The sequence below is a fragment of the Luteimonas sp. TWI662 genome (genome assembly GCF_039673825.1).
Lineage (GTDB): Bacteria > Pseudomonadota > Gammaproteobacteria > Xanthomonadales > Xanthomonadaceae > Luteimonas.
Map to the genome: position 1 here is coordinate 57,672 of NZ_JBDJMI010000011.1, position 54,686 is coordinate 112,357.

The 54,686-nt window shown below is 69.8% G+C and carries 59 protein-coding genes (2 of these 59 cut by a window edge); 26 read left to right on the top strand and 33 right to left on the bottom strand.

Features of this window, described 5'->3' with window-relative positions:
• The 6 genes from ABE488_RS09580 to cueR form a co-directional block, all read left to right on the top strand.
• Positions 1–675: the end of an exodeoxyribonuclease V subunit beta gene (locus ABE488_RS09580; RefSeq protein ID WP_346448087.1), read on the top strand. Its footprint begins 2,952 nt before the window's first position; 675 of the gene's 3,627 nt are visible here — the last part of the coding sequence; its start codon lies off the left edge, out of view; its stop codon occupies positions 673–675.
• On the top strand, positions 672–2,654 hold the full coding sequence (recD, locus tag ABE488_RS09585; protein WP_346448089.1) for an exodeoxyribonuclease V subunit alpha: 1,983 nt from the start codon (positions 672–674) through the stop codon (positions 2,652–2,654). The genes ABE488_RS09580 and recD overlap by 4 nt, the downstream gene beginning before the upstream one ends.
• A 103-nt stretch (positions 2,655–2,757) precedes the next feature.
• Entirely contained in the window at positions 2,758–3,468 is a 711-nt protein-coding gene (locus ABE488_RS09590) for a DUF4329 domain-containing protein (protein ID WP_346448090.1), read from the top strand.
• A gap of 76 nt (positions 3,469–3,544) precedes the next feature.
• Positions 3,545–3,865, top strand: a complete 321-nt coding sequence (locus tag ABE488_RS09595) for a hypothetical protein (RefSeq protein ID WP_346443629.1) — start codon at positions 3,545–3,547, stop codon at positions 3,863–3,865.
• A gap of 151 nt (positions 3,866–4,016) precedes the next feature.
• Positions 4,017–6,524 carry a heavy metal translocating P-type ATPase gene (locus ABE488_RS09600; protein ID WP_346448092.1) on the top strand — a complete coding sequence of 836 codons (2,508 nt, stop codon included), beginning with the start codon at positions 4,017–4,019 and terminating at the stop codon, positions 6,522–6,524.
• Positions 6,521–7,012 carry a Cu(I)-responsive transcriptional regulator gene (gene cueR, locus ABE488_RS09605; RefSeq protein ID WP_346448093.1) on the top strand — a complete coding sequence of 164 codons (492 nt, stop codon included), beginning with the start codon at positions 6,521–6,523 and terminating at the stop codon, positions 7,010–7,012. Before ABE488_RS09600 ends, cueR begins: the two co-directional genes overlap by 4 nt.
• Positions 7,013–7,101: 89 nt before the next feature.
• Here the strand turns inward: cueR and ABE488_RS09610 are convergent, their stop codons facing one another.
• A complete protein-coding gene (locus tag ABE488_RS09610) occupies positions 7,102–7,296 on the bottom strand; it encodes a heavy-metal-associated domain-containing protein (RefSeq protein WP_346443626.1) in 195 nt (64 codons plus the stop codon).
• On the opposite strand from ABE488_RS09610, the gene ABE488_RS09615 reads away from it, so the two are divergent.
• The gene (locus ABE488_RS09615) at positions 7,295–7,993 is read left to right on the top strand and encodes a hypothetical protein (RefSeq protein WP_346448095.1); all 699 of its coding nucleotides are present in this window, start codon (positions 7,295–7,297) and stop codon (positions 7,991–7,993) included. The genes ABE488_RS09610 and ABE488_RS09615 overlap by 2 nt on opposite strands.
• A gap of 147 nt (positions 7,994–8,140) precedes the next feature.
• Here the strand turns inward: ABE488_RS09615 and ABE488_RS09620 are convergent, their stop codons facing one another.
• Together ABE488_RS09620 and ABE488_RS09625 are read right to left on the bottom strand one after the other, a co-directional pair.
• Positions 8,141–9,031: a nuclease-related domain-containing protein gene (locus tag ABE488_RS09620; RefSeq protein WP_346448097.1), complete on the bottom strand. Its 891-nt coding sequence runs from the start codon at positions 9,029–9,031 to the stop codon at positions 8,141–8,143.
• Between the two features lie 169 nt (positions 9,032–9,200).
• The gene (locus ABE488_RS09625; RefSeq protein ID WP_346448099.1) at positions 9,201–10,157 is read right to left on the bottom strand and encodes a retroviral-like aspartic protease family protein; all 957 of its coding nucleotides are present in this window, start codon (positions 10,155–10,157) and stop codon (positions 9,201–9,203) included.
• 122 nt (positions 10,158–10,279) lie between these two features.
• On the opposite strand from ABE488_RS09625, the gene ABE488_RS09630 reads away from it, so the two are divergent.
• A complete protein-coding gene (locus ABE488_RS09630; RefSeq protein WP_346448101.1) occupies positions 10,280–10,999 on the top strand; it encodes a response regulator in 720 nt (239 codons plus the stop codon).
• The gene (locus ABE488_RS09635) at positions 10,996–12,339 is read left to right on the top strand and encodes an ATP-binding protein (RefSeq protein ID WP_346448103.1); all 1,344 of its coding nucleotides are present in this window, start codon (positions 10,996–10,998) and stop codon (positions 12,337–12,339) included. Before ABE488_RS09630 ends, ABE488_RS09635 begins: the two co-directional genes overlap by 4 nt.
• A gap of 20 nt (positions 12,340–12,359) precedes the next feature.
• Here the strand turns inward: ABE488_RS09635 and ABE488_RS09640 are convergent, their stop codons facing one another.
• The 7 genes from ABE488_RS09640 to ABE488_RS09670 all read right to left on the bottom strand — a co-directional run bounded on the left by ABE488_RS09640 (position 12,360) and on the right by ABE488_RS09670 (position 18,670).
• On the bottom strand, positions 12,360–12,803 hold the full coding sequence (locus ABE488_RS09640) for a hypothetical protein (RefSeq protein WP_346448104.1): 444 nt from the start codon (positions 12,801–12,803) through the stop codon (positions 12,360–12,362).
• Positions 12,804–12,864: 61 nt separating this feature from the next.
• On the bottom strand, positions 12,865–13,419 hold the full coding sequence (locus tag ABE488_RS09645) for a DUF2058 domain-containing protein (protein WP_346448105.1): 555 nt from the start codon (positions 13,417–13,419) through the stop codon (positions 12,865–12,867).
• 54 nt (positions 13,420–13,473) lie between these two features.
• The gene (locus ABE488_RS09650; RefSeq protein ID WP_346448107.1) at positions 13,474–14,757 is read right to left on the bottom strand and encodes a HipA domain-containing protein; all 1,284 of its coding nucleotides are present in this window, start codon (positions 14,755–14,757) and stop codon (positions 13,474–13,476) included.
• Positions 14,754–15,047, bottom strand: a complete 294-nt coding sequence (locus tag ABE488_RS09655; protein WP_346443615.1) for a helix-turn-helix transcriptional regulator — start codon at positions 15,045–15,047, stop codon at positions 14,754–14,756. The genes ABE488_RS09650 and ABE488_RS09655 overlap by 4 nt, the downstream gene beginning before the upstream one ends.
• Positions 15,048–15,132: 85 nt before the next feature.
• Positions 15,133–17,196, bottom strand: a complete 2,064-nt coding sequence (locus ABE488_RS09660; RefSeq protein WP_346448108.1) for a TonB-dependent copper receptor — start codon at positions 17,194–17,196, stop codon at positions 15,133–15,135.
• Between the two features lie 181 nt (positions 17,197–17,377).
• A complete protein-coding gene (locus tag ABE488_RS09665; RefSeq protein WP_346448155.1) occupies positions 17,378–17,920 on the bottom strand; it encodes a DUF2946 family protein in 543 nt (180 codons plus the stop codon).
• Between the two features lie 87 nt (positions 17,921–18,007).
• Positions 18,008–18,670, bottom strand: coding sequence for a hypothetical protein (locus ABE488_RS09670; RefSeq protein WP_346448110.1), 663 nt, complete (start codon positions 18,668–18,670; stop codon positions 18,008–18,010).
• 61 nt (positions 18,671–18,731) lie between these two features.
• Here ABE488_RS09670 and ABE488_RS09675 point away from each other — a divergent pair, with 61 nt between their 5' ends.
• Positions 18,732–20,177 carry a PLP-dependent aminotransferase family protein gene (locus tag ABE488_RS09675; protein ID WP_346443611.1) on the top strand — a complete coding sequence of 482 codons (1,446 nt, stop codon included), beginning with the start codon at positions 18,732–18,734 and terminating at the stop codon, positions 20,175–20,177.
• A 74-nt stretch (positions 20,178–20,251) separates the two neighbouring features.
• Positions 20,252–21,274: a DUF4272 domain-containing protein gene (locus ABE488_RS09680; RefSeq protein WP_346448111.1), complete on the top strand. Its 1,023-nt coding sequence runs from the start codon at positions 20,252–20,254 to the stop codon at positions 21,272–21,274.
• A gap of 30 nt (positions 21,275–21,304) precedes the next feature.
• Here the strand turns inward: ABE488_RS09680 and ABE488_RS09685 are convergent, their stop codons facing one another.
• The 3 genes from ABE488_RS09685 to ABE488_RS09695 form a co-directional block, all read right to left on the bottom strand.
• The gene (locus ABE488_RS09685; protein ID WP_346443609.1) at positions 21,305–22,183 is read right to left on the bottom strand and encodes a type II toxin-antitoxin system RelE/ParE family toxin; all 879 of its coding nucleotides are present in this window, start codon (positions 22,181–22,183) and stop codon (positions 21,305–21,307) included.
• 229 nt (positions 22,184–22,412) lie between these two features.
• Positions 22,413–22,838, bottom strand: coding sequence for a DUF3597 domain-containing protein (locus ABE488_RS09690; RefSeq protein ID WP_346443608.1), 426 nt, complete (start codon positions 22,836–22,838; stop codon positions 22,413–22,415).
• A 468-nt stretch (positions 22,839–23,306) separates the two neighbouring features.
• On the bottom strand, positions 23,307–24,041 hold the full coding sequence (locus ABE488_RS09695) for an SDR family oxidoreductase (RefSeq protein ID WP_346443606.1): 735 nt from the start codon (positions 24,039–24,041) through the stop codon (positions 23,307–23,309).
• Positions 24,042–24,135: 94 nt separating this feature from the next.
• Between ABE488_RS09695 and ABE488_RS09700 the strand changes: the two genes are divergently transcribed.
• Positions 24,136–25,035 carry a LysR family transcriptional regulator gene (locus ABE488_RS09700; protein ID WP_346448112.1) on the top strand — a complete coding sequence of 300 codons (900 nt, stop codon included), beginning with the start codon at positions 24,136–24,138 and terminating at the stop codon, positions 25,033–25,035.
• Between the two features lie 124 nt (positions 25,036–25,159).
• Here ABE488_RS09700 and ABE488_RS09705 read toward each other — a convergent pair whose 3' ends face one another.
• The 3 genes from ABE488_RS09705 to ABE488_RS09715 form a co-directional block, all read right to left on the bottom strand.
• Positions 25,160–25,504, bottom strand: a complete 345-nt coding sequence (locus ABE488_RS09705) for a DUF86 domain-containing protein (RefSeq protein WP_346448114.1) — start codon at positions 25,502–25,504, stop codon at positions 25,160–25,162.
• The gene (locus ABE488_RS09710; protein WP_346443603.1) at positions 25,501–25,791 is read right to left on the bottom strand and encodes a nucleotidyltransferase family protein; all 291 of its coding nucleotides are present in this window, start codon (positions 25,789–25,791) and stop codon (positions 25,501–25,503) included. Before ABE488_RS09710 ends, ABE488_RS09705 begins: the two co-directional genes overlap by 4 nt.
• Before the next feature lie 103 nt (positions 25,792–25,894).
• Positions 25,895–26,395, bottom strand: a complete 501-nt coding sequence (locus ABE488_RS09715; protein ID WP_346448115.1) for a hypothetical protein — start codon at positions 26,393–26,395, stop codon at positions 25,895–25,897.
• Positions 26,396–26,434: 39 nt separating this feature from the next.
• Between ABE488_RS09715 and ABE488_RS09720 the strand changes: the two genes are divergently transcribed.
• Entirely contained in the window at positions 26,435–26,593 is a 159-nt protein-coding gene (locus tag ABE488_RS09720; RefSeq protein WP_346448117.1) for a hypothetical protein, read from the top strand.
• 15 nt (positions 26,594–26,608) lie between these two features.
• Here ABE488_RS09720 and ABE488_RS09725 read toward each other — a convergent pair whose 3' ends face one another.
• Both ABE488_RS09725 and ABE488_RS09730 read right to left on the bottom strand, forming a co-directional pair.
• Complete coding sequence (locus ABE488_RS09725) at positions 26,609–27,157, bottom strand: outer membrane beta-barrel protein (RefSeq protein WP_346443600.1); 549 nt, start codon at positions 27,155–27,157, stop codon at positions 26,609–26,611.
• 566 nt (positions 27,158–27,723) lie between these two features.
• Positions 27,724–28,185 carry a hypothetical protein gene (locus ABE488_RS09730; RefSeq protein WP_346448118.1) on the bottom strand — a complete coding sequence of 154 codons (462 nt, stop codon included), beginning with the start codon at positions 28,183–28,185 and terminating at the stop codon, positions 27,724–27,726.
• 209 nt (positions 28,186–28,394) lie between these two features.
• On the opposite strand from ABE488_RS09730, the gene ABE488_RS09735 reads away from it, so the two are divergent.
• On the top strand, positions 28,395–28,808 hold the full coding sequence (locus tag ABE488_RS09735) for a barstar family protein (RefSeq protein ID WP_346446184.1): 414 nt from the start codon (positions 28,395–28,397) through the stop codon (positions 28,806–28,808).
• A gap of 112 nt (positions 28,809–28,920) precedes the next feature.
• Here the strand turns inward: ABE488_RS09735 and ABE488_RS09740 are convergent, their stop codons facing one another.
• Positions 28,921–30,498, bottom strand: a complete 1,578-nt coding sequence (locus tag ABE488_RS09740) for a CocE/NonD family hydrolase (RefSeq protein ID WP_346448119.1) — start codon at positions 30,496–30,498, stop codon at positions 28,921–28,923.
• A gap of 279 nt (positions 30,499–30,777) precedes the next feature.
• Here ABE488_RS09740 and ABE488_RS09745 point away from each other — a divergent pair, with 279 nt between their 5' ends.
• Positions 30,778–31,797, top strand: coding sequence for a PTS sugar transporter subunit IIC (locus ABE488_RS09745; protein WP_346443597.1), 1,020 nt, complete (start codon positions 30,778–30,780; stop codon positions 31,795–31,797).
• A gap of 101 nt (positions 31,798–31,898) precedes the next feature.
• On the opposite strand, the gene ABE488_RS09750 is transcribed toward ABE488_RS09745, so the two are convergent.
• On the bottom strand, positions 31,899–32,366 hold the full coding sequence (locus ABE488_RS09750) for a hypothetical protein (protein WP_346448121.1): 468 nt from the start codon (positions 32,364–32,366) through the stop codon (positions 31,899–31,901).
• A 329-nt stretch (positions 32,367–32,695) separates the two neighbouring features.
• On the opposite strand from ABE488_RS09750, the gene ABE488_RS09755 reads away from it, so the two are divergent.
• Positions 32,696–33,160, top strand: a complete 465-nt coding sequence (locus ABE488_RS09755; protein WP_346443594.1) for a peptidylprolyl isomerase — start codon at positions 32,696–32,698, stop codon at positions 33,158–33,160.
• A 205-nt stretch (positions 33,161–33,365) separates the two neighbouring features.
• Here ABE488_RS09755 and dbpA read toward each other — a convergent pair whose 3' ends face one another.
• Positions 33,366–34,748, bottom strand: a complete 1,383-nt coding sequence (dbpA, locus tag ABE488_RS09760; RefSeq protein WP_346448123.1) for an ATP-dependent RNA helicase DbpA — start codon at positions 34,746–34,748, stop codon at positions 33,366–33,368.
• Positions 34,749–34,920: 172 nt separating this feature from the next.
• On the opposite strand from dbpA, the gene ABE488_RS09765 reads away from it, so the two are divergent.
• A complete protein-coding gene (locus tag ABE488_RS09765) occupies positions 34,921–35,178 on the top strand; it encodes a type II toxin-antitoxin system Phd/YefM family antitoxin (RefSeq protein WP_346448125.1) in 258 nt (85 codons plus the stop codon).
• The gene (locus ABE488_RS09770; protein WP_346448127.1) at positions 35,166–35,504 is read left to right on the top strand and encodes a type II toxin-antitoxin system RelE/ParE family toxin; all 339 of its coding nucleotides are present in this window, start codon (positions 35,166–35,168) and stop codon (positions 35,502–35,504) included. Before ABE488_RS09765 ends, ABE488_RS09770 begins: the two co-directional genes overlap by 13 nt.
• 9 nt (positions 35,505–35,513) lie before the next feature.
• On the opposite strand, the gene ABE488_RS09775 is transcribed toward ABE488_RS09770, so the two are convergent.
• The 4 genes from ABE488_RS09775 to ABE488_RS09790 all read right to left on the bottom strand — a co-directional run bounded on the left by ABE488_RS09775 (position 35,514) and on the right by ABE488_RS09790 (position 38,707).
• Positions 35,514–36,695 (bottom strand): glutathionylspermidine synthase family protein, encoded by a 1,182-nt coding sequence (locus ABE488_RS09775; protein ID WP_346448128.1) that lies wholly within the window; start codon positions 36,693–36,695, stop codon positions 35,514–35,516.
• Positions 36,696–36,697: 2 nt separating this feature from the next.
• Positions 36,698–37,267, bottom strand: a complete 570-nt coding sequence (locus tag ABE488_RS09780; protein ID WP_346448130.1) for a DUF1190 domain-containing protein — start codon at positions 37,265–37,267, stop codon at positions 36,698–36,700.
• A gap of 86 nt (positions 37,268–37,353) precedes the next feature.
• On the bottom strand, positions 37,354–38,253 hold the full coding sequence (locus ABE488_RS09785) for an NAD(P)/FAD-dependent oxidoreductase (protein ID WP_346448131.1): 900 nt from the start codon (positions 38,251–38,253) through the stop codon (positions 37,354–37,356).
• Positions 38,246–38,707: an Rrf2 family transcriptional regulator gene (locus ABE488_RS09790; RefSeq protein WP_346443584.1), complete on the bottom strand. Its 462-nt coding sequence runs from the start codon at positions 38,705–38,707 to the stop codon at positions 38,246–38,248. Before ABE488_RS09790 ends, ABE488_RS09785 begins: the two co-directional genes overlap by 8 nt.
• A gap of 91 nt (positions 38,708–38,798) precedes the next feature.
• On the opposite strand from ABE488_RS09790, the gene ABE488_RS09795 reads away from it, so the two are divergent.
• Positions 38,799–40,181, top strand: a complete 1,383-nt coding sequence (locus tag ABE488_RS09795; protein WP_346448132.1) for a serine hydrolase — start codon at positions 38,799–38,801, stop codon at positions 40,179–40,181.
• A gap of 147 nt (positions 40,182–40,328) precedes the next feature.
• Here ABE488_RS09795 and ABE488_RS09800 read toward each other — a convergent pair whose 3' ends face one another.
• Entirely contained in the window at positions 40,329–42,194 is a 1,866-nt protein-coding gene (locus ABE488_RS09800) for a DUF885 domain-containing protein (RefSeq protein ID WP_346448133.1), read from the bottom strand.
• Positions 42,195–42,464: 270 nt separating this feature from the next.
• Here ABE488_RS09800 and ABE488_RS09805 point away from each other — a divergent pair, with 270 nt between their 5' ends.
• Together ABE488_RS09805 and folE are read left to right on the top strand one after the other, a co-directional pair.
• Positions 42,465–42,842: a hypothetical protein gene (locus ABE488_RS09805; protein WP_346443581.1), complete on the top strand. Its 378-nt coding sequence runs from the start codon at positions 42,465–42,467 to the stop codon at positions 42,840–42,842.
• A 61-nt stretch (positions 42,843–42,903) separates the two neighbouring features.
• Positions 42,904–43,512 (top strand): GTP cyclohydrolase I FolE, encoded by a 609-nt coding sequence (gene folE, locus ABE488_RS09810; RefSeq protein ID WP_346443580.1) that lies wholly within the window; start codon positions 42,904–42,906, stop codon positions 43,510–43,512.
• 9 nt (positions 43,513–43,521) lie between these two features.
• Here the strand turns inward: folE and ABE488_RS09815 are convergent, their stop codons facing one another.
• Positions 43,522–44,322: a TSUP family transporter gene (locus tag ABE488_RS09815; RefSeq protein WP_346448134.1), complete on the bottom strand. Its 801-nt coding sequence runs from the start codon at positions 44,320–44,322 to the stop codon at positions 43,522–43,524.
• Between the two features lie 79 nt (positions 44,323–44,401).
• Here ABE488_RS09815 and argS point away from each other — a divergent pair, with 79 nt between their 5' ends.
• From argS to ABE488_RS09835, 4 genes are all read left to right on the top strand, one after another.
• Positions 44,402–46,102, top strand: a complete 1,701-nt coding sequence (gene argS, locus ABE488_RS09820; protein WP_346448136.1) for an arginine--tRNA ligase — start codon at positions 44,402–44,404, stop codon at positions 46,100–46,102.
• Positions 46,102–46,890, top strand: coding sequence for an SPOR domain-containing protein (locus ABE488_RS09825; protein ID WP_346443577.1), 789 nt, complete (start codon positions 46,102–46,104; stop codon positions 46,888–46,890). Before argS ends, ABE488_RS09825 begins: the two co-directional genes overlap by 1 nt.
• Before the next feature lie 15 nt (positions 46,891–46,905).
• Entirely contained in the window at positions 46,906–47,673 is a 768-nt protein-coding gene (locus ABE488_RS09830; protein WP_346443576.1) for a UPF0149 family protein, read from the top strand.
• Positions 47,674–47,748: 75 nt separating this feature from the next.
• Complete coding sequence (locus ABE488_RS09835; RefSeq protein ID WP_346448138.1) at positions 47,749–48,501, top strand: SDR family NAD(P)-dependent oxidoreductase; 753 nt, start codon at positions 47,749–47,751, stop codon at positions 48,499–48,501.
• Between the two features lie 74 nt (positions 48,502–48,575).
• On the opposite strand, the gene speA is transcribed toward ABE488_RS09835, so the two are convergent.
• The 3 genes from speA to ABE488_RS09850 all read right to left on the bottom strand — a co-directional run bounded on the left by speA (position 48,576) and on the right by ABE488_RS09850 (position 52,392).
• Positions 48,576–50,465, bottom strand: coding sequence for an arginine decarboxylase (gene speA / locus ABE488_RS09840; RefSeq protein WP_346448139.1), 1,890 nt, complete (start codon positions 50,463–50,465; stop codon positions 48,576–48,578).
• 70 nt (positions 50,466–50,535) lie between these two features.
• The gene (locus ABE488_RS09845) at positions 50,536–50,715 is read right to left on the bottom strand and encodes a hypothetical protein (protein WP_346448140.1); all 180 of its coding nucleotides are present in this window, start codon (positions 50,713–50,715) and stop codon (positions 50,536–50,538) included.
• A 165-nt stretch (positions 50,716–50,880) separates the two neighbouring features.
• Positions 50,881–52,392 (bottom strand): M48 family metallopeptidase, encoded by a 1,512-nt coding sequence (locus tag ABE488_RS09850; protein ID WP_346448142.1) that lies wholly within the window; start codon positions 52,390–52,392, stop codon positions 50,881–50,883.
• A gap of 159 nt (positions 52,393–52,551) precedes the next feature.
• On the opposite strand from ABE488_RS09850, the gene speE reads away from it, so the two are divergent.
• Positions 52,552–53,400 carry a polyamine aminopropyltransferase gene (gene speE / locus ABE488_RS09855; protein ID WP_346448143.1) on the top strand — a complete coding sequence of 283 codons (849 nt, stop codon included), beginning with the start codon at positions 52,552–52,554 and terminating at the stop codon, positions 53,398–53,400.
• A gap of 61 nt (positions 53,401–53,461) precedes the next feature.
• Here the strand turns inward: speE and ABE488_RS09860 are convergent, their stop codons facing one another.
• The 3 genes in view from ABE488_RS09860 to ABE488_RS09870 are tightly spaced (at most 33 nt apart) and all read right to left on the bottom strand, a layout consistent with a single transcriptional unit that may run on beyond the window.
• Positions 53,462–53,776 carry an AzlD domain-containing protein gene (locus ABE488_RS09860; protein WP_346448144.1) on the bottom strand — a complete coding sequence of 105 codons (315 nt, stop codon included), beginning with the start codon at positions 53,774–53,776 and terminating at the stop codon, positions 53,462–53,464.
• Entirely contained in the window at positions 53,773–54,462 is a 690-nt protein-coding gene (locus ABE488_RS09865) for an AzlC family ABC transporter permease (RefSeq protein WP_346448145.1), read from the bottom strand. The genes ABE488_RS09860 and ABE488_RS09865 overlap by 4 nt, the downstream gene beginning before the upstream one ends.
• A gap of 33 nt (positions 54,463–54,495) precedes the next feature.
• Positions 54,496–54,686, bottom strand: the end of a protein-coding gene (locus tag ABE488_RS09870) for a hypothetical protein (RefSeq protein WP_346448147.1). 403 nt of this gene lie beyond the right edge of the window; 191 of the gene's 594 nt are visible here — the last part of the coding sequence; its start codon lies off the right edge, out of view — the gene reads right to left on this strand; it ends in the stop codon at positions 54,496–54,498.

Consider the following 54,686-nt stretch of genomic DNA (forward strand, 5'->3'; position numbering starts at 1 on the left):
GCGGGCGACCCGGCACCGACCGGGCAACGCGACGTCATCGAAGCGGCGCTGCGCGGCGGCGGCTACGCGGCCGAGGACATCGACGACGGCGTGGCGGTGCTGACCGCGCTGATCGGCCCCACGCTCACCATCGCGCTGCCCGAGGGGGTGCGGCTGTGCGACGTGCCCGTCGACGCGCGCCGGGCGGAGATCGAGTTCCAGTTCGCACTGCAGCCCACCGCAGTCGAGGCGATGCTTGCGCTGCTGCATGCCCACGGCGTGGCGACCGGCCGCAGCGGTTTCGGCCTGCGCCGCACGCTCGAGGGCCTGATGACCGGCCTGATCGACCTGACCTACACCGTGGATGGCCGCTGGTACGTGCTCGACTACAAATCCAATCGCCTGCCTGGCTATGACGCACCCACGCTGCAGCGCGCAATGGTGCACAGCGAGTACGACCTGCAGGCGCTGATCTATACGCTCGCCCTGCATCGCTGGCTGCGCTTTCGTCTGGGCGACGGTTACGACTACGCGCGCGACTTCGGCGGCGTGCGCTACCTGTTCTGCCGCGGTCTGGTCCCCGACCGCGACCCGTCCGCGGGCGTCCACGCGCAGCGCTTCGCGCCGGCGTTGGTGGACGCGCTCGACGCACTGTTCGCCGGCAGGCCTGGGGTCGGCCCGGGTGCGCGCGCATGACCGCCAGGACCGACACCATGCGCGAGGCCGCAGCGCCCACGGGGTCACGCCCGCCCAACCTGCTCGCCGCGCTGCAGCGCAGTGGCGCGTTGCGCGCACTCGACTTCGAGCTGGCACAGCGCCTGCGGCGGCTCGCCCCGGAGACACCCGATGCGGTGCTCGCGGCCGCGGCGCTGGCCTCGCTGGCGGTTGCCAACGGCCATGCCGGCTTCGATCCGGCGCGCCCGCGGCTGCTGGTCGATACCGATTTGGACTGGCCCGCGCCCGACGCCTGGTACGCGCTGCTGCGCGAAACGCGCTGGGTCGGCCGGCCCGCTGATCCGCTCGCCCCATCGGCGACGGATGTCCCGCTGGTCCTCGAGCCGGCCGATGCCGCGGGCGGCCTGCTGTATCTGCGTCGCTACCGCGAGTACGAGGCGGGCCTGGCCGCGGGCCTGCGCCGCATCGCGGCGCAGCCACTCGATGCAGCCGATCCGCCGTCGGTCGGCGATCCCTTTGCCACGCTGTTTCCCGACGCGCAGACCGGCGACGACCGCCAGGCCCGCGCCGCCGCGCTGGCGCTGCGCCGTGCGCTGCTGCTGGTCACCGGCGGGCCCGGGACCGGCAAGACCACCACCATTGCCCGTCTGTTGGTGCTGCGCATCGCCCAGGCCTTGCGCGGTGGGCGGCCACTGCCGCGCATCGCGCTGGCGGCGCCAACCGGCCGCGCCGCCGAACGCATGGCCGAGAGCCTGCGTCGGGCCGTGCAGGGATTCGTCGGCACCCTCGATCCGGAGCTGCGCGCCGCGCTGCCCGGCGCCCTGCCCGACACCGCCAGCACACTCCACCGCCTGCTCGGCACGGTGCCCGACAGTCCCGCATTCCGCCACCACGCGGCAAATCCGCTGCCGCTGGACCTGCTGGTCGTCGACGAAGCCTCGATGGTCGACCTGCCGCTGATGGCCAAACTGGTCGATGCCGTCGCAGACCGCACCCAGCTGATCCTGCTCGGCGATGCCGACCAGTTGCCGTCGGTGGAGGCCGGCGACGTGCTGGCCGCCATCCTCGCCGCCGCGGGCCCCGGTCACGCGGTGCAGGCCGACGATGCGCGCGCACTGCAGCCGCTGCTCGGTACGGCCACGCCCGTCGACCCCGCCACTGGCCGCTTGCACGGCCATCGCGTGCAACTGCAGCGCGGCTACCGCCAGCACGCCGGTTTCGACCTGGCCCCACTGGCCGACGCCGCGCGCGATGGCGATGCCGACACTGTGCTGTCGCTGTTGCGCGGCGGCCGGTTGCGCGGCGTGCACTTCCACGAGGACATGTCCGACGCGCTCGACGCGCACCAGGACACGCTGCTCGCACACTGGCGCAGTCTCGCCGAGGCCCCCGATCCTGCGGCGGCGCTTGCGCAGTCGCAGCGATTGCGCCTGCTGACCGCGGTGCGCGAAGGCCCGCAAGGCGCGCGTGGCCTCAACGCCCAGATCGAAGCATTGCTGTCGGGCCGCCGTCTCGGCCCGGCACCTGCCTGGTTCCATGGCCGCCTGCTGCTGATCACCGAGAACAGCTACCGCCATCGCCTGTTCAACGGCGACATCGGCATCTGCTGGCGCGACGGCGCCGACACGCCGATGGCCTGGTTCGCGGGCGACGCCCCCGGCGAGGTGCGCGCGTTTCATCCTGCCGCGTTGCCTGCGCACGAGAGCGCGTTCGCGATGACCGTGCACAAGGCCCAGGGCAGCGAGTTCGATGAGGTGTGGCTGCAGTTGCCGCGCCACGACAGCCGCGTGCTCTCGCGCGAACTGATCTATACCGCGATCACTCGCGCGCGCAGCCGCCTGCACATCGCCGGCAGCGCACAGGTGCTGCGCGACGCGCTCGCGCGGCATGCGGTGCGGATGTCGGGGCTGGCGTGGCGGCTGGGAGGCACAGACCCCCAGGCACTCCCGCCGCCCGCGCGCGACGCCGATCCCGTTCCCGCCCAAGGCGCGCTGTTCTAGCACGAGGTGCCCATGGCGGCGCGTGCACCCCAAGGGTCTGCCCCAGCTTGTCGGCGCCCGTTGCGCCCGGAAAGCTGCACAGGTCCAGACACGGGTGCGCCCCATGAGCATCACTTCCATCGCTGGCGGCGCTGCCGCTGCCATCGGCGCGGTTGCCGCCACACCGGCGCGCGACGATCCACGGTACGCGCAGATCGTCGATACGCTGGTGTCGCCCGACGCCACGCAGGCGCAGCGCGATCACGCCTACGATCTCGTCGCCGGCCTCGAGACCGCAGACGACACCCCGCTGACCGACGCGGTGCTGACAGAGCGCGCCGCGCAGGCGATCGCCGACGACCGGACCATCCCGGTCGTCGTCGCAGAGGTCGCGCCGCTGGTGGCGCCGGGCACCGCGCTCGGACCGTTCCCGTCCAGCGATGCGGCCGCCATCGATATGATGACGTACTCCAATCCACTGTCGATTGCGGCCAACCTCGAGAACGGCGGGCTGATCTTCCGCGATCCCGACGGCAATCACTTCTTCGTGACCACACCGATGGGCGGCACGCTCGACGGCTTCGATCCCGGCCAGGTGCCGCAGCCCGACGGCATGGCGCTGGTGGCCTGCTACCACGGCCACGCCGACTACTCGAAGACCGACGGCTCGCGGACGGACAAGGCCGGCGACGAGTTCAACAGCGACCACTTCTCGGCCCAGGACAAGCGCCTGGCCGACCGCGGCTTCTGGGGATCGGTGATCTACGTGTCGACGCCGAGCGGCGATTTCCGCAAGTATGATGCGGCCACGCGCCAGGACACCGTCATCAACTGACGGCGCGAAGCGGGCCCTTGGGCACCGCCCCCCGAGTGCCGGAGGTCGTTCCATGGTCTTCAACAGGATTCTGCTCATGAGCACGCTTGCGTTCGCTTCTCTCGCCCACGCCGGCGCCACCGGCGGCTCGGCCGAGATCGTCCTGGATGGCGCCCGTGCCGCCGCGCTGGCCGCGGCCATCCCCGTGTTCCGGGACAAGCAGCCGGAGGCCGACCTCACCAAGTTCCGCGTCCACGTCCATCCCGCCGACCAGGGGACCTTCCAGGTCGTGTTCGAACCCCAGCAGGCCGACGAGGGCGCCCCCCTGCTCGGTGGGCGCACCGCACACGGCCGCGAACTCAACGTGTGGATCAACGCGGCCGACAACACCCTCGACAGGATCGCGTTCGCGCGCTGAGGCACCGGGCGGACGGTCAGGTCCGACGACGATCGGCGGCGCGACGCGCTGCCACGGTGGCCCGCGATGGTCGTGGACAGCACCGCGCTTGACCTTCCCACGATGGGAAGGCTTAGGCTGGCTGCAGCTGTCAGCCTTTGCGGAAGTTCCCATGGCCTCTCCCGGTTCCCCAACGCCCTCGGACGCAGCGATCGACCTGCCGATCGCCGGCATGACCTGCGCAAGCTGCGTCGGTCGAGTGGAAAAGGCCTTGGCCAAGGTGCCAGGCGTGGGGCGCGCGTCGGTCAATCTGGCGACCGAGCGTGCGCACATCGTGCCGGCCGGGCCGCTCGACCGGGCGGCGCTGGTGCAGGCGGTCGAGGGGGCCGGCTATGCGGTGCCCGCCACCACGCTGACGCTCGCGATCGAGGGCATGACCTGCGCCTCGTGCGTGGGCCGTGTGGAAAAGGCCCTCGCGGCGGTGCCCGGCGTCGAGTCCGCGGCAGTGAACCTGGCGACCGAGCGGGCCACTGTGCGCGGGACGGCCGCGATCGAGGCGCTGATCGCGGCGGTCGATCGGGTCGGCTACACGGCCCGACCGGTGGGACATGGCCGCGACGACGATGCCAGCGCTGCGCGCAAGGACGACGAACGCACCCGCCTGCGCCGGGACCTGATCCTGGCCACCGCGCTCGCGTTGCCGGTGTTCGTGCTGGAGATGGGGGCGCACACGATTCCCGGCATGCACGACTGGGTCATGACCCACATCGGCATACGCACGAGCTGGTATCTGCAGTTCGCGCTGACGCTGCTGGTGCTGGCCGTGCCAGGCAGGCGCTTCTATCGGCACGGCATTCCCGCCCTGCTGCGGCTGGCGCCGGACATGAACTCGCTGGTCGCGGTCGGCACCGCGGCCGCATTCGGCTACTCGGTCGTCGCCACGTTCGCGCCCGGCCTGCTGCCCCCCGGCACGGTCAACGTCTACTACGAGGCCGCGGCAGTGATCGTCGCGCTGATCCTGCTCGGGCGCTTCCTGGAGGCGCGGGCCAAGGGCCGCACCTCCGAAGCGATCCAGCGGCTGGTCGGCCTGCAGGCGCGCGTCGCGCACGTCCGTCGTGCCGGCGCGACGGCCGACATCCCGGTCGACGACGTGGTGTTGGGCGATATGGTCGAGGTGCGTCCCGGCGAGCGGATCCCGGTCGACGGCGAGATCGTCGAAGGGCGCAGCTACGTCGACGAATCGATGATCACCGGCGAACCGGTGCCGGTCGACAAGACCCTCGGCAGCGCGGTGGTCGGCGGCACCGTCAACCAGCAGGGCGCGTTGACCATGCGCGCGACCGCCGTCGGCGCCGACACCACGCTCGCGCAGATCATCCGCCTGGTCGAGCAGGCGCAAGGCGCCAAGCTGCCGATCCAGGCGGTCGTCGACCGGGTGACGCTGTGGTTCGTGCCCGCGGTCATGCTCGCGGCGCTGCTGACCTTCCTCGCCTGGCTGTGGCTGGGCCCGGCGCCGGCGCTGGGCTTCGCACTGGTCAACGCGGTGGCGGTGCTGATCATCGCCTGCCCCTGCGCGATGGGCCTGGCGACGCCGACCTCGATCATGGTCGGCACCGGCCGCGGTGCCGAACTCGGCGTGCTGCTGCGCAAGGGCGAGGCGCTGCAATTGCTCAAGGACGCGCGCGTTGTGGCGGTGGACAAGACCGGCACGCTGACCGAAGGCCGTCCGCTGCTGACCGACCTCGTGGTCGCCGACGGCTTCGAACGCGACCGCGTGCTGGCGCAGGTCGCCGCAGTCGAAGCGCGCTCCGAGCACCCGATCGCACGTGCCATCGTCGATGCCGCGACCGACCGCAATCTCGCGACGGCCACCGCCCAGGGCTTCGAGTCGATCACCGGTATGGGCGTGCGCGCACACGTCGACGGCGCACGCGTCGAAGTCGGCGCCGATCGCTTCATGGGCACGCTCGGCCTGGACGTTGCCATCTTCGCCGACACCGCGCAGCGCCTGGGCGACGAAGGCAAGTCGCCGTTGTACGCCGCCATCGACGGTCGATTGGCCGCCATCGTGGCGGTCGGCGACCCGATCAAAGCCAGCACGCCTGCGGCCATCGCCGCGCTGCACGCGCTCGGCCTGCAGGTGGCGATGATCACCGGCGACAACGCGCGCACCGCGCAGGCCATCGCCCGGCAGTTGGGCATCGACGAGGTCGTGGCCGAGGTGTTGCCCGCGGGCAAGGTCGAGGCGGTACGCCGGCTGCGGGCGCAGCACGGCCGCATCGCCTTCGTCGGCGACGGCATCAATGACGCGCCCGCGCTGGCCGAGGCCGACGTGGGCCTGGCGATCGGGACCGGTACCGACGTGGCGATGGAATCGGCTGATGTGGTGTTGATGTCGGGCAGCCTGCAGGGCGTGCCCAACGCGATCGCGCTGTCGCGGGCCACGCTGGGCAACATCCGCCAGAACCTGTTCTGGGCCTTCGGCTACAACACCGCGCTGATCCCGGTCGCTGCCGGCGTGCTCTATCCGGCCTACGGCGTACTGCTGTCGCCGATCTTCGCCGCTGGGGCGATGGCGCTGTCGAGCGTGTTCGTACTCGGCAATGCGCTGCGGCTGCGTCGATTCCAGCCGCCGCAGGCCACGCCCGCCTTGGCCGCATCCGCAGGCGCCGCGCCATGAACATCGGCGACGCCGCCCGCGCGTCCGGGGTCTCGGCCAAGATGATCCGCTATTACGAGCAGACCGGCCTGATCCCCGCGCCCGCCCGCACCGCCGCCGGCTATCGGGCCTACGACCAGGACGATGTCCACCGCCTGCAGTTCGTTCGCCGCGCCCGCGACCTCGGGTTCTCGGTGGCCGAGATCGCCGACCTGCTGGGCCTGTGGCACGACACCGCGCGCCACAGCGCCGACGTCAAGCGCCTGGCACAGGACCGTATCGCCGAACTCGAACGGCGCATGCGCGACCTGCAGCAGATGACCGACACGCTCCGCACGCTTGTCGACTGCTGCGCCGGCGACGACCGGCCCGACTGCCCGATCCTCGACCAGTTGCAACAACCGGTCTGCGGACCCGTGGACGACAGCCCACGGACCGGCGCCGTCCGTCGGCGCCCGAGCGCACCAGGGGCGACGCGACCTGCGCCGAAACGGACGCGGCCGCGCTAGCGCAGGCAGAGGCGTCGCGCGATCGTCTGCCTACACAGCAGGACGACGATGGCGACCTGGCGATGCAGGCCGCAACGCGCGCGCCAAGCTTAGTCTTCGCGCGGCGGAAAGCCCGCCTCGCGCAGCGCCGCGACGACGGCCTCGCGCGAGGCCGAGGTCTGCACGACCACCGTACGGTTCGGCGGATCGGCCTCCACGCCCGCCTGCGCATCGACCGACTGGATCGCCTTGGTCACCGATCGCGCGCAACCGCCGCAGGTCATGTCGTCGAGATGGAACTGCATGGCGGGCTCCTTGGGATGCGTTGGCAGCAGTGTGCGGCTTGCCACCGTGGGAAGGTCAAGCGCGACCGCGCGCCGTCGACCCCATCGGGCGCCTTGGCCCGTTCGCACGCAGGCTGGTAACGTCGAGCCGCCGATGCGGTTCGGCCCGACACCGATCCAGGCGATCACAAGGGAGTGCATCCAGATGAAGCATCCAGGCAAGTTGCTCCTCGCCAGCGCCGCGGTCGCGATGCTGGCGGCCTGCTCGTCGAACGTCGACGCCCCTGCCAGCACGACCACTCGCACGTCCAGCGACCGCCCCGGAGCACCCCCGATTCTGATCCGCAACGCCGAGCGATCCATGGTGGCCCATCAGGCCCTGATCGAAGGCCGACTGCACGCAGACCCCGCCGGCTGCCTGCGGATCGGCGACGACAGCGGCCCGCTGATCATCTGGCATCACGACAGCCGCCTGGAGCGTGGGGCCGACGGCCGCGTCCAGGTCATCGACGGCTTCACCGGCCACGCGGCCTCGATCGGCGAGAACATCGCCCTGGGCGGTGCGGGCGGGCCGAACGCGCCCGCGCGCGTCATCCCGGAGATGCCGGCTGCATGCGCGACCGGCGAGTACTGGATGGCCGGGCAACTGATGAATGCGGCCGAGTACCAAGCGCTGCGTCAGCGGCGAGCGGATCAGGCGCCGCCCGGTGCCCAGTGATCATCATGACATCGCTCCCGAACAGAAACAGCGCAACTGAGCCCGTGTGAATCATTGCACGCGAAACGACAGGACGCGCAGCTGTTCTCGCAGCCGATGAAGCACCACGAGCCCCATCACTGCCTTGCGGTAAATCCCACGCGTCGTTCAAAGCTCGGGGGGCGGATAACGTTCGGACAGAAGGTGGGCGACGTGCTTTCTCAGCGACTCCGACATCGGCGCGCCGAACCGATCACTCATCATGAAACCCGCATTCGTGCAGTTGTTGACGATCACTCGCGTACGATGCTCTGGGCGCTCGACATACCAACCGGGAAGCGCAAGAACAGGAATCACACGCGCACCTTCGGCGCCAGCGCTGCGCAGGAACCTTTCCAACCAATCGGCCTGGTAATCAGCCTGCTCGATCGGTTTTGTTTCGACATGTTTCGGAAAGACGAGCCGTCGCCCATCGTATCGAACACAAGCGGAAGCTCTGCCTCTCTCTCCCGGTTTTCGGCGTGATTTCGTCTCAATGGCGAACACTGCGCTGCGTGCGACGACGATGTGGTCGATGTTGTAACGATCCGCCGGGAAATCATGGAACACCATGGCACCCTCAGCGATCAGTGGCGTCAAGCAATGTGCAACTGATAGCTCGGCATGCAGGCCGTCGAGAGCGTGACGTCGCCGTCTGGCATGTCGAATCAGCTTCCAGAGCAGCCAGCTCATCATCAACGCAAGTACGACCACAAACACGATATCGCCGGTGCCAAAGCGAAACTGACGCCAATCGATACCTGCATGGCTGAGGCGGGCCAACAACCATGCGGACAACAAGATGGGGCCGACTGCCACCATGGTGCCAGTCGCCTCGTAGAGCTTCTCTTCATCTGTCGCGATTCGCTTACGTAAGCTCTCCCCCGGTAGGTTCATCCACTGCACAGTGAGGGGTGAGCGGCGCTTGTCGAGTTTCCGAACGCACCGCCATGTAAGCAGCCCGGCAATCACAACCAGCATCGGGATGAAGACCGCGCCCAGCAAAATGAGATGTTCCATCGGCAATCCGTACCGTCCTCTGGTACCGCCATAGTTGCCCGTACCTGCGAGAGGCGCAATCTCACGTGCATTTCGAAATGGGACTTCTGTCCTGCCGGGCCGATGTAGAGCGTGCCGGCATCGGTCTGAGAAAAGTCAAACCCGGAATGCCATTGCGCTCTTCAGCGCGTCATTGATCCATCGAACGTCCAAGGCACACGCCCGCCGCGTTCGCCAGCACGTCGACGTGGCCGTGGCGCAGTGCATCGATGCCCAGGATCACCGCAGGCCGCTCGGCCAGGCCCAGCACCGAGAACACCGGCAACGCGCTGATCCGCACTTCCGTGGCGGCGAGCTGCCAGTCGCCGATCGCCAGCGCCGGCAGCGTGTAGAGCCATGTCTCGACCACCTGCTCGGCGATGCCGCGGGTGCCCGCGTCACGTCGGCGCAGCCGAGTGTCGTCCTCGGTCACCCCCAGCGCCCGGGCAGCGGGCAAATTGAGCACGGTCTGCGCAGCGCCGGTGTCGACGACGGCGGTCACCTGGACCTCGTGTGGGCCGTCGCGCAATTGCGCCGGCACGAACGCGAAGCGCTGCAGGCCGGCAGCGCGCTGCGGCAGCGCGTTGTCCAGGCACTCGGCACGCGCCAGGCTACCGGGTGGAGCGAGCAGCAGCTCGCCGGCCGGCAGATCGAAGCGCAGGTCGAAACGCGCCATCAGATCGTTGCCCAGGATGCCCTCGATCGGCGGCGCATCGCCCTCGGCGAGCTGCGACAGGTCCATCGCCAGCAGCTGCGCCTTCCATGCGAAGTCGCCGGCCGACAAGGCCTGCAGCGCGGTCACCCGGGTGGCGACCGCACTGCCGCCGGCGCCCTGGATCGTCATCTCGCGCGACGCCGGCGCGAGCAGCCCGAAGCGTTCGGCCAGTGCGGCATCGACGACGCTGGCGCCCGCCGCGGTGTCGATGACAAAACTCAGCGGACGCGCGACACCTTCGATCTGCACCTGCACGCGCGGGTGCTTGCCGACGAGGCGCATCTCGATGCGGTGAGTCTGACTTGCGGGAATCGAAGGTGATGCGGCGGCGGCGCAGTGGGCGTCCAGAGCCAGGGACAGCAAGCAAGTGGACAGCAGGAAGCGGAGCGACATGAGGGCACCTCGATGAAGGAGCCGCCATTGCAGCGGGCGCAGGTATCGCGACGATGTCGTCGCCGGCGCGGGGCCGGCATCGGCGATACGAACGCGATACAGAGGCAGGCGACAATGCCCGCATGACTGCCGAGACCGCCCGCATCGTCGTCGTCGACGACGACGCCAGCATCCGCGACGCGCTGTGCGACTACCTCGCGCGCCACGGCTACGCCGTGCGCGGTGCGGACGGCGCCGCCGCCATGGATCGGTTGCTCGCGCAGGGGCCGGTCGACCTGGTGGTGCTGGACTGGATGATGCCCGGCGAAGATGGCCTGTCGGTGTGCCGGCGCCTGGCCGATGCCGATGTCGCGGTGCTGATGCTCAGCGCACTCGACAGCCCGCCCGACCGGGTGATCGGGCTGGAAGTCGGCGCCGACGATTACCTGGCCAAGCCGTTCGACCCGCGCGAGCTGCTGGCCCGTGTGCGCGCGTTGCTGCGGCGCGGTGCGCAGCTGCGCCAGCAGGCGAGGCGCCCAGCCGAAGGCTACGGCTTCGATGGCTGGACGCTGCGGCTCGACACCCGTGTCCTGCGCACGCCCGACGGCAGCGACGTGGTGCTGACCGCGGGCGAATTCGCATTGCTGCGGGCGCTGGTGGAACGCGCCGGCCGCGTGCTCGACCGCGAACGCCTGATGGCGCTGACCCACGGCGACGCGGCCGAACCCTTCGATCGCGCCGTGGACCTGGCCATCAGCCGGCTGCGCCGCAAGCTGGCGCAGGCGCGGCCCGGCGCCGATGCGCTGATCCAGACGCTGCGCGGCGAGGGCTACCGCTTCGCGGCCACGGTGCACCGCCTGTGAGCCGGCCGCGCGGCATTCTGGTTCTGGTCGGGGGCCTCGCGCTGGCCACGCTGGTGCTGGCACAGGCGGTGAGCTTCGCGGTGGTCGGCTGGTGGCCCGCGCCGCCGATGCCCACGATGGTGCCCGCCGACGCGATCGCGGCCTTGTCGGGCGCACAGCCGCCGGCGCCCGGACTGCAGGTGCGCACGCAGACGGCCGCGCCGACCGGCACGCCGGTGCCGTGGCTGGCCGGGCTGGCCGCCGAGCGCCTGCAGCGTCCCGCCGCGCAGGTGCGCGCGACCTGGCAGCGCAAGCCGGACGTCGCGCTGCAGGTCGTCGACGACGGTCAACTGGCGATGGCCGGACAGACCGACCGCGCACGCCAGGCGCGCGTGCGCGCTGCGTTGCTGGCGACCGGGTTGCAGGTGCCGGCGTTCGAGCTGGCGGTCGCGCAACCGGATGGAACGTGGCGGGTCGTGCGCGCGGTCGACGCCGGACGCGGGCAGTGGCGCCGCCAGGTGCTGCTGGCGCTGGCGTTGGGCGCGCTGCTGATCGCGCCGTTGGCGTGGTGGATGGCGCGCAGGCTCACACTGCCGCTGCGGCGACTGGCCGAGGCCAGCGCGCGGATGGACCTGGCCGCGCGCGCGCCACCGGTGCCGGTCGAAGGCGCCGCGGAGGTCCGCATGCTGGGCCAGACGATCGCCGACGCACACGCCCGCCTGCGCGCGCAGGCCGACGATGTCACCGCGATGCTCGCCGCCGTGGCGCACGATCTGCGCACACCACTAACCGGCCTGCGGCTGCGCGCCGAAACCGCACCGTCGCCGGATCGCGAGCGCATGGTCGCCGACATCGCGCGGATGCAGACAATGATCGCGCAGGTGCTGGCCTATGCGCAGGGCGAGGTCGCGCCGCTGCAGCGCGCGCCGGTCGACATGACCGCGCTTGCGGGCGAGTTGGCGATGGCCGCGCACGCGCTGGGCCAGTCGGTGCAGGTGCTGGCGCACGTACCGGCCATCGTGCACGGCGATGCGCTCGCGCTGCGTCGCGCACTGTCGAATCTGATCGACAACGCCGTGCGCTACACCGGTGCGGCCGAGATCGAGCTCCACACGCGCGACGACCGGCTATACGTCGACGTGGTCGACCGTGGCCCGGGTATTCCCGCCGAGGCGCGCGCGCGGCTGGTGCAGCCGTTCCAGCGCCTGGAACACTCGCGCAGTCGCGACACCGGCGGTGCAGGCCTCGGTCTCGCCGTTGCGCGCTCGACCGCGCAGCGCCACGGGGGCGCGCTCGAGCTGCTCGAGCGCGACGGTGGTGGCCTGCGGGCGCGGTTGGTCCTGCCGATCGCCGCGCCCTGAGGCGCGCGGCTGGGCGTGGATCAGTAGGCGGTCCACGCCGCGTCGCTGCGGAGGGTGAAGGTCAGTGCGTCGTCGACGTCGGTGTATGGGGTGTCGGTGTCGGCACCGACGCCCTGCAACAGCGGCCAGTGAAACGCGAAGCTCCGCAGATACAACGGCAACACGAGGTACCGACGTGCGGCGATGTCGACGACGATGGTCTTGCGCGCATAGCGCGCCGGCATCCACCCGCCGATGAAGAAGCGCGAATCGGCCGAAAAGCCCAGCGCGCCGGCCCAGAAGAAACCGGGAACGGGCACGCCATCGATCCGCCCCGCATAGAAGCTCGCGCCATGCGGCGGCTCGCCCGCGTAGCGCAGCGTGACCACGTGCCGGCCGTCTGGCGATTGCAGATCGGCATCGCCCAGCCACATCGGCTGGCTCTCGCCATCGGGCGCGAACGCCAAGCGCGGCACCACGGTCACGTCATGACCTCTGTGCCTCGCCGGCGCACACCACATCGCGTCATCGCGAACCGCAACAGCCTCACCACATCAGATCGTCGGGCACCTTGAACTGCGCGTAATAGGCGTCGTCCTCGGCATTGGATTCGGACGGCGGTGCCTCCGCAGCCTGTCCGTGATCGACCACGATCAGCGCGGCATCGCGCTCGCGCACCTTGTCGGCCGCCGCACGTGGCAGCAGCGCGTAACCATCGCCCAACCGCGCCACGACCAGCGTGCCTGCGGCCAGTTGCTTGCGCTGCGCCTCGTCGACCAGCAGGCTGCGGATCGCGCCGTCGGCGGTGAACCGATACTCCAGTTGCCCGGCGCGCGGCACCTGCTTGTCGTGGATGATCTGCCGCGCCTGCGCGGCCAGTTCGGCAGCGCGGGCCCGGGCCTTGTGCTCGGCGGCCAGCGCGCGGTCGCGTTCGACCTTTTCCGCGCGTGCGCGCTCGGCCTCGCGCTGGCTCTCTGTCGGCGCTGGCGCGCCCTTGCCATGCCGCGCCTTGTGCTGCTCGCGCGCGACCTCGTCCACCTTGCTCTTCTTGACCAGGCCCGCCTTGAGCAGTTGTTCCTGGAGCGGGTTCGCCTTCGCCATGTCCGAAACGTCGTGTGGAGTGTCGGGCCCCATGATACGGGGGACCACAGCCAGTCAGCGCTCCGGGTCGATCACCGCCTCCATCGCCGCGATCTCAGTACCACGTGCCTGGCAGCGCCTGGCTTCGTCCCTCCAGCCGCGCACCGCCACCCGTACCTCCTCGACGATCGTGCGCGCCCGCGTTTTGCTCAGACGGTAGTAGGCGCGGGTGTCCAGCAACAGCCGGGTATCGGGGGACGGATCGTCCAGGCCGATCGAAAGGACGTGCGTGTCCTTGTCCGGGTTGGGATTCACATCGAAGGCCGGGGCCAGGCGCCAGCCATCGGGCGCCCGCAGAAATCCGTGGTTACGCAGATGGTCGTCGCGATTACCGACCAGGACGTTGAACACCGCGCGACGATAGAGCTGCGACAGATCAGCGACGATCGCCGAGGCAACGCCCTGGTTTTCGATCGCGTGGGCGATCTCGACGTAGCTGATGTCCTCGCTGTCGTCCGCATCCAACAGCGTAAGCGCCGAGGCATATGCATGGCGGTCGGCCCCACTCCGATCGAACCGGCGCACCGCATAGGTGGTGCCCAGGTTGGACAGAGACAGCGGACGTGCTTGAGGCATGTCGATGCCAGCCGCGCGCGCGAGGCGATAGGTCACGTACTCCCACAGGCCCACATCGTGCCGATCGTCGCTGGACGGGAACTTCGCCAGCCACAGTGTCTGATCGACATCGCGCACGCTCGCCTTGGGACGGGCGCCGCCCAGCGACGCGCCCGGTGCCGCCAATTGCCTGATCCATCTGGCGTCGAGCGCGCTGTCTTCGATGTCGTCGCGTTCCACGCGCACGGCGATCGCCTCCAGCGCGCGCAACTCGGTCATCGGCGGCGCGCTGAGTTCACGATCGTCCAGATATCGGCCGTTGGCCGCGCGCAGCCGCAGTGCGCCCATCCGGGAGGCATCGTGGATGCCGATCAGATAGTCCCACGGGCGCAGTGCTCGCACCCGTCGATTCTGTTCGCGGGCATCGATGACCTCGCGCCGATCCATGAGGCGTTTGCCCCAACGATCGGGCGAGCAATCGGTGAATGCACCGGTCAACGTGCTGGCGCCCGTGCGCGCGACATGGAGGCCGCGATGGAGCGGTAATTGCGGGTCCAGCGCAAAGCTGCGGATCGGGGCTGTGCCGTCCACCCAGTCGTCGGCGTACTGGAACTGGAGCGTGTCGCCGGTCCGGCTGGGCAGCCGGGCCAGATGGCCGACCAACGTCTCGCCGCCGAGGCCAGCGGCATCCAACCAGACCTCGACCTGGTCGATCGCCTGAACATCGGCAGGAGACGGACTCACGACGCGCTCGCGCGACGTGCAGCGGGGCGACGCAGGCGACTGTCCTGCAGTTCGCGGCCGAGTTCATCGTTCTGCGCCAACTGGTCGATGTCCTGCTCCAGCCCCAGCGCCGTGAGCACGCGCAACATCGTGGCCAGGCTCGTCGCCGGATCGCCGCGCTCCAGCTTGCCGACCGTCGGTACGCTCACCCCCACCCGCGCCGCGAGCTCGCCCTGGGTCATCTGCCGGCGCATGCGCGCCGCGCGCAGCCGCGCGCCCAACGCTTGGATCTGGCGTTGGGCGCGTGGCATCGTCGGCGGCGTTCGCTTCGGCATGGAAATTAAATTACATCTTTCCGGCCTGTAATGTAAATTAATTTACTCATCGTCCGAACCCTCAGTAGTTCACGTTCAACTTCACCCACGCGGTGCGGCCGGGCTCGTTGATCCGTACCGGGTCGGCCGGATAGCCGAAGTCGGCGCTGCCGGTCAGGTTCAAATGCTCGCTGTAGGTCCGATCGAAGACGTTGTCGATGCCGGCCGTCAGCTGCAGGCGCTCGTTGATGCGATAGCCGCCGTTGAGGGCGAGCGTGGCGAAACCGGCACTGGCGTCGAGGTCGCGCCCGACCACGTTGCCCTGGCCGACGGCAATGCGGTCCTGGCTGGCGACCGCGCGCACCAGGGCGCCGAAGCTCCAGCGCGTGTCGTCGTAGCCTACCGACAGACGCGCCTCGAGCGGCGGCATCTGCGGCAGCGCCTGACCGGTGCTGCGGTTCTCGCCCCAGGCGTAGGCGAGCGTGCCGCCAAACTTCCAGGTCGACGACGGCCGGAATTCCACGCCGGCCTCGGCGCCGCGGATATCGGCATCGACGTTCGCCGCCGACGAGGTCATGCCCATCATGCCGCCGGCCGAGTAGGTGAACAGGATGTAGTCCTCGATGCGCCCGGCATAGCCCGACACCCACGCATCCAGTTTCCGCGTGCGGTAGCGCACGCCGATGTCGAGTTGCGTGGTCTTTTCCGGCGCGATGCCGACAAAGGCGTTGACGGCGCCGACCGGCCCGCGTCCGGGCGAGAACAGCTCCCAGTAGTCGGGCATGCGCTGGGTGTGGCCCAGGCCGGCGTACGCGCTGACCGGCGTGTCCTTCAGTTCCTGCTCGTAACGCAGGAACCCGGCGCGCAGCGTTTCCTCGCGGGTCTGCCCGGCGGTCGGGTTCGGCGTGCCCATCATGCCGGCCGTCGCGCGCTCGTCGGTGGCCTTGGCGCGGTCGACGCGCACGCCGCCGGTCAGGTGCCGGCCCGGCGGCAGGTGGCGCGTGCCCTCGGCGAATACACCGGCGGTCTCGAAACGCGCGTCGGTGGTCCAGGGCTGCGCTGCATACGTACCCCGGCCCATGCCCTTGCGCGCGCGATGGCGGCTTTGCTGCGTATCCACGCCCGCCTGAAGGTCCCAGCCCGTCCACTTCCAACCCAGCACAACGCGCCCCCCGGTGGTGCGCCGGTCGACGTTGGACGCCATTGGCATCGGCATTGCACTGGCCGGATTGGGGTCGCGCAGCGTGTAGTTGTCCATCACGTGATCGGCGTGGTTGTAGAACACGCTGCCCTCGATCGCGTCGAGCGCGCCGCCGATGTCCCGCTTCTCGAACCGCAGGCTGGCGCTCTCGCGCCGGAACTGCGCGCCGTCCATCCCACGACCTGCGTAGCGCGCCCGCCCGTCACCGATGCCGGCGTTGAGCTCAAGCACGGTGTCGGCATCGGGCGTCCAGCCCAGTGCCACATCCCCGTTCCACTTCTTCCACGACGAGGGCACCACGACGCCGTCGCCGTCCTCGTAATCGTCGGCTTCCGAGCGGTTGCCGCTCACACGCAGATAGCCCTGCGGCGCGCCGGCCACGACATCGAGCACTTGGTCGTTGCGGCCGTTCGAGCCTCCCAGCAGGCTGCCGTTGATGCGTACGCCCGGCGCGTCGAACACCGGCGTCTCGCGTTCGAAGCGCACCGTGCCGGCCGAGGCGCCCGGGCCCCACAACACCGTCTGTGGCCCTTTGATCACGACCAGGCTGTCGAAGGTCTCCGGCGAGACGTAGGACATCGGGTTGTCCATCCGCGATGGGCACGCGCCGGGCATGCTGCCGTCGTTGGTGAGCAGGTTCAGGCGCGAACCGAACATGCCACGCAGCACCGGGTCGCCGTTGGTGCCGCCATTGCGCAGCGCGGTGAAGCCGGGAATGGTCTTGAGGTAGTCGGCGCCATCGCTGGCCGGCACCGGCTGGCGCGGCAGGCGCGGGTCGAGGTCGTAGGTCAGCGGCGAGACCGGTGCGGCGGTGACCAGCACGGCGTCGAGGTTGACGGGTTCGGGCAGGTCGTCGGCCTGGGCGGCGAGCGGTAGCGCAAGCGCGCAGGCGATGGCCATCGCGATGCGGGAGGCGCGTTGCGCCTGGGGAGGTGTGGACAACATGGAAGAGCTCCGGATCGAACGTCGCCGGGGCTGCCGGTGACGCATGCGGCTTCGTCGAAACGCAGGCCTTGTGGCCGGTCGACGTCTGGGATTGGGAATGCGGGCGCGAGCGGGCCCTGCGCCCTGCATCACGCCGCTGGCGTGCGCAGGGACGGTGCGCGCTGAAGCCGGGATTCCGCGATCAGGCGGCGATCGCGTGCGTTGGAGGGCCTTGCCCGCCGAGGCCGCGAAGATTGGTCGCGGCGATGCGCCGGACCGAGTGGAACCGGAACGCCGGCGCTGCAGCCCATGCAGTCGGCGGCACCACGACCGGCACATTGGACAGCAGCGTCAGGTGCGAGGCGAGCGGGCAATAGCCGCAATGGCCGTCCGCGCCCGCGTGATCGCGCGCACCCTCGTGCGGGTGGTCGTCCGCGGCGGCATGGCCTGCTGCGTGCGCGTGCGCAGGCGCGGCCGCAGACGACAGCGCGGTCTCGGCCTGCACACCCGCCTGGAGCCGGCTGATCGCCGGCGCCACCGCGAGCAGCAGCATCGCCAGCAGGGCAAGCCAGTGCCATGCCGACGGCGCATTCCGCGACTGACCATATCGCCTGCGCAACGCCATCACGCGCGGCCTCACCGCATCGCACCGACGCAAGACCGGCAGTGCGGATCGCAGTGGACGAGGGCGGTACGTGTGCATGGCTGCAGTGTCCGTGCAACCGGCCTCAGTCACCTTGACCACGATCAAGTGCGCGCTGGATCCAGCGTCGACGGCAACGCCAGCGAAGCCGGACGGCACGCGCAGGCCGTCGGTCCGGACTGGGCGGACTCAGGGGCGTGCCGCAGGCGGGTCGAGCCTGACCGCCAGCGGCCGCAGGAAACGTTGGGTCAGCGGACCGACCCCGAACGCGAACACCAGCGTGCCCAGGCCCGCGGTGCCGCCAAGCAGCATGCCGATCACCAGTGCCGACAGTTCGATACCGGTGCGCACGCTGCGGATCGACCAGCCTGTCCGGCGCGCGAGCCCCGTCATCAGCCCGTCGCGCGGGCCCGGCCCCAGTTGCGCACCCACGTACAGCGCGGTGGCGAACGCGCACGCGACCACGCCGCCGAGCATGTAGGCCCAGCGCAGCGCCAAGCCTTCGGGCACGGGCAGCCACAGCAAATGCAGGTCGGCGAACGGGCCCAGCAGGAACGTATTCGCCAACGTACCCAGCCCCGGCATCTGCCGCAGCGGGATCCATGCCAGCAGCACCGCCAGCGCGGTGACGACCATCACCATGCCAAACGACATCGGCACATGTCGCGTGGCGCCGAGGTGGAACACGTCCCAGGGCGAGGCGCCCACTGCGGCACGGATCATCAGCGCGATCGCCAGCCCGTAGATCCACAGGCCGATCAGCAACCGGCCCAGGCGTTCGGGCAGGCGACCGGCGCGCAGTTGGGCGAGCGGGCCAAGGTTGGCGAGGGTCGGGGCGGAGGTCGCGTGCATGACGTCACGATGTCGAAAATTGGCCCTTTCCGATAGAGCCATTTGTGACATAGTGGCCCGGATGCAACGCAGCCTCGCACCCGAACGACTCGCCGCCTTGGTCGGCCGCCTCGACACCGCGCCGGCCTACCGCGCGCTGTGCCAGGCGCTGCAAGAGCTGATCGGCGACGGCCGCATCCCGATCGATACCCGCCTGCCCAGCGAGCGCGCGGTCGCCGGCGCACTCGGCGTGTCGCGCAACACGGTCACGCGTGCCTATGCCGAACTGACATCGGCGGGCTTTGCGACCGCGCGCCAGGGGGCGGGCACATTCGCCGCGGTTCCGGTCGCCCGGCGCCGCGCACACGACCACACGCTCGGTGCGTCGAAGTTCGCCGACGACGCGATCGACCTGACCCGCGCCGCGGGTTCGGCCACGCCGGGCACCGCAGCCGCATATGCGCGCGCGCTCGCGGCGCTGCCGGCCTACCTGTCGGGCGACGGTTATCTGCCGTCCGGCTTGCCGGCCCTGCAGGCACGGATCGCGGCCAGCTATGCGCGACGCGGGCTGCCGACGACGCCGGGCCAGATCGTCGTCACATCCGGCGCGCTGTCGGCGCTCGCGATCGTCGCGCGCACGTTGTCGAGGCCCGGCGACCGCATCGCGGTGGACACCCCGGTCTATCCCAACGCGATGGGTGCGCTGACACTGGGCGGCGCGCGGCTGGTCGCCGCGCCGATGGGCGATCCGCTCGGCGACGCAGGCTGGGACCTCGACGGTCTGGAGGCGACGTTGCGGCAGGCCCAGCCACGGCTGGCCTACGTCATCGCCGATTTCCACAACCCGACCGGCCTGCTGATGGACGCGGCCCAGCGCGCGCGCTACGCCGCCGCGCTGGCGGCCATCGGCACCCAGGCCATCGTCGACGAGACCTTGCAGGCAACCGGCTTGTCCAACGCGCCGATGCCGGCGCCGTTCGCCACGTTCGCGCGCGACGCGATCACCGTCGGCAGTGCCTCCAAGCTGTGCTGGGGCGGCCTGCGCGTGGGCTGGATCCGTGCGCCGCAGCCGCTGGTCGAGCGGCTGGTCGCCACGCGCGTACAGCTCGATCTCGGCAGCTCGCTGTTCGATCAACTGGTGGCCGCCGAACTGCTCGACGACGGGCCGATGCTCGCGGCCCGCCGTGAGCAGGTCCGCCGCCAGCGCGATGCGCTCGCACACGCGCTGCAGACCCACCTGCCCGACTGGCGCTTCCGGCTGCCGACCGGCGGCTTGAGCCTGTGGCTGCGGCTGCCGCACGGCAGCGCGACCGAACTGGCCGCGGCGCTCGAACGCGACGACGTGCATCTCGCGCCGGGGCCGGCGTTCGCCGTCGACGGCGGCTTCGACCGCTGGCTGCGGATGCCCTACGCGAAGTCGGAGGCGCACCTGCTCGACGCGGTGCAGCGGATGGCGCGCCGCTGGGCAGCACCGGCGCATGCCGGCGCGCGGGTACGGCGTACGGCGTCCGCGCCTTTGATCGCCTGAGCCAGCACGCCTCGACGGGTGCACCGCGCCGGGTCTGGCAAGCTCTCCCGCTCCTGCCACGCCCTGCCCCCCGCATGACGCTGACGCTCGACGCTTACATCACCCTGTGCGATCCGCCGCCACTCGACGTGCCGCATGTGCATCACGCCCGCTGGGGGCGCAACGATCCGGCGCTGGCCGCGCATCTGCAGACGCGCATCGCGAACGTCATGCACGTCGCGCGCGAGCAGATGACGGCGCAGCGCTATCACACGTTCCGTCATCTGCAGCGCACGCACTGGCACCATCGGGTGGAGATCACAAACGATGCGCTGCCGGCGTTCCAGCAGTGGGCGGAGGCGGCGAACGCGATCTACGCGGACGCCGACGGCGATGTCCATGCGCCGAACGGCCAGCGTCTTGTCGGTCATGCCGGGGCCGATCCCGATGCCGAGGTGCCCTATCCCGCAGATGCGCGCCATCGCCGCGCACGCACCTTGGAGGCCCTGGCCGCGAGGTCGCTGCGCGTGCCGGCCTCGCTGCCGCCCGTCGTCGGCGAGGGTGAGGTCGTCCTGCGTAGCCCCGACGAAATGGCGGGCCGCATGCTGGCGCTGATGGCGGTGGCGATTCGCGGCGAAACCCTCAACGAAGGCGATCCGCTGCCGCTGGCCGACATCCGCGCTCGTCTGGCGGCCGGCTGGCCGGCGCTGTCGCCCAAGGAAGCGGCCTTCCTGCACGACGAGGCACCGACGCGCCAGCAGACCATCGATGCGGTGTGGCGTTACGAAGCACTCGCGGTCCTGCAGTGGGCGCTGGGGCTGTCGGAGGCGCTGCCGTTCCCGGACCGGATCTGCGATGTGCCCGAATGCGCGCAACGGGCGCTCGCCTGGGCCGACGGCACGCTGCCGGCACTGCCGACGCCACGCCCAGCCGCCGAGATCCTCGAGGCTCTCGATCTGCATCTGCGGCTGCACTGGCTGGTCCGCCAGGCGCAGCTCGACGCCCAGGCGCCGGCCGGCGGCCTCATCGGCGGCGTGGTGATCGAGCGCCATCACGCGCTCAACTGGCTGGTGCGGTTCGAGGACGCCGACTGGGACAACGTCGACACGCCGACCTGAGCCGGGCTGCGGCGCACGGCCGCGCCGGACTCAGCGATACGGACCCGGGCCGCGCCAGACCGGCTCACCGCGGCGATAGACCTGCTGCATGTTGATCACCTCGCGCGCATCGCCGATTCCGGCCATCGCCGGGTCTTCCGGGTCGAGCAGGCGGCACGGCCCCGAGTCGCGCCGCAGCGCGGTCTCCAGCGGGCAGGCCATGAGCTTGCGGGTTCCCGGTAACGGCAGGAACACCTCGGTCATGCCCTGGTCGCGCCAGGCCTGCAGCCGGGTTTCGCTGCGCAGGTCGTAATAGACCTGGTAGCCGCCCACTTCCAGGCTGGGATGGTCGGCGTCCGAATCGCGGCCGCGCGTGCGTCCGGCGGTCGGGCTTCGGGTCATGCCGGCGTTCACTGGCGCGGTCTCGGTGGGCAGCATGCCCGGCGGCTGCCCCCAAGTGTGGTCGCGCCGCGGCGGCGATGGCGGACTGGCGGCTTGTGCCTGCGCAGGCGCGGGCGTCGGGGGCGGCACCGCCTGCGGTGGCGCGGGCTGCGGTGCCGGGCGCGGCGGGTCCATCGGGACGTCCGCAGGCGCCCGTCGCTCCGGCGGCAAGACCAGTTCCGCGCGTTCGACGCGCGTGGTCTGCAGGCGCGAGGCCGCTGGCGGCGGCGCGACCGGCGGACGCGTGGGCGGCGGCGGGCTGGGCGGCGCCTCAGCGGTCTGCGGTGGCGGGATGCCGATGAAGTCCACGACCATTCGGCTGCCGGACGAGGCCCCCTGCGGCGATGTCACCGGCACCGGCGTCGACGCCAGCAGAAGCAGCACCGCGAGCACGTGCACCAGCAGGCTGCCCAGCGCGGCGAGCCACGGCTGCAGACGTTCGAGACGGGGTTCGATTCGGGCGCCCGCGCGGCGCGGTGCAGTGCTCATGCCGCCTGTAAGGCGTCGGGGAAGCGGGCCTTCATGCGGGTGCCAGGAGGGACGACCGGGGAGTTCGGCATCCTAACGCGATGCGGCCCCGGATCGGCGCCGCGTACGGTCGCCATTACACGTCGAACGCTGCTGCGAACCGGAAAACGGCAGCGGCAGGGATCGTCTTGCGACGAGTATGCGAACGGCCCGGTGCAAGCGCACCGGGCCGTCGCCGCGATATCGCGCGTCAGTCGCGCAGTTCGGCCGGCACCTTGCCGCCGTTCTCGGCCAGCTTGCGCATCACCGCCTTGTGCAAGGCGATGTTCTGCTCGGCGCTGCCGTGCGCGCCGGCGTTGACGCCCAACTCGGTCGCCAGCTCCTTGCGGGCATCGAGGCTGGAGTCGAGGTCGAGCAGCTTCAGCAGGTCGACGATCGAATGCCGCCAGTCGGACTTGCCGCCCTTCTCCTGCGCGATGCCGGTCAGCACCGCTTCGACATCCACCGGCTCGGCGGCAGCCGCCACAGGCGCCGGATTGCGCGCAGGCGGCGACACCTTGGGATCGTTTTCGCTGCCGGTGAAGACGACGGCCTTGGGCTGCTTGGTCTCGGCCGGCGGTGCGGGGGGGGCCTTGCGGCCGAAAATGCGATCGGTGATCTTGGAGAACAGGCCCATGCGTGACGCTCCATCTGTCGGGAGCGGCGATTGTGCGATCGGGGTCGCAAAGATCGTATGAAAGCGGCCTGCCCCTCTACCGATCGCCCTGGCCCACGATGCCGGGCGCACCAGCCTCTGCGTGCATTGCGCTGCGTATCGGTCCTCCGGTCGCCGTTGACGCCCGGCACGGCAACACCGCGGACATCATGCGCGGCGACTCCGAAGGGTTCATTCCACATCTCGTCAACCGGCTCAACGGTCTGCTCGCCGATCGCGGCCCTATCGATGCCCTCCCTTACGTCGACGGGAGACGACGATGCGCCATCCCCGACAGCGGCCGCGGACTGACGCTCACGCCCAGTGGCGCGCTCGGGCTGCAGCGCGGATGTCGGAGACTCCCACTGCACGGCGCTTGCCCCGCACGCGGGAAGTCGAGCTCGGACGGACCATCGCTTGTGGAGCTCAGCACGGGACGGCGATCACGCCTCAGTACGGACTGGCGACCGGGCGCACGACGACTTCGCTGACATCGACATCCGCCGGCTGTTCCATCGCATAGACGATCGCGCGTGCGACCGCCTCGGGCGCGATCGTGATGCGACGGAAGTCGCGCATGCCCTCGGCCGCGCCCGCATGGGTGATGGTGTCGGCGAGTTCCGAGGTCGTGGTGCCCGGGCTGACCACGGTCACGCGCAGGCGGTCGGTCTCCTGGCGCAGGCCTTCCGACAGCGCCCACACCGCGTACTTGGTCGCGCAGTACACCGCCGATGTGGGAAACACGCGGTGGGCGCCGATCGAGGCGACGTTGACTACGTGCCCGAAGCCCTGCCGCTCCATCGCCGGCAACACCGCGGCAATACCGTGCAGGACGCCGCGCAGGTTCACATCGATCATCCGGTTCCATTCGTCGCGCTTGAGCGCCGACAGCGGCGAGAGCGGCATCACGCCGGCGTTGTTGACGATGGCGTCGATGCGGCCGTGCGCGGCGAGCGCGTGGTCGGCGAAGGCCTGCATGTCGTCGGGCGACACGACATCCAGCGCACGCGCCTGCGCGCGCCCGCCAGCAGCGACGATCTCGGCGACCAGGGCGTCGAGGCGGTCGGTCCGCCGCGCGCCGAGCACGACGGTCGCGCCGCGGGCCGCGAGCTCGCGCGCCGTGGCGGCGCCGATGCCGCTGCTGGCGCCGGTGATCAGGATGATGCGGTCGGTCAAGGTCTGCATGAGACGGTCTCCAGTGGGAGCGCCCACGGTAGGCGTCGCGCCAGGCGGCCGGAATCCCCTTGTCGCTGGACCTATTGGTTAGACTCGCTAACCAATGGAGCTCGATCTCAACCTGCTGCGCGTCTTTCTCGCCGTCGCCGAAGGCCCCAACTTCCGCGCCGCCGCCGACCGTCTCGGAGTGACGCGCTCAGCGGTCAGCCAGGGCATCCGCCGGCTCGAAGATGCGCTCGGCATCGCGCTGGTCCACCGCTCCACGCGCAGCGTGCGCCTGACCGACGCCGGCGAGCGCCTGCATCGCCAGGTCGCCACGCCGCTGGCCGCACTGGGCACCGCACTCGAGGAAGCCGTCGATGACGGCCCGCCGCGTGGCCTGTTGCGCGTAGCGGTCACCTCGATCGCCGAGCGCTTCCTGTCCGGGCCGCTGATCGCGACATTCGCCCGGGCCTATCCCGGCATCACGCTAGATGTGACTGTCACCGACGAGGTCTTCGACATCGTCGCTGCCGGCTTCGACGCCGGCGTGCGCCTGGGCGAGGTGATCGAGCAGGACATGGTCGCCGTGCCGCTGACCGGCCCGCAGCGCGAAGTCGCCGTCGCAGCGCCGGACTACCTCGCCCGCCACGGCGTGCCTGCGCACCCGCGCGAGCTCCTCGCACACCGCTGCATCGGCTGGCGCGTGACGCCAGCCGTCGCGCCGCACCGCTGGGAGTTCGTCGAGGACGGCCGCCCGTTCGACGTGCAGGTCGCCCCGCAGATCACCACCAACGACATGCTGCTGATGATCCGCACCGCACTGGCCGGCGGCGGCATCACCTTCGGTATCGAGGACACCTTCGCGCCCTACCTCGCACGCGGCGAACTGGTGCCGCTGCTGCAGGCCTATCTCCCGCCATTCCCGGGCTTTTTCCTGTACTTCCCGAACCGCCGGCACCAGCCGCCGAAGCTGCGCGCGCTGATCGAGCATGTGCGAGCGTATCGGGAGAATGACCGCTGACGACACCGGCATTGCGATCGCGGCGCCGTTGCCTTGGTATCGAATGCGGCCTAGGACTGAGCACCGTCGCAAGAAGGCCGCGGATGCCGTCGCCGCCCCGCCCGAAAAGTTTGATTACGCAGCGTCAGTCGGAGCGCGTTTCGAGGTAGCTGACAAGATCGGGCAAGGCACGTTGCACGGTTTCCCATACCACGCCCATGTCGATCTCGAAGTATCCGTGCGCGATGCGATTGCGCATCCCCTTCATACCCGCCCAGGGAATGCCGGGGTACCGTGCGATGCGCTCTGGGTACCGCTCGATCATCTTTGCCGCAATCTCGCCGATGATCAGCAAGTTCATGGCAACCGCTTGTTGAGTGCGGGAGTCGTTGAGGAACTCCTCGCGTGTCATGCCTTCCACGTAACCACAGGCTTGCTGCGCCGCCCCACGCATGTCATCGAGCCAACCCTCGAATCGGTCGGGGCTCACAGCGGCCGAGCTTCCCGCAACACGGTATCCCGGAACCGGGCCGGTAGATCGCCAGGCGTGCGCACGTCGACCGGGACACCGAGCAGTTCCTCTAAGGCAACCTGCAGCCCGCCGAGGTCGAACAGCGTGGTCTCGGGCGTAGGGTCTACCAGCAGATCGAGGTCGCTGCCATCACGATCGGTGCCATGGATCACCGATCCATACACGCGCGGATTGGCGACGCGAAAGCGGCGCGCGGTGCCGCGCAAAGCGGTCAACTGGTGGCGGATGGCGTCGGAGGGTTTCATGGCCTTCTATCTCATCTGCGGACAATTTCTTGCGCTGGACCGGGTCCATAGTAACGGGTCGCTCGTCGGCATCTCGCAAAGCCACCGGAGCAGTGAGAATACTTCAGCCCTGCGTCACCGCACGGCTATCACGTTGATGAAGAGATAGCGTTAGGCGCGACCAGACTTGCCGAAGGCCGACGGCGTGCGCAACGCCGAACACCAGACAGATCGCTGAGCTGACATACCAGAATGCAATGCTGTTGTCAGGGAATGTTTCCGTCAGAAAGAAAAATCCCAGGCCACGCAACAGATACACAAGGGTAATGGCCAACAGAACCCAGCGCAGCAAGGGCAGGCGGCCAATCAGCCCAGCACCTGAGGCCGCATACAGCGACCATATCGACAGGATCCCGGCAATGCTCAATGTCACGAGGGTCGGGTACCAATGCCCAGCCGCTGCCATCTGAGCCATGCCCTCGCCGGCACCGAGCAATCGGTATCCAGCAGGACCCACAGCAATGCAGACAAGATGCAGCAGCGCGGCGAGCGCGCTCAGGCCGGACGCGATGACCAGGCATTTATTGACTGGAGCAGACTGTCGGATCACGGGGTTGTCTAACATCTGATTTCGCCTTGCAGCGAATCGAGCCAGGCTGAAGCAGTGGGCACATGGTTGCAAGGCATTCACGACCGCCCGTTCCACATGCAGGTCGCGCCGCAGAGCACCGCCAACGACATGCTGCTGATGATCCGCGGTGGCCGGCGGCGGTCGCCCGAAACGACGACGGCAGGCCCGATGCCGGACCTGCCGCCGCGATGACGCGCTATCGATGGCTTAGAAGCGGAACTCGCCGCCCACGGTCACGTTCTCCACGTCGACCTCGATCCCCGAAAACTCGCCGCGATGGCGCGTGTAGTTCAGGCTCAGGCCCCAGCGGCGGTTGATGTCGTAGCCGAGCGTCGCGCCGTAGTACGGCTTGGTCGAACCCTCGTCGTCGACGACATCGAATGTGTCCTCGCGGATCTGCGCGACCATGCGCGCCACGCCCGCGCGCGCGCCAACGAAGAAGCCGGTGCCATCTGCGCCGAAGTTGTGCTTCAGCGCCACGCCCACACCAAACGTCACCAGATCGAAATCGGTGTCGTAGCCCAGGTCTTCGGTGTACAGCGTGCCCGCATGGCCTTCGACGGCGATGTTCGGCGTGAACCAATAGCCGCCGCCGAACAACGCCGAGGTGTCCGAGTCGCTTTCGCGCAGACCGCCATAGCGGGCCTCGGTGTCCGCGCTGCCGACCTCGGCGCGGATGAAGGCGCCGCTGGCGGCGGCGTGCGTCGAGGCGCCGGCCAACGCGATGGCGGCGGCAAGAATCAGGGTGTGCTTCATTCAGGTCCTTCCAGAAAGTGGATGCCCATCCGGGCGCGCGCACTGTGGGACCGGGCTACGGCGATGTAAATATTTCGTTAATTCGAGAGTGGGCTCGACTGACGCCCACCTTGACCCGCGCGCCGTATCAGCACCTCCAAGATCGCCAGCCTCAAGCCGCTGCGGTCACCCGCGGGTGCACGACCTAACCAGCATGCGGCCTGTGGTGCCTACGAATGGCGGCAATCCCGCCCGCGGACAGCAACGTCATGGCAAAAAAAACCGCAGCCGCCGCCACGGACACCTTGGCCCAGTGGAGGTGACGCTCTGTATCGCCGGGCGGCGCGTACGCGGCCCAGTAGTGAAACACCAACAGATTGGAGCACCACAGCGCGCCAGCAAGGCTCCCAACGAGCACAAGCCAAAGGACGCCTTGGAGAACCCGAGATTCGAAAAATTGATGCGCCATCAAGCATGTCCCAACCGCGTACCCGCAGTGGCCTGAGATACCTGCGTGTTCCGAGCAATGCATCCATTCAGTCGAGACCTGAGGGAGCCCACAGTCGAAAGGAACTTCAGATCAGGCCCTATGGATGTGCAGCGCTATAAAGGCGAAGCGCTTCGTCCCTGTCACGTATCGAACGCATGAACACGCCTGGTTTTATCCCGACAAACCCGTCCCCTTGAAGCAGCAACAGTCGCACAGCGGTATCGCCCTCATGCGCATCCGCCACTTGTCCGAGACTGTAGTGCAAGTGGCTTGCAAGCGGCACGGACAGCACTTTGGGGACTGTCGCTGCGTTCGTGACGAGCACCTCGTCGACCGCAATCACAAGTCTGATGGTATTTGTCATCCCAGGACCAGTCCTCGTCGCTCGGTCCAGAACAGGCTGACCGTATTCGTCGATCATGTCGACGCCGGTGACGCGGCCAATCAAGATGTGATCAGCGCTCTGACTCATTTCTTCGAGCGTGGCCTCGAAGGGGAACCCTGCGAAACCCGTGGATGGAGCGAGCACAGCAAGGAGAATGATGAGTACGTATCTCATGCCTATCCTCGGGCGGGAATGAATCCAAAGCTGTAATCGATTGGACGAAGGCCGCGCAGCTCGTTCGAAGACGGCCACACTGCGCCTCGTCCGGCTGCCACTGTGCCAGCTGACCCCTCTGGTTGCCAGGACAGCAGGATCGATCCCTAAGCCCTCGGCAGGTTCACTTTTCCACTCGCTTCCATCAGGCTCGTCTCTGCCCGAACTCGATGCCGACCGCCTTGCCCACCGCGCCCAAATCGCTGCTGCTCGACGGTAGCCGGATCCACGACATCGCGTCGTTCTACGACGAGATCAACCGCGTCTTCATGGCGGAGGTCGACTGGACGCTCGGGCCGAGCCTGGATGCACTCGACGATATGCTCTATGGCGGATACGGCGCGCTCGACGGCGATGCGCCGGTCACGCTGGTGTGGACAGCGTTCGAGAAGAACCGGCAGGACCTGGGCGTGGAGACGACGCGCCGCTTCCTGCAGGCCAAGCTCGATCAGCCCGAGCGCTTCAACGTGGCGCATGTGCAGCGCCAGCTCGATGCGCTGGAGGCCGGCACCGGACAGACGTATTTCGAGATCGTGCTCGAGATTCTGGCCAGCCATCCGAACATCGAGCTGGTTGTGCGCTGACTTTGGCCCTGCCCACCGGGCACACCACTCGCCCGGCGGACGGGCCGCGCGATGCGCGCGCATGGCGCCGGTCCTGTTGCACCGGCGCCCTGCGCGCCGCGTCGGCCGTGGCTCAGTGCAGCGGCACGCGCAGCTGCGACGGCGCTTCGCGCGGCGAGGCGAACGTGAGTGCGCGCCCCGGCGCGGTGGCATCGGCATAGCGCAGGTCGAGTGTGTCCACGACCAGCACCAGCCTGCGACCCGCGGGGATCTTCGCGGCTGTGGCCTCCAACGCGATGTCCAGCGTCCGGGGCTGGCCGGGCACCGCGTCGCGCAGGCTGTAGGGCTTGTGCGTGAGCAGTTGGCCCATGCCCAGCGCGTCGACGCTGTACAGATAGGCGAACAGCGAAACCTCGCGGCGGTCGGGCACCACGGTGATCCGCAGTGTCGGCGCGCCAGCCAGGATGCGCCCGTTCGGGTAGACCGGCCCCGCCCAGACAGCGGCACCCAGCCGCGAGACCAGCGGCATCGAGGTGACCACGGGCACACCGAAGCCTTGCAACAGGCCGCCGATCAGCACCGGACCGGCCTCGGCGACGGTCGGCACGCCGGTGGCGATGCGGTGGTTCCAGCCGGTGGCGTCGCGTGCGGCCAGGGTGCCGGTCGCCTGCACTAGGCCGGACGGGCGGGTCAGTCCGTACGTCACCTGGTCCGCCTGGACGGCGTCCCAGTCCGCGTAGGCGAGCCATTGGCCGTCGAGCGTGGCAAGCCGCACCGCCGGCTCGGACGCATCCGGGTCCCGACCTTTGAGGTGACGGTCGAACCAGCGGGTGGTGGCCTCGTACACCGTGTTCGGCAGGCCCAACGCGCCCGGCAGTTCGGCGGTCGCATGGTCGCCCTGGCTGAGCAGCAACTGCCGGGGGCCACGCAGCCGTTGGTAGAAGTCCACGGACTGATTGGGCGGGAACAGGCTGTCGTTGAACGCGTTGGCGATCAGCACGGCGGTGCCGTTGCGGTTGATCTCGTCGACCTCGTGCACCGCGCCGCGGCTGGCCGCTTGCGGCAGGAAGCCCTCGACCGCGCTGTCGTAGTCGCCGAGGGCGACCCGGGCGGTGATCGCCGCCAGTTCCGGACCGGGCCGGCCGGTCAACGCGCCCGCGCCCACCAGCAGGGCGACGCCCTGTCGGCTGACCGTGCGGTTCGCGTAGAGCGAGGCCTCCAGGTCGGCCCAGCCGCTCAGCGCCGCGACCGCGCGAATCCGCGGGTCGCGCGCCGCCGCCAGCAAACTGACGCCAGCGCCATACGAGATGCCGGACGCACCGATCGCGTCCGGGTTGGCCGGTGTATGCGTCAAGGCCCAGTCGATCACCGCGCTGACGTCCTCGACCGTCGGCGGCCCGGCGATATCGATCCGGCCGGCCGAATCCCAGAAGCCGCGCGAGGTGTAGCTCACCACCACGTAGCCATCATTCGCCAGTTGTGCGGCGCGGCCGACGTATTCCAGATTCGGGAGCGACCAGCTGGCCGGCATCACGATCAGCGGGAACGGGCCGGGGCCGTGCCCGCGCGGCACCAGCACCAGGGCGCCCAGCTGCGTGCCGTCCCAGCTGGGGATGCGTTCGTAGGTCTTGTTGAATCCCGCGGCCGAGGCAGCGGTGCAGACAGCCAGCAACACGCACAGCGCAAGCCAGCGGATCAGTGAGCGGCTCATACAACGGTCCTCCAGTAGGCGCCGGACCGGCGGGTCCGACCGACATCCAAAGGCCCGCCGCGGGGGAGGTGAGCAACTCGACCATACCATCAAGTATGGAGATGTGGATCAGGATCGTCGGCGGCCTGTCGCGCACGGTCGGCGGCAGGGCGCCATCGCCCATGCCCGAGACCGCACGCCCGTATCGGACGGCCGGGGTCGCCGAGCCGCTATCCTTGCGCGCTCCTTTGATCCGCACGGTCCGTCCAGGCCGTCCCGCTCCCCCGTACCGGCACGACCATGTCCCTGACCTCTTTCCTGCGCGCGCGCGACATCGAGTTCTCGCTGCGGCGCTACGGCATCGAGGCGCTCAACGCAATGACGCTGGGCCTGTTCGGCTCGCTGGTGATCGGGTTGATCCTCAAGACCGTCGGCGGCTGGACCGCACAGGCCTGGCTGATCGACGCCGGCACGATGGCGCAGCAGGCGATGGGGGCCGCGATCGGCGTAGCGGTGGCCTACGGATTGAAGGGCCCACCGATCGTGATCTTCGCCAGCGCCGCGACGGGCCTGCTGGGCGCCAAGCTCGGTGGGCCGGTCGGCTGCTTCGTCGCGGTCGCGGTGGGAACCGAGATCGGCAAGCTGGTCAGCCGCACCACGCCGATCGACATCATCGCAACGCCGGCCGCGGCCCTGGTCGCCGGCTTCGCCACCGCACACGCGCTGGCGCCGGTGATCGGCAACGTGCTGGCGGTGACCGGGCAGACCATCGAGTGGGCGATGACGCTGCAGCCGTTGCTGATGAGCGTGCTGATCGCGGTGACGATGGGGATGATCCTGACCGGCCCGACCTCGAGCGCGGCGCTGGCGATCTCGCTGGGCCTGGGTGGCCTGGCCGGCGGCGCGGCGACCGCAGGCTGCGCGGCGCAGATGGTCGGCTTCGCGGTCATGAGCTGGCGCGAGAACGGCACGTCCGGGCTGCTCAGCCAGGGCCTGGGCACGAGCATGCTGCAACTGCCCAACATCGTGCGCAATCCGCGGATCTGGATCCCGCCGACGCTGGCCGGCGCGATCCTCGGCCCCGTCGCGACGCTGGGCTTCGGCATGCAGAACGTGCCGACGGGCTCGGGCATGGGCACCAGTGGCTTCGTCGGTCAGGTCGGCACACTGGCGGCGATGGGGAACGCACCGTCGGTGTGGCTGTCGATCGGCCTGTTGCATTTCCTGGCGCCCGCCCTGCTGACGCTGGCCATCGCCGCGCCGATGCGCCGCCGCGGCTGGATCCAGCCCGGCGACCTCAAGGTCGACGCAAAACTCTGACCGCACTATGCCGGGTCAGCGTGCGGGGGTCAGGGTCGCTTTTCCCGCAGTGATGTCGCAGCTGCTGTTTGGCTGAGGGAAAAGCGAGCCTGACCCCGGTTTCAGGCCCAGAGTTGCTCGATGGTGTTCAGGGCCAAGCCCTGGGTCGGCGCGGTGGGGGCCTGAGAGATGCAGCCGCTGACGCCGAGATCTTCGCGCATGCTCTCGACCGCCTGGCGCGCGGCGTCGACGGCGGCGGCGGCGTTCTGCGCGTCTTCGGCCGCAAGGGCGGCGGCGGCTTCGGTCACCGAGGTGGGGGTCTGTGCGGCGATGTCGGCCACGGTCTGCGCCGCCTGCGCGGTCTGCGATGCCGCCGCTTCGGCGCGCGACAGGGCGGCCTCGGCGGTGCAGGCATCGCCCACCTTCGCAGCCTCCGCAGCGGCCTCGGCCGAGCTCACTGCCTCGGCCGAAGCCGGGCCCATCGATTCGACGGCGCTGGCGGCGGCATCGTTGGCCGCGGACTGTGCGGCATCGTTGGCGGCATCTGCTGCGCCAGAACCTCCCGAAACGCCAGAAGCGCCGTCGGTCATGTCGTTTCTCCTGATCCAAAGAGGGGCGCCGCGTGCAAACGCGGTGGATGGCGGACAACGTAATCGCGGCGGTTGCGGCCAGGATCTGGGGTTCGCCCTAGGGGCGCGCGCGCCGGTTCATTGTGGCGTCATCCATTCCCGACCGCGCCACGACGGCGCAGGCGTGGCCGAACAGCACTGTCCAGGCGCATCGCAGCGCGCGCGCCGGTTTGCGTGCGGCCAGCCGGCCCGGTAGGGTGGCGAGGTGGTCATCCACACCGTGTGTCGTCCGGTGTCGTTTCGTCTTCCGCCACGCCTCCCCCTTTTATTCGAATCTCAAGGAGATCCTCATGGAGATCGCCGCTGCACGCGTTGCCAGCATCCACTACACCCTGACCAACGATGCCGGGCAGGTGCTCGACAAGTCGCCCGCCGATCAGCCGCTGCGCTACTTCCACGGCGCCGGCAACATCATCCCCGGCCTGGAGAAGGCGTTGGCGGGCCGCAAGGTCGGCGACTCGCTGACCGTCGATGTGCCGCCGCAGGAGGCCTACGGCGAGCGCAACGACGCACTGGTGCAGGTGCTGCCGCGCGAAGCCTTCCAGGGCGTGGATACCGTCGAGCCGGGCATGCAGTTCCAGGCACAGGGCGGCCAGGGCGCGGTGCTGGTGACCGTGGTGGACGTGACCGACACGCAGGTGCGCATCGACGGCAACCATCCGCTGGCTGGCCAGACGCTGCACTTCGCCGTCGAAGTGGCCGAGGTCCGCGAGGCCACCGAGGACGAGAAGAACGTCGGCCGCGTGCAGGGCTGATACCGCGTTGTACCCCGGCCGCGCCGTCGTGGCGCGCGCCGGTCCGTCCGTCCCCCGGCCCGAGGAGATCTTCGCAATGACGTTGCTGCAATGGATCGGCCTTGGCCTGGCGATCGGCGTGGTCTACGCGGCCGTTCGCGCGGTGTGGGCGCGCTGGCGCGGGCGCTGAGCGCGTCCGCCCCCGAGGCGTTCGGCGCGCGTGATGTCAGAGCCGCGCGATCCGGAACCGCCTTCCCTTGATCTTGCCTTCGCGCAGCCGCGCGAGCGCCTGTGCGGCCTGGCCGTGTGCGATCGCGACATAGCTGCGGGTCGCGAACACGTCGATCTTGCCGATCGCCTCCTTGTGCAGACCGGCCTCGCCGGTCAGCGCGCCGACGATGTCGCCGGGGCGTAGCTTGTCGCTGCGGCCGGCGTCGATGCGCAGCGTGGCCATCGCTGCGGGCGGCACGTTCGTCGCCTTGCCGGACAACGGCATCAGCGTCTCCCAGCGCATCGGCTGGCCCAGGTGCGCCTCGATCGCCGTCGTGCGCGGCAACTCCCGTGGCGTCACCAGGTTCAACGCCAACCCGGTGCGACCGGCGCGGCCGGTGCGGCCGATGCGGTGCACGTAGGTATCGGGGTCGTGCGGCAGTTCGAAATTGACGACCGCGGCGAGGTCCTCGACATCGAGCCCGCGCGCGGCGACGTCGCTGGCGACCAGCACGGCGCAACTGCGGTTGGCGAACTGCAGCAGCACTTCGTCGCGATCGCGCTGCTCCATGTCACCGTGCAGCGCAAGCGCCGCGAAGCCGTAATGTGCCAGCGAGCCGGCGACCTCGACCACGTCGGCGCGAGTGTTGCAGAACACCACCGCCGACTCGGGCCGATAGCGCAGCAGCAGGGCGGCCAACAGCGGCGCGCGGCGCGCGGGTTCGACCTCGAAGCAGCGTTGATCGATGGCCGGGGCCTCGGTGTCGCCGCCGATGCCGATGCTGACCGGGTCACGCAGCATCGCCGCACCCAGCGCGCGGATGTCGTCGGGAAACGTGGCCGAGAACAGCAGGCCCTGGCGGGTCTTGGGCGTGCGTCCGACGATGTCGCGGATCGGTTCTTCGAAGCCCATGTCGAGCATGCGGTCGGCTTCGTCGAGCACCAGCGTGCGTACATGCCGCAGGTGCAACGCCTTCTTCTTGGTCAGTTCCTGGATGCGTCCGGGGGTGCCGACGACGATATGCGGATCGTGGGTCAACGACGCGAGCTGCGGACCCAGCGGAATGCCGCCGCACAGCACCGAGACCTTGAGGTTCGGAATGCCGACCGCGAGCCGGCGCAGCTGGCGCGCGACCTGGTCGGCGAGCTCGCGCGTGGGGCACAGCACCAGCGCCTGCGTTTCCACGCGCGCCGGATCGAGCCGCTGCAGCAGGCCGAGCCCGAAGGCCGCGGTCTTGCCGCTGCCGGTGGGCGCCTGCGCGATGGTGTCGTGGCCGGCGAGGATGGCCGGCAACGCCTGCGCCTGGATCGGCGTCATCACCGTGTAGCCGAGGGCGGCGACGCCCTGCAGCAGGGCGGGCGACAGCGGGAGAGTGGAAAACGCGGTGGGCTCGGTCATCCGCACATGATCGCAGGCGCGGGTCGTGTGCGTGGCATCGGCGTCGCGGGCGAAGCGTCACGACAATGGCCGCACGCGGCTATGCACCCAATCCTGCCTGGTGCTTCAAGGCCACCCATGCTCAGGCGCATGCCGCTTGCGCTCGCGTTAGTGGTACTTTAGTGTCACTCTCATGCGCACCGAACTCGTCACGACGCTCAAGCGCCAGGCCACCGAATTGCTGTCCGACATCGAACGGGACAGGCAGCCGATCCTCATCACGCAGCATGGTCTGCCCAGCGCCTATCTGGTGGATGTGGAGAGTTACGAGCGCATGCAGCAACGCATGTCGATTCTCGAAGGCATCGCACGTGGCGAACAGGCGATCGCCGAAGGCCGCGTTGCAAACCAGGACCAGGCCAAGGCACGTCTGGCTCGATGGCTGAAGTAGTCTGGTCGGAGCCGGCGATCGCGGACCTGGACGCCATCGCCGACTACATCGCGATCGAAAACCCGCGGGCTGCGGCGGCGTTCGTGGCGCGCGTATTCGTCCACGTCGAGCGACTCGCCGATCATCCGGCCAGCGGTCGCCGCCCTCCCGAGTTGCCCGGCTCGCGCTACCGAGAGATCGTTGAACCGCCGTGCCGTGTCTTCTATCGGCACGAGGGCCCACGCGTGCTCATCGTCCACGTCATGCGTTTCGAGCGCCTGCTGCGCATCGAACGTCTCGGCGTTCGCGCACGCACGGCCGGGAATCGCCCCCGCGATTGCGATTGATCCGCCCGCTCAGGCGTACAGCGTGGTCTGCGCGCCTTCCTCGACGATGGCGTGGGGCACGAAGCGGGCGCTGTCGCGGGTGATCGGGCCGTCATCCTCGCGAATGCCGATGCCGCAGGCGACATCGCCGACCACCCAACTGCCGACCAGCGGATAGCGGCCGTCGAACTGCGGCAGCGGGTGCAGCGCTTGGCGGATGCAGGGGCCAGCATAGGGGCCTTCGCTCTCGAGCCAGCGGCCGTCGGGCAGGTGCATGGCCACGTTCGCGCCTTCGCGCGAATGCAGCGGCTTGCGCACCCAGCCGGCCGGCAGCGCGCCGCCGTCGTCGAACGCTGCGGCCAACAGGTTGGGATGGCCCGGGTGGCGCTCCCACAGCAGCGGCAGGATGCCCTTGTTGCTGAGCAGTGCCTTCCACGGCGGTTCGAGCAGGCGCAGGCCCGAGCCGGGCAGCGCGCGGCCGAAGTCCTCGGCGAATAGGTCTTCGAGCGGGTAGAGCTTGAACAGCGTGCCGATCACGGTGTCGTCGAGGTCGGTGAAGCGGCCGTCGTCCGACAGCCCGACATCCTCGATCGCGATCGGCGCGCCATGCAGGCCGGCCTGGGCGGCGCAATCGCGCAGATAGTCGACCGTGCCCTGGTCTTCCTCGGAATCGCGCGAGGCGGCGAACAGCAGCGGCGGCGGCAGGTGCATCGACAACACACCGAAGCGCTCGACCAGCGCCTCGTGGATCGAATTGAACTGGTCGGCCTCGGCCGGCAGACGGCCGGTCTCGCGCTGGTCCTCCAGCCACTGCCACTGGAAGAACGCGGCTTCGAACAGCGAGGTCGGGGTGTCGTAGTTGAGTTCGTAGAGCTTGGCCGGGCCCCGGCCGTCGTAGGCGAAGTCCAGACGCCCGTAGAGATGACCGTCGCGGCGGCGCCAACTTTCGGCGACCCAGTCGCGGAACGGCGCAGGAATCGCCAGGCGCTGCATCAGCGCATCGCTGCCGGCGATCTCATCGACCAGGTCGAGCGCCATCGCGTGCAGCTCGGCGCTCGGGTCCTCGAGGTCGTCCTCAATCTGGCGCAGGGTGAACGCGTAGTAGGCGCGTTCGTCCCAGTAGCGGGCGCCGTCGATGGTGTGGAAGCGGAAACCGCTTTCGGCAGCGCGTGCGCGCCAGTCGCCGCGCTCGACGATCGGAATCCGCCGCACGCTCAGCCGCCGCTGCTGCGACCGCGTCCCGAGGCGCCGAAGCCGCCGCGCTGCGCGGTCATCGCGCGATCCGGGGTGGCGGCGACCGGCGTCAGGCCGGCGCGGCCGGCAGCCGTCGCACCGGACGGCCGCAACCAGCCGTCGGTGTTGCTGCGCCAGGCCGGGGTGGCCTGCGGCCGACCGGGGGCGGCGCCGCGTGCCCGGCCCGCGGCGGGCTGCTGGGCGAGCCCGGCGCGGTTGCCGCTCATCATCTGCGACAGGAAGAAGCCCGCCATCATCGGTCCGATGAACGAGTGCCCGGCCGTCGTGCGCTGCTCCACGCAATCCTCGGCCGGATAGTCGCGCGCGCAGGCTTCGCGGCTGCCGTACTGCGGGGCCGCATCGGCGGCCTGCTGGCGGGCCTGCTCGAACGCGACGCGGCAGTTGGAGGCATCGCCGGTGGCTTCGGTGCAGCGCTCGACCGAGGTGAACAGGCCTTCCTGCATCTGCACCGGCTGCTCGCGCTGGCAGGCGGTGAACAGCAGGGGGGCGGCGCCCATCAGCAGCAGGGCCGTCGTCTTCGATCGCTTCATGCGCACGGGTCTCGTCGTGTGGGCGGGTTCCAGCCTGTCATGATGCCGCGTGCGCGGTGCACGGGCAAAGCGCCAGGCCCGCTGGTTCAGTCGAACAGCAGGCTGCGATGGGTCGCGGCGCCGGCCATCGCGCCATCGCCGATCGCCAGCGCAACACTGTGCGCGGCGCGCGCAGCGTCGCCGCAGGCGAAGACGCCGGGCACCGAGGTGGCCTGCATCGCATCGGTGCGCACGAAGGCGCTCAGCGGCCCATCTTCGAAGGCACATCCGAGCTGCTCGGCCAGCGGGCTGGCGACGTGGGTGCGGCTGGCGACGAACAGCCCGTCGCATGCGATCAGCCGGCCGTCTTCGAGCACGACATCCGCGTCTCCGGCCACCGCGGCGATCCGCGCCGGCTCGATCCGCACGCCACGCGCAGCAAGCGCGGCGCGCTGGGTATCGTCGGGCACGAAGCGCCCATCGAGAAAGAACGTCACCGCGCCCCAGTCGGGCAGCATCAGGGCATGGTGCATCGAGACCTCGCCGACGGCGATCACACCGATGCGGCCGCGGTCGAGCTCGTAGCCGTGGCAGTACGGGCAATGGAACACGCTGCGTCCCCAGCGCACCTGCAGGCCTTCGATCGGCGGCAGCGTGTCGATCACACCGGTCGCCAACACCAACCGGCGCGCCTGCACGCGCTGGCCGGCCTCGTCCTCGACCGCGAACAGGCCGATGCCGCCATCGGCGCGCACCGCGGTCGCCTGTCGCCAGGTCACGGTCGGATAGGCCAGCACCTGGGCGCGGGCGTCGGCGGCGATCGCGTCAGGCGCGCGGCCGTCCTGGCCGATCAGCCCGTGCGAGGCGGACGCAAAGCGGTTGCGCCGCTGGCCGGCGTCGATGATGAGCACGCGCTGGCGCGCGCGGGCGAGCTGCATCGCAGCCGATAGGCCGGCATAGCTGCCGCCGACGACGACGGCATCGAAGGACGCGATGGGGTCAGGCATGGTCGGGGCGCTCGCAGGGGACGGTCGGGACATGCGGCATGCGCCGCGCGAACGAGGCGGCCAGTTCGGCCAAGGTCACCTCGCCCAGGCGCGCGATCAACAGCGCCTCGGCATCGCGAAAGGCGACGTCGAGCGCCTCGTTGACGGCCTGCTCGACCAGGCACGCGGGCTGCGCCAGCCGATGGCCCATCGCGAACACGGTCGGTTCGCCGACCGCGCGATAGATGTCGAGCAACGTCACCGTGCGCAGGTCGCAGCCCAGGGTCCAGCCGCCGCCCGGCCCCTTGGCCGAAGCGACGTAACCGCGCTCGCGCAGGCTGGCGAGCGTACGGCGGACCACCACGGGGTTCGTGCCCAGCGCGCGCGCCAGGGTCTCGGAGGTCAGCGGGCCGTCGTGCTGGGCCATGTGCAGCAAGACGTGCAGGACGGAGGACAGGCGGCTGTCGGGTTTCATGTAACTCAAAATATTACATTATGCCGAGGGCAGCAAGCCAAGGCTGGCGGCGCCGCCTAGACTGCGGCGTCCTGTCTTCGGAATGCCGCCGATGCGCAAGCTGTTGCCCGTTCTCCTGTTCGCCGCCGCACCCGCGCTCGCGCAGACCGTGCCGCCGCCGGCCCCCGAGGCGCATGCGCGCGCGGTCGCGGCGGGCTACAAGGCGCTGACGCTGTGCAGCGCGCATCTGGGTGGCGGCCGCACGCCTGCGCAAGTGGACGCGGTCGAACTGCGCGGCATCTATCCCGAATACCAGGCGCAGGTAGATGCGCTGACCGCCGTGGTCGACCGCGACGCGCAGACGGTCTCGGTCGCATTCGACCCGTCGCTGCCGCCGCGTATCGCCGCCTGGCGTCCGAACCTGGGCTGCGCGCAGTTGCCGATCGGGGCCGGCGCCGCCGCGGTGGCGACGCTGCCGCGCTTCGATGCCGCCGCGCCGGACCTCGATGCCCGGCCCTGGCCGCTGGGTGAGCGTGACGCGACTGCGCCGCTGCGCGGCGACGACCGCGCGCTGTCGGCCGCACTCGACGGCGCACTGGATGCCACCGCGTTCGGCGAGGGGCACGTCACCACCGCGGTCGTCGTGGTGCAGGGCGGACGCATCGTCGCCGAGCGCTATCGCGACGGCTTCGGCCCGCACGTGCCGCAGCGCACGTGGTCGGTCGCCAAGAGCCTGGCCGGCGCGCTGGTCGGCGTCGCCGCAGCCCAGGGCACGCTTGATCCGGCGCGCCCGGCGCCGGTGCCCGAATGGCAACGCCCGGGCGACCCGCGCGCGGCGATCACCGTCGACCAGTTGCTGCGCATGGCCAGCGGCCTGCACAGCGACACCGCCGGCAATCGCACCGATGCGCTGTACTTCGGCGGCGCGACCGTGGCCGAGGCCGCGCCCGGCTGGCCGCTGGCCGCGCCGCCGGGCGTGCGGTTCCGCTACGCCAACAACGACAGCGTGCTGGCGGTGCATGCGCTGCGCGCGGCCACCGGCGACGACGCACGGGCGCTGTCGCGTCCCTATACCGACCTGTTCTGGCCCACGGGCATGACGCGGACCTTCGCCGAGACCGACTGGCAGGGCGGCTACGTGCTGTCGAGCCAGGTCTGGTCGACCGCGCGCGACCTGGCCCGCTTCGGCCTGTTGCTCAAGGACGACGGCGTGGCCGACGGACGTCGACTGCTGCCGGAAGGCTGGGTGCGGCAGGCGACGACGCCGTCCGGCCCGCAGCCCGAGGGCGAGTTCGACTATGGCGCGACGCTGTGGCTGCTGCAGCGCTCGCCGGGCGTGCCGGCCGACACGTTCGCCGCGTTCGGCAACCGTGGGCAGTACATCCTGGTCGTGCCTTCGCGAGACCTCGTGCTGGTGCGCCGCGGTGAGGACCCGACCGGACAGCGCTTCGACATCGCCGCGTTCGCGGCGGCGGTACTGGCCGCGGTGGACTGAGCGAGTCGCCGCCCGCGTTGGGCGGAATTCGATCGCATCATCGGGCGCTTGCCCCCACCCGGCGCCTGCGGCGCCGACCTCCCCCGCGGGCGGGGGAGGTGCGCTGGAAACGCCGGCGTTCTGCGGGAACGCGACGTCGATGCCGGCTCAGCCGGCTTTCTTTTCGGCGATCCAGCGATCCACGCGCTGTTCGAGCAGGTCCAGCGGCAGCGCGCCGCCGCCGAGCACGGCATCGTGGAAGCCGCGAATGTCGAAGCGGTCGCCCAGTTCGGCCTCCGCCTTCCGGCGCAGCGCCTGGATGCGGATCATGCCGACCTTATAGGCGGTGGCCTGGCCGGGCATGATCAGATAGCGGCGGATCTCCGACTCGATCGCCGCCTGCGGGATCGAGCTGTTCTGTCGGAAGTAGTCGACCGCCTGCTGTTCCGTCCAGCCCTTGGCATGCATGCCGGTGTCGACGACGAGCCGGATCGCACGCCACATCTCCGACATCAACCGGCCGTATTCCGAGTAAGGGTCCTGGTAGGTGCCCGACATCTCCTTGGCCAGCCACTCCGAGTACAGGCCCCAGCCCTCGGTGTAGGCGGTGTGGAACTGCTGGGTGCGGAATGTCGGCACGCCCTGCAGCTCCTGGGCGATCGAGATCTGCATGTGGTGGCCCGGCAGGCCCTCGTGATAGGCGATGACCTCCAGTTCGGTCTTGGGCATCGCGTTCATATCCGACAGGTGCGCGTAGTAGATGCCCGGGCGCGACCCGTCCGGCGTACCGCGGTAGTAGTGCTGCGCCGCGCCGGGCTGCTCGCGGAACGCCTCCACGCGGCGCACCTCCAGGCCTGCCTTGGGCAGCAGACCGAAGTACTCGGGCAGGTGCTGGCGGATGTTGTCGATCGCGGCGGTCGCGTCGTCGATGTAGGCCTGGCGGCCGGCATCGGTGTCGGGATACTTGAAGCGCTTGTCGGTGTCGAGGAAGGTGAAGAACGCCAGCAAGTCGCCATCGAAGCCGACGCGGGTCTTGAGCGCCTCCATCTCGTCACGGAGGCGCGCGACCTCGTCCAGGCCCAACTGATGGACCTCGTCGGCGGTCATCGCGGTCGTGGTGTTCTCACGCAGGCGGTACGCGTAGTACGCCGCGCCATTGGGGTGGGTGGTGCCGACACCGGACGGGTTCTCCAGCGCCCGGGGCCGTTCCTGCTCGCTCCACGCGATGATCCGCTCGTAAGCCGGCTTGAGCTGCTCCACCAGAGCCACGCGCGCCTCGGCCTTGAGTTGCGCGGCGCGTTCGGCGGTCAGCTTGCCCTGTTCGACCAACGCATCGGCCTTGGCCTGGGCATCGGCCCACAGCGCGCTGTCGGGGCCGTCATCGAACGGAGCCCCGGCGATCACCTTGCGCGACTGGTCGATCACGCCTTCGAACGCGAACCGCGGCGGGCGGATGCCCTGCGCGGAGGCGGCGCGACCGCGCTCGAGCAGTTGGTCGAACATCGCCGGCGCCGCCTTGAGCCGGGCGATGTAGGCCTGGTAGCTCTGCTCGTCGTCGGCTTTGTGGACGTTGATCATGAATGTCGGGAACGCGCTGTGCATTCCCCCCATCTGGTGGAACACATAGCCGTTCATGGAAAACGCCATGCCATCGCGCATGCTTTCATACCCGCGCTTCCAGAGGTCCCACGACACTCTGGTCTCTGCATCGAGCGAGGCGTAGTCGAAGTTCGCCTCCATTTCCCGAACCGAAGCCTCCAACCAAGCCACCTGGTCTCGATTGGCCTGCTCCGACATGTCGTTGAGACTGTCATTGCGTTCCTTGCGGCCGAGAGAGCTCAGTTGGATCGGACTCATCTGCAGAGCCGTCTCGTAGTAGGTTTCGAACCAGGCGTTGAGGCGTGACGATTCGTCATCCGGTTGCTGCGCTGCCACGTCGGAGACGGATGCGACGGCGACCCACGGCGATAGCGACAGCGGTAGCGCCAAAGAGAGGGCGAGGGCCAGCGTGGAACCGGCGGCGATGGCGCGCATGGGCTGAACTCCTGAGGGTCGGACGTGCATTCTGCGGGGCAGCCAAGCGCCGCGCCCCTGCGGAATGTCATGGCAGCCGTTCCCAGGACCCGCAGGCGTGCAGATTTTTCCGCAGGCGCCCTGCGAGCGCCGCTCCGTGAACGCAGGCTGCACGCGCGTCGGAGCAGCGCGTGCGCTTCACTGCTGGGGAACGGAGACGGGCATAGCGTTGCCTCCCATGTCCACCGCTCCCCAATGCCTGCCCCCTCGGTAATCCGGAAAACGCCCCAGATGAAGCACGATCCCGCCACTGCCGCCCATCCAGCACCCGAGCCGATGCGCGAGTCGATTACGGAGATCGACGTGGACCATGCGTCGCTCAAGCGCTTCGCGGCCTCACTGCAACAGGCGCCGTACTACTCGGTGGGGCGGACCTGGGACGACTATGCGCCGGCCTACCGGCTCGGTCTGCGCAGTTGGCGTCGCCATCGCGGCGAGGAGTTCGAAACGGTCGCCGCGCAACTCGAGCGCGACTGGAACGCCACGCGCGGCGCCTCGCGATTGGGCTGGGTGGAAGCGCGCGGCGCGGTAGAAGCGGCCTGGCAGCACTGTGCGATGGACGCCGCATCCCGACAGGACGCGGCCCGGCGCGCCGATCGCAACGCCTGAGCGCACCCTGTGGCGCCGAACGGCGGCGCGCTACCATAGCGTCTTTTCCGCGAGAGTCGCGATGAGCGCTTCCCACGACGATGCCCGCAACGGTGTCCCCCGCGCCGAGGCCGAGACCGCTGTTCGTACGCTGCTGCGCTGGGCCGGCGAGGATCCGGCCCGCGAAGGTCTGCTCGATACCCCCCGCCGCGTCGTCGACGCCTACGGCGAATGGTTCAGCGGCTACGCGATCGACGCCGATGCCTATCTTGCGCGCACATTCGAGGAAGTCGCCGGTTACGACGAGATGATCGTGCTGCGCGACATCGAGTATGAGAGCCATTGCGAGCATCACATGGCGCCGATCATCGGCAAGGTGCATGTCGGCTACCTGCCGTCGGGTCGCGTGGTCGGCATCAGCAAGCTCGCGCGCGTCGTCGAGGCCTACGCCAAGCGTTTCCAGGTGCAGGAGAAGATGACCGCGCAGATCGCCGGCTGCATCCAGCGCGCGCTATCGCCGCTGGGCGTGGGCGTGGTGGTCGAAGGCGCGCATGAGTGCATGACCACGCGCGGTGTGCACAAGCGCGGGGTCAGCATGATCACCTCGACGATGCTGGGCAGCTTCCGCGACGATGCGCGCACCCGCGCCGAATTCCTGCAGTTCATCGAGGTCGGCGGCGGCCGCCGCTGACGCCGGCGATCAGTTCGCGAAGGTGTCCCAGGCCATCTTCGCGATCAGCACCACCACCAACGCGACGAACAGCTTGCGGATCAGCGGCGTCCCGCCGCGCAGCGCCAATCGCGTGCCGACCACCGACCCGCCGACGTTGGCCGCCGCCATCGGCACCGCGAACGCCAGCAGCACGTGGCCCGACGGCACGAAGAACGACAGCGCCGCCAGGTTGGTCGCCAGATTGACGATCTTCGAGGCGGCGGTCGCGCGCAGGAAATCCAGCCCGAAGAAGCGGATGAACAGGAAGATCAGGAAGCTGCCGGTGCCCGGCCCGAACAGGCCGTCATAGAACCCGATCGCAGCCCCCATCGCCAATGCCAGCGCCAGTTCTCGGCGGCCGACCTCGCGCGGGCGGTGCAGCGCGCCGAAGTCCTTCTTGACCAGGGTGTAGGCCAGCATCGCCACCAGCAGCACCAGGATCAGCGGCCGGACCGCATCGCGCGGGAGCAGGCTGACTGCGGTGGCGCCAGCGAACGCAAACACGAACGCGGTCGCCGAGGCGCACAGCACCGGCATCCAGGGAAACCGCACGTTACGCGCATAGCGCCAGCCCGCCGCCGCGGTTCCGAAGATCGAGCTGAACTTGTTGGTGCCCAGTAGCGCCGCCGGGGCGTGCTGGGGCAACGCTGTGAACAGACCCGGTAGCTGGACCAATCCGCCGCCGCCCACTGCCGCATCCACCAATCCGGCCATGAACGCGATGCATACCAGCCAGAGCAGTTCGGGAAACAGCGCGTCCACGCGGGGCCTGGAGAACCGGGCGCGCAAGCATACGCCTTCCACGCGCCGGTCCGCTCAGGATGGCTCGCGTACAATGCCCGGCCGTGCTCTGCGACACTCTTTGCCCGTGAATTCTTCGTCCCGCGCTCTCATCGAACCGCTCGTCGAGCGGGCCATCACCGCCCTGCGCGAGGCCGGCACGCTGCCCGCCGATCTCGCCACGCCCGCCTTTGTCGTCGAACGACCGAAGGACCGCAGCCATGGCGATTTCTCCACGAACGCGGCGATGCTGCTGGCACGCCCGGCCCGCTCGAACCCGCGCGCGCTCGCGCAGGCGCTGGTCGATGCGCTGCCGGCCAATGACGCGATCGCCTCGGTCGAGATCGCAGGCCCGGGTTTTCTCAACTTCCGCCTGACGCCGGGCGCCTGGCGCGACCAACTGGTCGCGGTACACGCGCAAGGCGACGCCTACGGCCGCAACGACAGCGGCGCGGCGCAGACCGCCGGCGTGGAGTACGTGTCGGCCAACCCGACCGGTCCGCTGCACGTGGGCCACGGCCGCGCTGCGGTGATCGGTGACTGCATCGCGCGCGTGCTCGACGCCAACGGCTGGAACGTCAAGCGCGAGTTCTACTACAACGACGCCGGCGTGCAGATCGAAAACCTCGCCCGCTCGGTGCAGGCGCGCGCACGCGGCCTGGCGCCGGGCGATGCCGATTGGCCGGCCGATGCCTACAACGGCGAGTACATCGCCGATGTCGCCCGCGCGTGCCTGGACGGCGCCACGGTCGAGGTCGAAGGCCAATGCGTGACCGGCACCGCGGATACCGACGACCTCGACGCGATCCGCCGGTTCGCGGTCGCCTGGCTGCGCCGCGAGCAGAACGCCGACCTGGCCGCGTTCGGGGTGAGCTTCGACGTCTACTTCCTGGAGTCGTCGCTGTACGCCGACGGCAAGGTCGAGGAAACCGTGAGCGCGCTCGTCGCCAATGGCCACACCTACGAAGACGGCGGCGCACTGTGGCTGCGCTCGACCGACTACGGCGACGACAAAGACCGCGTGATGCGCAAGTCCGACGGCAGCTACACCTATTTCGTGCCGGACGTCGCCTATCACCTGAGCAAGTGGCAGCGCGGCTACCGGCGCGCGATCACCGAACTGGGCGCCGACCACCACGGCTCGCTGGCACGCGTGCGCGCCGGCCTGCAGGCGCTCGATGCCGGCATCCCGGCCGGCTGGCCGGAATACGTGCTGCACCAGATGGTCACGGTGATGCGCGGCGGCGAGGAGGTGAAGCTGTCCAAGCGCGCCGGCAGCTATCTCACGCTGCGCGACCTGATCGACGAGGCCGGGCGCGATGCCACGCGCTGGTTCCTGGTCGCGCGCAAGCCCGACTCGCAGCTGGTGTTCGACATCGACCTGGCGCGCAGCCAGTCGCTCGACAACCCGGTCTACTACGTCCAGCTCTCGCATGCGCGCATCTGCGGCCTGCAGCGCCAGCTCGCCGAGCGCGGCCTGGCCTTCGACCTGCAGCACGGCCTGGCGCAGTTGCCGGACATGACGGACACGGCGCTGCGCGACGTGCTGATCGACCTGTCGCGCTGGCCCGAGATCGTCGCCGCGGCCGGCGTTCAGCTCGAGCCGCACCTGATCGCGACCTATCTGCTGGAGTTGGCGCAGGCCTTCCAGACGTACTACAACGATCACCAGTTCCTGGTCGACGACGCCCCGACGCGCGACGCGCGGCTGGCGCTGGCGACGGCCGTAGGGCAGGTGCTGCGCAACGGCCTGGCGCTGCTGGGCGTGCAGGCTCCGGAGGCGATGTAATGGCAGCAAGACGCGGAAAATCCCAGGCACGACGCAACGGCGGCAGCTCCGGCGGCCTGCCCGGCTGGGCGTGGATGATCATTGGCGTGGTGCTCGCGCTGGGCGTGGTGCTGGCGGTGCCGCGGCTGTTCAAGCCCGACGCCGAAGACGGCTTCTTCCGCCCGCGCCCCAATCCCGACGCGCAGCCGGCGACCGGCGCCCTCGACGAGGACGCACCGGCGCCGCTGGCCGAACCCCCGGCGCCGCGACCGCGCACCGCGCAGCCGCAGCCCGCGCCTGCCGCCGACTACGACTTCTACACCCTGCTGCCCGACCAGGAGGTGCCGATGTCCGACGCCGAGCTGGCCGCCAGCGCGCGCGCCGAGACCGAGCGCCGGCAACGCGCCGAGGCGCAGCAGCAGGCGCTGCAGGGCCGTCATCCCGACGCTGCGGACCTGGCCGGCGCCCGGACCGGCCCGACGCCGCTGAGCGAGACGCCGGCAACGGCGACCGCCCCGGCGACGACACCGGCCCGGCCAACCCCCACGGCATCGACGACACCGGCCGCCGGCAGCGATGCCCGCTACCTGCTGCAAGCCGGTTCGTTCAGCGCCTCGGGCGATGCCGAAGCGCTCAAGGCCCGTATCGCGCTGCTGGGCCTGAGCGCCCGGGTCGAAGCCGGCCAGGCGCAGGGCAAGACGGTCTACCGCGTGCGCATGGGGCCCTATGGCACTGCCACCGAGCTGGCCGAGGCCAAGCAGAAGCTCGGCAACGGCGGGCTGCCGGCGCTGGCGATCAAGGCCCAGTGACGGAGGCACCCGACCATGGCTGACGACACCCGCCTGAGCGATGCCGAGCTCGACCGGCTGGACACGTTGCTCGATCGCTGCACCGACCCGGAGACTGGGCTGGGCAACCTGGAAATGCTCGACGGCTTCCTGTCGGCGTTCGCGGTCGGCCCGGTCGAAGTCGCGCTGGACACCGTGCTGCCGCTGGTCTGGGGCATGGGCGAGGTCGCGCGCCGCGATGCCCGCCAGACCCGCGAGGCCGAGGCGCTGATCGCCCGGCTGGCCGACGAGATCGTGCACCGCGTGCGCCAGGACCCGCAGGAGGGCGTCGCCCACGAGGCGCTGATGCCGATGCTCGGTCTGCCGCCCGAGGCCGAAGATGGCCAGGCCGAAGGCGATGCCGCGGGTGGACTGGACGGCGTGCCGGCCGACTTCCCGTTCGCAGCCGCGTGGGCCGCCGGGTTCCTGCGCGCCGCCGCCGAACACGAAGACGCGTGGTCTGAGTGGATGCAGGAGCACGAGTCGATCGAGAACGATCTAGGCGTCATCGCCCGGTTGGCGATCGTCGATGCGAGCCAGCTCGAGGAGGCCGAGATGGCCGAGGGCGACATGCTCTCGCTCGAGGAGCGCTTCGACCTCGCCTACGACCTGCCCGACATGCTCCACGACATGTATCTGCAGCGCTTGCACGATCGGCGTCCGCAACCGGCCCGGCGCGCCGAGGTGCCCGGCCGCAACGATCCGTGCGCCTGCGGCAGCGGCCGCAAGTACAAGACCTGTTGCGGCAAGCCGACGCTGCATTGATCGGCGGGGCGGCGCGATGCCGCATCCGTCCCGCCCCCATTCGCGCCAGCACAGGCGCAAGCCCGGGAGAGCCCCATGCCCCGCACCCTTCTCGTCACCGGCGCGACTTCGGGATTCGGCGCCGTGACCGTCGCCCGCTTCCTGCAGGGCGGTTGGCGCGTGATCGCCACTGGCCGCCGCGCCGAGCGGCTGCAGGCGCTGATCGACACGCACGGCACCGAGCGCCTGCACGTGGCCGCATTCGACATCCGCGATGCCGACGCGATGCGCGCCGCGCTCGACGCACTGCCAGACGCCTTCCGCGGCATCGACGTGCTGATCAACAACGCCGGGCTGGCGCTGGGCACCGCGCCGGCGCAACGCGCCGATCTCGCGCAGTGGACGCAGATGATCGACACCAACGTCACCGCGCTCGTCACACTGACGCATGCGTTGCTGCCGACGTTGATCGAACGCCGCGGCGCGATCCTCAACATCAGTTCGATCGCCGGCAGTTATCCCTATCCGGGCGGCAACGTCTACGGCGGCACCAAGGCCTTCGTCACCCAGTTCTCGCTCGGCTTGCGGTCCGATCTGCACGGCACCGGCGTGCGCGTGACCTCGATCGAACCGGGCATGGCCGAGACCGAGTTCACGCTGGTGCGCACCGGCGGCGACCAGGCCGCCTCCGACACGCTCTACGGCGGCGCCACGCCGATGACCGCCGAGGACATCGCCGAGCAGCTGTGGTGGGTCGCCAACCTGCCGCCGCATCTGAACATCAACCGGCTCGAGATCATGCCGGTCAGCCAGTCGTTCGCCGGTTTCCAGGTCCATCGCGGCGGCTGACCGCCGCGTGCATCGGAATTCCCGGCCGCCTCGTGCGCCGGCGGCCCTGAGGCCACCGACGCGGTTGTCGCGGCTTACTCGAGCGGCGTGTCGTCGAGATAGGTGTAGCCGGTAAGCCCGGCTTCGAGCGCGTCCTTGAGCCGCTGCGCTTCATCGGCCGCCAGCGCCGCGTCGTCGACCATCGCGGTGTAGCGCGCGCGCAGGTCCTCGAGGCGATAGCCGACGTAGTCGAGCATCACGTCGGTGGTGTCGCCACGGCGCTGCTGCGCGATCGTGATGCCATCGCCCTCGATCTTCACTTCGACCGCATCGGTGTCGCCGAACAGGTTGTGGATGTCGCCGAGAATTTCCTGGTAAGCGCCGACCATGAAGAAGCCCAGCCGGTACTGCTCGCCCGCACGCAGCGCATGCAGTGGCAACGAGGTGTCGAGGTCCTCGTTCTCGACGTAGGTGTCGATCTTGCCGTCCGAGTCGCAGGTCAGATCGGCGATGACACCGCGGCGCTCGGGCAGCTCGTCGAGGCGCTCGATCGGCACGATCGGGAACACCTGATCGATCGCCCAGACATCGGGCATCGACTCGAACACGCTGAAGTTGACGAAGTACTTGTCGACCAGGCGCTCGTTGAGCTCGTCGAGCAGCGGGCGATGGCTCTTCTCGTCGAAGGTCAGCCGCGCGCGGACCGCGTGCGCGATTGCATAGAACAAGTCGTCGATGCGCGCCCGGTGCACCAGGTCCAACTGGCCGAGCGCGTACAGCGCCAGGCCCTCGGCGTGGTGGTGCTGCGCCTCGTGGAACAGCTCCACCGCCGGCCGCGCCGCCAGTTCGCCGTGCAGCTCGCGCAGGTTGGCCACCACCGCCGGCTCGTCACTGTGCGCGTCGGGCACGCGGCCTTCGGGCGCGCGCTCGACCTCCGACACATTGGCGACCAGTACCGCATGGTGGGCGGTCATCGCGCGCCCGCATTCGGTGACAATGCGCGGCGGCGGCAGCCCATGCTCGGCGCAGGCCTGCGCCAGCGGTTGGACGATACTGCCGGCGTACTGGCGCACGCCATAGTTGACCGAGTTGTAGCTGCGCGAGCGCGTGCCTTCGTAGTCCACACCGAGGCCGCCGCCGACGTCGACGTGGCTGATGCGCGCACCCAGCCGCGAGAGCTCGACGAAATAGCGCACCGCCTCGCGCATGCCGTTGGCGATGTCGCGAACGTTGGAGATCTGCGAACCCATGTGGAAATGCAACAGCTGCAGGCAGTCGCTCATGCCCGCGTCGCGCAGCTTCTTCCACAGGTCCAGCAACTGCCGCGGATTGAGCCCGAACTTGGCCTTGTCACCGCCGCTGTTCTGCCACTTGCCCGCGCCCAGCGAGGCCAATCGCATGCGCACGCCCAGACCCGGCTTCACGCCGAGCGCGGCCGCTTCCTCCATCACCAGCGCAAGCTCGGACGGCTTCTCGACGACGATGAACGTCTCCAGGCCAAGCTTGCGGCCGATCAGCGCCAGGCGGATGTATTCCCGGTCCTTGTAGCCGTTGCATACGACCAGACCACCCGGGCGCGAGAGCGCGAGCACGGCCATCAGCTCGGGCTTGCTGCCCGCTTCCAGGCCGAAGCCCTCGCCGTGATGCGAGGCCAGCGTGCCTGCCACACCGCGGTGCTGGTTGACCTTGATCGGATAGACCGCGGTGTAGCCGCCGGCATACTCCCACTCGGCCTGCGCCTGTGCGAACGCCGCCTGCAGCCGATGCAGGCGGTCGCCGAGAATGTCGGGAAAGCGCACCAGCAGCGGCAATTGGGCACCATTGGCGCGCGCGGCGTCGACCGCCTCGGGCAGCGCGATCGACGGGCCCTGCGCGCCGCGCGGCGAGACGACGATGCACCCGGCGTCGTCGACATCGAAATACCCCTCGCTCCAATGCGGGATCGAGTAGGTCTTGCGGGCGTGGTCGGTCGACCAGGCAGTCATCGGCAGGCGTCCATCGGCGAAGGGGCCGCATAGTCTAGGGGCTGGCGGCGCAACCTGCGGTGACATGCCCTCAGCGGTCACCGTGCCGATACGTTGGCGGGCCGGCAACCTTGCGTACGCGGCCCGCGATCCGACGCCGACCAGAGGCGATGAAGGCGACGTAGCTGCCGGGCAGGTCCAGCGCGTCGACCACCCGCTGCAGCGTCGCATCGGCGTCGAACACCAGGCCGCGCAGCCGCACCAGTACCACGAAGTGCGGCAGCCCGTCGGCATCGCCCTTGATGTGCTTGCGCGCGATCCAGGCACTGCCGATCTTCCCGGTCGCCGCCAGCGAGGCGCGCGCGGCGGCGAGTGCAGCCCCGTCCAGGCCATGCGGCAGAAGCGCATCACCGTCCGAGAGTGCATTGCGCGCTTGCTACGCACCGCGCCGTCGGTCGTCGATCGATACCTGGTCGCTGATCACCGCGTCCAGCGCATCGAGGTCGTCGCGTCGGCGATAGTAGGCAGCGAGCGCCTCGTTGACCGCATCCGCTGCCCCGGGATCGAGCATCCGTGCGTGATGCAACAGCCCCACGCCAGCGAGCTCGTCGCGTTCGAGCAGCAACGCGCCCAGGCGAAAGTGTGCGAACGCATCCTGCGGCGCGACGCGCACCGCGTCGCGGTACAGGGGCACCGGGTCGTCCTGCGGCCGCACGCGCTCGACCAGGGCCGCGTACTCGACAGTCTCGGCCGGCGTGCGAGCCAAACCGCTTTCGAGTGCGGCGAGCCGGTCACGGTCCTCGGCGTGCGCGCGGTGGCGCTCGCGCCAGCCATCGCCGATGCGCAGGCGCCAGTCCTCGCTGAACGCTGCCTCCAGCGACGGCAACAGGTCGCCCAGCAGAAGCTCGGCCGCGCTGCGCTCGGGCGGCGGCGCGACCATCGCTTCCACGCCCAGAGCCTGCAGTCGCTGTGCGAGCGTGGGATGGGTGTCATGGACGCCGGCGCGGGCAGTCAGCTGCGCGGCCAACCGGGCGTCGTCCTCCGGATGCGGACTCCGCAGCGCGGTCGCCATTTCGCGCAGCAGGCGGTCCGGCGGCTCGGCGCGCTCGCGGTTGGCATCGATCACCGACGGCCAGAACTCGTGCGCCAGGCGCGCGGCGCCGACATTGACCCGAATCAGCGCACTGCCGGCGACATCGGCGCCGGCCAGCCGGGCGGCCATCGCATCGGCCTGATACTCATTCTGGCGCGCGAGCACGAAGCTGTAGGCGTCGAAGTACGGCGCGTACCAGCGGAAGAATCGCTCGAACACCCGGCTCGCCCACGCACCGCGCGCGGCCAGGCCGTCGAGCACGCGGTACCAGCTCAGGCGCACACGGTGAATCCAGCCAGAGAAGCGGCCATGCCCGCCGCCGAAGTGACCGAACTCGTGGGCGACCACCGATGCGAACTGCCCCGGGTCGAGCAGTTGCATCAGCGGCAGGCCCAGCACGAGATAGTGGCGATGGCCGAACAGTCCGAGCACCCGCGGCACGCTGGCGGCCGCGGCATTGAGGTCGTCGTCGATCAGGATGCCCGACAGCCGCGGCGCTCCGGCAGCGCGTCGCAGGCGCTCGACCTCGGCGACCAGCCGCGGCGCCTCGCCGGGTGCGAGCGGCCGCCCTGCTGGCGGCTCGAAGCGTACCCACAGCGCGCGCAGCACCAGCCAGCCGAAGCCGATCGGGATCCAGACCACCTTCGCCAGCTTGACCAGCAGCAGCGGGCTGATCACCAGCAGCAGCGCGACCAGTCCCACCGACAACCCGAGGGCCAGCACCACCGCGCCGCCGAGCACACAGAAACCCAAGGCCGCCAGCAGGGCCAGCCGCATCCGGTAGGCCCCGGGCGCGCGTTGCGCGAACGTCTCCAGCCGCGCGACCCGCGCACGGCGCTCCGTTTCCGACATCATCCTTGCGTCCCCTCGTCACGCCGTCCGGCGCGTCCCCGACCCGAATCCTAATCCGCGCGCCGGGCCAGGAGAAGCGCCCCTCGCGGCAGTCCTCGGCGCCCGGCCTGTCATGGGGGCTCGGCTACAATGCGCGGCCCGCAATTGACCGGAACCTTTCGCATGTCCGCTCCGACCTGGCTCCACGAGACCTTCGATCCCACCGGCTCGTCGATCGGCTTCCGCGTGACGAAGAAGCTCGACGAAGTGCAGTCGCCGTTCCAGAAGATCGAGATCTACGAGAGCACCGACTGGGGCAACGTGATGCTGATCGACGGCGCGATGATGGTCACCACGCGCGACAATTTCTTCTATCACGAGATGGTCTCGCACCCGGCGCTGTTCACCCATGCCGCGCCCAAGCGCGTGGTGATCATCGGCGGCGGCGACTGCGGCACGCTGCGCGAAGTGCTCAAGCATCCGGGCGTCGAAAGCGCAGTGCAGTGCGACATCGACGAGCAGGTCACGCGGATGTCGGAGAAGTACTTCCCCGAACTGTGCGCCTCCAACGACGACCCGCGCGCGCAGCTGCTGTTCGACGACGGCATCGCCTACATGCGCGACTGTGCACCCGACAGCGTCGACGTCGTCATCGTCGATTCGACCGATCCGGTCGGGCCGGCCGAGGGTCTGTTCAACAAGGCCTTCTTCGACAGCTGCTTCCGCGCGCTCAAGGACGACGGCATCCTGGTGCAGCAGTCCGAATCCCCGCTGGCCCTGCTGGACCTGATCCGCGAGATGCGCGCCGAGATGGGCAAGGCCGGCTTCACCACGTTCCAGACGCTGCCATTCCCGCAGCCTTGTTACCCGACTGGTTGGTGGAGCGTGACGCTGGCGCGCAAGGGCCAGGGCTTCGACTTCCGCCAGGCCGACGCCGCTGCCAAGGGCTTCGAGACCGCGTACTACAGTGCCCAGATCCACCAGGCCGCGCAGGTGCTGCCGCCGTTCGTGGCCAAGGCCCTGGAGGCCTGAGCCCACACCCCGGCGATGCCGCGGCTTCCGCCGCGCATCGCCCGCATCGCGCTCGACCCGCTCAGCCGATGCCGGCCGCTCGCAGCCCCGCCGCCGCGAGCGCCCCCAGCACCACCACGCCCAGGAACGGCACGCCGCGCCACAGCGCGACGACCGCGACCAGCAACGCGCCGGCCCGGGCATCGAGCACGACGCCCCCGGCGCCGGCAAAGCCGTTGACGACCACCAGGGCGGCCAGCAACCCGATGGTCATCGCCGAGGTGATGCGCGCCATGCGTGCGCCTTCCAGCCAGCGCGCCGGCACCAGGTAGCCGGTGAGCTTGGTCGCGAACGCGACCGCGCAGGCCAGCAGCAACCAACCCCAGGTCGCGCTCACGCCCGCGCCTCCGATGCAACGTTGCGCCGCGCGAGCAAGGCGCCCCAGGCGGCTGCGACCGCCGCCGCGACCAGGATCGGCACGCCCGCGGGCAGCCAGGGCATCGCCAGTGCAGTCGCCAAGGCGCAGACCACCGCGATCGCGACCGGCTCGCGGCCGCGCAGCCGTGGCCACAGCAGGCCGATGAAGGCCGCGACCGCGGCACCGTCCAGGCCCCAACGCCGGGGATCGCCGATCACATCGCCCAGCAGTGCCCCGACCAGCGTGAACAGGTTCCAGCACACGAACACACCCAGCCCCGCGACCCAGAAGCCACGGCGTTGTTCGGCAGGTTCGGGCTGGCCGGCCGCAGTCGCGGCGGATTCGTCGATCGTCACCTGCGCCGCGAGCAGGCGCGTCCATCCGCGCGGGTGCAGCAGCCGATTGATCTGCACTGCATAGACCGCATTGCGCACGCCCAGCAGGCTGGCCGCCCCGAACGCCGCCGCGCCTGCCCCGCCGCCGGCGAGCACGCCGACGAATGCGAACTGCGAGCCGCCGGTGAACATCAGCAGGCTCAGCGCCATCGTCTGCCACAGGTCGAGCCCGGCAGCGACCGACAGCGCGCCGAAGGACACCCCATAAAGCCCGGTGGCCAGCGCGATCGACAGGCCGATCCGCGTCGCCGGCGTCAGTGACAGTCCCATGCGGTCATTCTCGTCGTCGCCCCCAGGCACGCATCAACGCGCGGCGTCGCAGTCGGCCGGGCGCGCGAGGTCGGTCATCGCCTCGACCTCGCGCAACGCTCCGTCGGGCGCGAAGTGGAACCGCCACGTACGCTCGCAGCGCATCGGAATCGGATTGATGTCGGCGCGCCAGCCCGGGCCGCCGTCGGCCTGCCCGATCGCGTAGTACAGGCTGTCGGGGCCGG

Bases quoted from the DNA above. Each gene is read 5' to 3' on its own strand.
- recD (WP_346448089.1), top strand. From the start codon at position 672: ATGACCGCCAGGACCGACACCATGCGCGAGGCCGCAGCGCCCACGGGG.
- ABE488_RS09590 (WP_346448090.1), top strand. From the start codon at position 2,758: ATGAGCATCACTTCCATCGCTGGCGGCGCTGCCGCTGCCATCGGCGCG.
- ABE488_RS09595 (WP_346443629.1), top strand. From the start codon at position 3,545: ATGAGCACGCTTGCGTTCGCTTCTCTCGCCCACGCCGGCGCCACCGGC.
- ABE488_RS09600 (WP_346448092.1), top strand. From the start codon at position 4,017: ATGGCCTCTCCCGGTTCCCCAACGCCCTCGGACGCAGCGATCGACCTG.
- cueR (WP_346448093.1), top strand. From the start codon at position 6,521: ATGAACATCGGCGACGCCGCCCGCGCGTCCGGGGTCTCGGCCAAGATG.
- ABE488_RS09615 (WP_346448095.1), top strand. From the start codon at position 7,295: ATGGCGGGCTCCTTGGGATGCGTTGGCAGCAGTGTGCGGCTTGCCACC.
- ABE488_RS09610 (WP_346443626.1), bottom strand. From the start codon at position 7,296: ATGCAGTTCCATCTCGACGACATGACCTGCGGCGGTTGCGCGCGATCG.
- ABE488_RS09620 (WP_346448097.1), bottom strand. From the start codon at position 9,031: ATGGAACATCTCATTTTGCTGGGCGCGGTCTTCATCCCGATGCTGGTT.
- ABE488_RS09625 (WP_346448099.1), bottom strand. From the start codon at position 10,157: ATGTCGCTCCGCTTCCTGCTGTCCACTTGCTTGCTGTCCCTGGCTCTG.
- ABE488_RS09630 (WP_346448101.1), top strand. From the start codon at position 10,280: ATGACTGCCGAGACCGCCCGCATCGTCGTCGTCGACGACGACGCCAGC.
- ABE488_RS09645 (WP_346448105.1), bottom strand. From the start codon at position 13,419: ATGGCGAAGGCGAACCCGCTCCAGGAACAACTGCTCAAGGCGGGCCTG.
- ABE488_RS09655 (WP_346443615.1), bottom strand. From the start codon at position 15,047: ATGCCACGCGCCCAACGCCAGATCCAAGCGTTGGGCGCGCGGCTGCGC.
- ABE488_RS09660 (WP_346448108.1), bottom strand. From the start codon at position 17,196: ATGTTGTCCACACCTCCCCAGGCGCAACGCGCCTCCCGCATCGCGATG.
- ABE488_RS09670 (WP_346448110.1), bottom strand. From the start codon at position 18,670: ATGCACGCGACCTCCGCCCCGACCCTCGCCAACCTTGGCCCGCTCGCC.
- ABE488_RS09675 (WP_346443611.1), top strand. From the start codon at position 18,732: ATGCAACGCAGCCTCGCACCCGAACGACTCGCCGCCTTGGTCGGCCGC.
- ABE488_RS09680 (WP_346448111.1), top strand. From the start codon at position 20,252: ATGACGCTGACGCTCGACGCTTACATCACCCTGTGCGATCCGCCGCCA.
- ABE488_RS09685 (WP_346443609.1), bottom strand. From the start codon at position 22,183: ATGAGCACTGCACCGCGCCGCGCGGGCGCCCGAATCGAACCCCGTCTC.
- ABE488_RS09690 (WP_346443608.1), bottom strand. From the start codon at position 22,838: ATGGGCCTGTTCTCCAAGATCACCGATCGCATTTTCGGCCGCAAGGCC.
- ABE488_RS09695 (WP_346443606.1), bottom strand. From the start codon at position 24,041: ATGCAGACCTTGACCGACCGCATCATCCTGATCACCGGCGCCAGCAGC.
- ABE488_RS09700 (WP_346448112.1), top strand. From the start codon at position 24,136: ATGGAGCTCGATCTCAACCTGCTGCGCGTCTTTCTCGCCGTCGCCGAA.
- ABE488_RS09710 (WP_346443603.1), bottom strand. From the start codon at position 25,791: ATGAAACCCTCCGACGCCATCCGCCACCAGTTGACCGCTTTGCGCGGC.
- ABE488_RS09715 (WP_346448115.1), bottom strand. From the start codon at position 26,395: ATGTTAGACAACCCCGTGATCCGACAGTCTGCTCCAGTCAATAAATGC.
- ABE488_RS09725 (WP_346443600.1), bottom strand. From the start codon at position 27,157: ATGAAGCACACCCTGATTCTTGCCGCCGCCATCGCGTTGGCCGGCGCC.
- ABE488_RS09730 (WP_346448118.1), bottom strand. From the start codon at position 28,185: ATGAGATACGTACTCATCATTCTCCTTGCTGTGCTCGCTCCATCCACG.
- ABE488_RS09735 (WP_346446184.1), top strand. From the start codon at position 28,395: ATGCCGACCGCCTTGCCCACCGCGCCCAAATCGCTGCTGCTCGACGGT.
- ABE488_RS09740 (WP_346448119.1), bottom strand. From the start codon at position 30,498: ATGAGCCGCTCACTGATCCGCTGGCTTGCGCTGTGCGTGTTGCTGGCT.
- ABE488_RS09745 (WP_346443597.1), top strand. From the start codon at position 30,778: ATGTCCCTGACCTCTTTCCTGCGCGCGCGCGACATCGAGTTCTCGCTG.
- ABE488_RS09750 (WP_346448121.1), bottom strand. From the start codon at position 32,366: ATGACCGACGGCGCTTCTGGCGTTTCGGGAGGTTCTGGCGCAGCAGAT.
- ABE488_RS09755 (WP_346443594.1), top strand. From the start codon at position 32,696: ATGGAGATCGCCGCTGCACGCGTTGCCAGCATCCACTACACCCTGACC.
- dbpA (WP_346448123.1), bottom strand. From the start codon at position 34,748: ATGACCGAGCCCACCGCGTTTTCCACTCTCCCGCTGTCGCCCGCCCTG.
- ABE488_RS09765 (WP_346448125.1), top strand. From the start codon at position 34,921: ATGCGCACCGAACTCGTCACGACGCTCAAGCGCCAGGCCACCGAATTG.
- ABE488_RS09770 (WP_346448127.1), top strand. From the start codon at position 35,166: ATGGCTGAAGTAGTCTGGTCGGAGCCGGCGATCGCGGACCTGGACGCC.
- ABE488_RS09780 (WP_346448130.1), bottom strand. From the start codon at position 37,267: ATGAAGCGATCGAAGACGACGGCCCTGCTGCTGATGGGCGCCGCCCCC.
- ABE488_RS09785 (WP_346448131.1), bottom strand. From the start codon at position 38,253: ATGCCTGACCCCATCGCGTCCTTCGATGCCGTCGTCGTCGGCGGCAGC.
- ABE488_RS09790 (WP_346443584.1), bottom strand. From the start codon at position 38,707: ATGAAACCCGACAGCCGCCTGTCCTCCGTCCTGCACGTCTTGCTGCAC.
- ABE488_RS09795 (WP_346448132.1), top strand. From the start codon at position 38,799: ATGCGCAAGCTGTTGCCCGTTCTCCTGTTCGCCGCCGCACCCGCGCTC.
- ABE488_RS09800 (WP_346448133.1), bottom strand. From the start codon at position 42,194: ATGCGCGCCATCGCCGCCGGTTCCACGCTGGCCCTCGCCCTCTCTTTG.
- ABE488_RS09805 (WP_346443581.1), top strand. From the start codon at position 42,465: ATGAAGCACGATCCCGCCACTGCCGCCCATCCAGCACCCGAGCCGATG.
- folE (WP_346443580.1), top strand. From the start codon at position 42,904: ATGAGCGCTTCCCACGACGATGCCCGCAACGGTGTCCCCCGCGCCGAG.
- ABE488_RS09825 (WP_346443577.1), top strand. From the start codon at position 46,102: ATGGCAGCAAGACGCGGAAAATCCCAGGCACGACGCAACGGCGGCAGC.
- ABE488_RS09830 (WP_346443576.1), top strand. From the start codon at position 46,906: ATGGCTGACGACACCCGCCTGAGCGATGCCGAGCTCGACCGGCTGGAC.
- ABE488_RS09835 (WP_346448138.1), top strand. From the start codon at position 47,749: ATGCCCCGCACCCTTCTCGTCACCGGCGCGACTTCGGGATTCGGCGCC.
- speA (WP_346448139.1), bottom strand. From the start codon at position 50,465: ATGACTGCCTGGTCGACCGACCACGCCCGCAAGACCTACTCGATCCCG.
- ABE488_RS09850 (WP_346448142.1), bottom strand. From the start codon at position 52,392: ATGATGTCGGAAACGGAGCGCCGTGCGCGGGTCGCGCGGCTGGAGACG.
- speE (WP_346448143.1), top strand. From the start codon at position 52,552: ATGTCCGCTCCGACCTGGCTCCACGAGACCTTCGATCCCACCGGCTCG.
- ABE488_RS09865 (WP_346448145.1), bottom strand. From the start codon at position 54,462: ATGGGACTGTCACTGACGCCGGCGACGCGGATCGGCCTGTCGATCGCG.